This is a genomic window from Streptomyces sp. NPDC014882, assembly GCF_043081325.1.
GTDB lineage: Bacteria > Actinomycetota > Actinomycetes > Streptomycetales > Streptomycetaceae > Streptomyces.
The window spans coordinates 1-55,820 of record NZ_JBIBWL010000021.1; the positions used below are offsets into that span (position 1 = coordinate 1).

The 55,820-nt window shown below is 74.8% G+C and carries 53 protein-coding genes and 2 pseudogenes (1 of these 55 running past the window's edge); 22 read left to right on the forward strand and 33 right to left on the reverse strand.

The genetic code is table 11. The annotated features are described in order from the left end of the window. The coding region (locus ACF09K_RS32295) for a maltotransferase domain-containing protein (RefSeq protein ID WP_392248883.1) at window positions 1-881 on the reverse strand (881 nt) is incomplete at its 3' end. Between the two features lie 80 nt (window positions 882-961). Then, window positions 962-1,258, reverse strand: a complete 297-nt coding sequence (locus ACF09K_RS32300) for a DUF5133 domain-containing protein (protein ID WP_392248884.1) — start codon at window positions 1,256-1,258, stop codon at window positions 962-964. A gap of 294 nt (window positions 1,259-1,552) precedes the next feature. On the opposite strand from ACF09K_RS32300, the gene ACF09K_RS32305 reads away from it, so the two are divergent. Together ACF09K_RS32305 and glgX are read left to right on the forward strand one after the other, a co-directional pair. After that, window positions 1,553-2,062 (forward strand): pep a2, encoded by a 510-nt coding sequence (locus ACF09K_RS32305; protein WP_392248885.1) that lies wholly within the window; start codon window positions 1,553-1,555, stop codon window positions 2,060-2,062. A gap of 26 nt (window positions 2,063-2,088) precedes the next feature. Then, complete coding sequence (gene glgX, locus ACF09K_RS32310; RefSeq protein ID WP_392248886.1) at window positions 2,089-4,206, forward strand: glycogen debranching protein GlgX; 2,118 nt, start codon at window positions 2,089-2,091, stop codon at window positions 4,204-4,206. A gap of 17 nt (window positions 4,207-4,223) precedes the next feature. Here the strand turns inward: glgX and ACF09K_RS32315 are convergent, their stop codons facing one another. Then, complete coding sequence (locus ACF09K_RS32315; protein ID WP_392248887.1) at window positions 4,224-5,030, reverse strand: VOC family protein; 807 nt, start codon at window positions 5,028-5,030, stop codon at window positions 4,224-4,226. A 103-nt stretch (window positions 5,031-5,133) separates the two neighbouring features. On the opposite strand from ACF09K_RS32315, the gene ACF09K_RS32320 reads away from it, so the two are divergent. Next, a complete protein-coding gene (locus ACF09K_RS32320) occupies window positions 5,134-5,484 on the forward strand; it encodes an ANTAR domain-containing protein (protein WP_392248888.1) in 351 nt (116 codons plus the stop codon). Window positions 5,485-5,709: 225 nt separating this feature from the next. Here ACF09K_RS32320 and ACF09K_RS32325 read toward each other — a convergent pair whose 3' ends face one another. Continuing rightward, window positions 5,710-6,501, reverse strand: coding sequence for an RNA polymerase sigma factor SigF (locus ACF09K_RS32325; protein WP_392248889.1), 792 nt, complete (start codon window positions 6,499-6,501; stop codon window positions 5,710-5,712). Between the two features lie 463 nt (window positions 6,502-6,964). On the opposite strand from ACF09K_RS32325, the gene ACF09K_RS32330 reads away from it, so the two are divergent. Next, a complete protein-coding gene (locus tag ACF09K_RS32330; RefSeq protein WP_392248890.1) occupies window positions 6,965-7,483 on the forward strand; it encodes a hypothetical protein in 519 nt (172 codons plus the stop codon). Window positions 7,484-7,508: 25 nt separating this feature from the next. Here ACF09K_RS32330 and hemC read toward each other — a convergent pair whose 3' ends face one another. From hemC to ACF09K_RS32345, 3 genes are all read right to left on the reverse strand, one after another. Further along, window positions 7,509-8,444: a hydroxymethylbilane synthase gene (gene hemC, locus ACF09K_RS32335; RefSeq protein ID WP_392248891.1), complete on the reverse strand. Its 936-nt coding sequence runs from the start codon at window positions 8,442-8,444 to the stop codon at window positions 7,509-7,511. A gap of 192 nt (window positions 8,445-8,636) precedes the next feature. Then, complete coding sequence (locus tag ACF09K_RS32340) at window positions 8,637-9,413, reverse strand: NPP1 family protein (RefSeq protein WP_392248892.1); 777 nt, start codon at window positions 9,411-9,413, stop codon at window positions 8,637-8,639. 193 nt (window positions 9,414-9,606) lie between these two features. Next, entirely contained in the window at window positions 9,607-10,299 is a 693-nt protein-coding gene (locus ACF09K_RS32345) for a response regulator (protein ID WP_392248893.1), read from the reverse strand. Window positions 10,300-10,793: 494 nt separating this feature from the next. Here ACF09K_RS32345 and ACF09K_RS32350 point away from each other — a divergent pair, with 494 nt between their 5' ends. Further along, entirely contained in the window at window positions 10,794-11,183 is a 390-nt protein-coding gene (locus tag ACF09K_RS32350; RefSeq protein ID WP_392248894.1) for a hypothetical protein, read from the forward strand. Next, window positions 11,180-11,647 (forward strand): peroxiredoxin, encoded by a 468-nt coding sequence (locus tag ACF09K_RS32355; RefSeq protein WP_392248895.1) that lies wholly within the window; start codon window positions 11,180-11,182, stop codon window positions 11,645-11,647. The genes ACF09K_RS32350 and ACF09K_RS32355 overlap by 4 nt, the downstream gene beginning before the upstream one ends. A 70-nt stretch (window positions 11,648-11,717) precedes the next feature. On the opposite strand, the gene ACF09K_RS32360 is transcribed toward ACF09K_RS32355, so the two are convergent. The 9 genes from ACF09K_RS32360 to ACF09K_RS32400 all read right to left on the reverse strand — a co-directional run bounded on the left by ACF09K_RS32360 (window position 11,718) and on the right by ACF09K_RS32400 (window position 22,578). Beyond that, on the reverse strand, window positions 11,718-12,746 hold the full coding sequence (locus tag ACF09K_RS32360; RefSeq protein WP_392248896.1) for an LLM class flavin-dependent oxidoreductase: 1,029 nt from the start codon (window positions 12,744-12,746) through the stop codon (window positions 11,718-11,720). 68 nt (window positions 12,747-12,814) lie between these two features. Further along, window positions 12,815-14,320 carry a metallophosphoesterase family protein gene (locus ACF09K_RS32365; RefSeq protein WP_392248897.1) on the reverse strand — a complete coding sequence of 502 codons (1,506 nt, stop codon included), beginning with the start codon at window positions 14,318-14,320 and terminating at the stop codon, window positions 12,815-12,817. 309 nt (window positions 14,321-14,629) lie between these two features. Continuing rightward, window positions 14,630-15,823 carry a glycoside hydrolase family 64 protein gene (locus tag ACF09K_RS32370; RefSeq protein WP_392248898.1) on the reverse strand — a complete coding sequence of 398 codons (1,194 nt, stop codon included), beginning with the start codon at window positions 15,821-15,823 and terminating at the stop codon, window positions 14,630-14,632. 223 nt (window positions 15,824-16,046) lie between these two features. Next, window positions 16,047-16,952: a class I SAM-dependent methyltransferase gene (locus tag ACF09K_RS32375; RefSeq protein ID WP_392248899.1), complete on the reverse strand. Its 906-nt coding sequence runs from the start codon at window positions 16,950-16,952 to the stop codon at window positions 16,047-16,049. An 80-nt stretch (window positions 16,953-17,032) separates the two neighbouring features. Next, window positions 17,033-18,136, reverse strand: coding sequence for an NAD(P)-dependent alcohol dehydrogenase (locus tag ACF09K_RS32380; RefSeq protein WP_392248900.1), 1,104 nt, complete (start codon window positions 18,134-18,136; stop codon window positions 17,033-17,035). Then, the gene (locus tag ACF09K_RS32385; protein ID WP_392248901.1) at window positions 18,133-19,542 is read right to left on the reverse strand and encodes an aldehyde dehydrogenase family protein; all 1,410 of its coding nucleotides are present in this window, start codon (window positions 19,540-19,542) and stop codon (window positions 18,133-18,135) included. The genes ACF09K_RS32380 and ACF09K_RS32385 overlap by 4 nt, the downstream gene beginning before the upstream one ends. 8 nt (window positions 19,543-19,550) lie before the next feature. Further along, window positions 19,551-20,306: a (5-formylfuran-3-yl)methyl phosphate synthase gene (locus ACF09K_RS32390; RefSeq protein ID WP_392248902.1), complete on the reverse strand. Its 756-nt coding sequence runs from the start codon at window positions 20,304-20,306 to the stop codon at window positions 19,551-19,553. Window positions 20,307-21,058: 752 nt separating this feature from the next. Next, window positions 21,059-21,814 (reverse strand): dienelactone hydrolase family protein, encoded by a 756-nt coding sequence (locus tag ACF09K_RS32395; RefSeq protein ID WP_392248903.1) that lies wholly within the window; start codon window positions 21,812-21,814, stop codon window positions 21,059-21,061. Window positions 21,815-21,957: 143 nt separating this feature from the next. Beyond that, window positions 21,958-22,578 carry an L-threonylcarbamoyladenylate synthase gene (locus tag ACF09K_RS32400; RefSeq protein WP_392248904.1) on the reverse strand — a complete coding sequence of 207 codons (621 nt, stop codon included), beginning with the start codon at window positions 22,576-22,578 and terminating at the stop codon, window positions 21,958-21,960. Between the two features lie 1,047 nt (window positions 22,579-23,625). On the opposite strand from ACF09K_RS32400, the gene ACF09K_RS32405 reads away from it, so the two are divergent. After that, window positions 23,626-25,203, forward strand: coding sequence for a helix-turn-helix domain-containing protein (locus tag ACF09K_RS32405; RefSeq protein WP_392248905.1), 1,578 nt, complete (start codon window positions 23,626-23,628; stop codon window positions 25,201-25,203). Window positions 25,204-25,364: 161 nt separating this feature from the next. On the opposite strand, the gene ACF09K_RS32410 is transcribed toward ACF09K_RS32405, so the two are convergent. The 8 genes and pseudogenes from ACF09K_RS32410 to ACF09K_RS32445 form a co-directional block, all read right to left on the reverse strand. After that, the gene (locus ACF09K_RS32410; protein ID WP_392248906.1) at window positions 25,365-26,588 is read right to left on the reverse strand and encodes a cytochrome P450; all 1,224 of its coding nucleotides are present in this window, start codon (window positions 26,586-26,588) and stop codon (window positions 25,365-25,367) included. Then, a complete protein-coding gene (locus ACF09K_RS32415) occupies window positions 26,585-27,823 on the reverse strand; it encodes a cytochrome P450 (protein WP_392248907.1) in 1,239 nt (412 codons plus the stop codon). Before ACF09K_RS32415 ends, ACF09K_RS32410 begins: the two co-directional genes overlap by 4 nt. Beyond that, the gene (locus ACF09K_RS32420) at window positions 27,820-28,482 is read right to left on the reverse strand and encodes an ATP/GTP-binding protein (protein WP_392248908.1); all 663 of its coding nucleotides are present in this window, start codon (window positions 28,480-28,482) and stop codon (window positions 27,820-27,822) included. The genes ACF09K_RS32415 and ACF09K_RS32420 overlap by 4 nt, the downstream gene beginning before the upstream one ends. Continuing rightward, window positions 28,454-28,816: a DUF742 domain-containing protein gene (locus ACF09K_RS32425; RefSeq protein ID WP_392248909.1), complete on the reverse strand. Its 363-nt coding sequence runs from the start codon at window positions 28,814-28,816 to the stop codon at window positions 28,454-28,456. Before ACF09K_RS32425 ends, ACF09K_RS32420 begins: the two co-directional genes overlap by 29 nt. Further along, window positions 28,813-29,235: a roadblock/LC7 domain-containing protein gene (locus ACF09K_RS32430; RefSeq protein WP_392248910.1), complete on the reverse strand. Its 423-nt coding sequence runs from the start codon at window positions 29,233-29,235 to the stop codon at window positions 28,813-28,815. The genes ACF09K_RS32425 and ACF09K_RS32430 overlap by 4 nt, the downstream gene beginning before the upstream one ends. Further along, window positions 29,232-30,698 (reverse strand): sensor histidine kinase, encoded by a 1,467-nt coding sequence (locus ACF09K_RS32435; RefSeq protein ID WP_392248911.1) that lies wholly within the window; start codon window positions 30,696-30,698, stop codon window positions 29,232-29,234. Before ACF09K_RS32435 ends, ACF09K_RS32430 begins: the two co-directional genes overlap by 4 nt. Window positions 30,699-30,958: 260 nt before the next feature. Next, window positions 30,959-31,207 (reverse strand): annotated as a pseudogene (locus ACF09K_RS32440) (NAD(P)-dependent alcohol dehydrogenase); the annotation flags it as partial. A 257-nt stretch (window positions 31,208-31,464) separates the two neighbouring features. Then, window positions 31,465-31,932, reverse strand: a complete 468-nt coding sequence (locus ACF09K_RS32445) for a hypothetical protein (protein WP_392248912.1) — start codon at window positions 31,930-31,932, stop codon at window positions 31,465-31,467. A gap of 329 nt (window positions 31,933-32,261) precedes the next feature. Between ACF09K_RS32445 and ACF09K_RS32450 the strand changes: the two genes are divergently transcribed. Further along, the gene (locus ACF09K_RS32450; RefSeq protein WP_392248913.1) at window positions 32,262-32,498 is read left to right on the forward strand and encodes a hypothetical protein; all 237 of its coding nucleotides are present in this window, start codon (window positions 32,262-32,264) and stop codon (window positions 32,496-32,498) included. A gap of 167 nt (window positions 32,499-32,665) precedes the next feature. Here the strand turns inward: ACF09K_RS32450 and ACF09K_RS32455 are convergent, their stop codons facing one another. Continuing rightward, window positions 32,666-33,115 (reverse strand): ArsR/SmtB family transcription factor, encoded by a 450-nt coding sequence (locus tag ACF09K_RS32455; RefSeq protein WP_392248977.1) that lies wholly within the window; start codon window positions 33,113-33,115, stop codon window positions 32,666-32,668. A 158-nt stretch (window positions 33,116-33,273) separates the two neighbouring features. Continuing rightward, the gene (locus ACF09K_RS32460; protein ID WP_392248914.1) at window positions 33,274-33,648 is read right to left on the reverse strand and encodes a hypothetical protein; all 375 of its coding nucleotides are present in this window, start codon (window positions 33,646-33,648) and stop codon (window positions 33,274-33,276) included. 381 nt (window positions 33,649-34,029) lie between these two features. Between ACF09K_RS32460 and ACF09K_RS32465 the strand changes: the two genes are divergently transcribed. Further along, window positions 34,030-34,488 (forward strand): flavodoxin family protein, encoded by a 459-nt coding sequence (locus ACF09K_RS32465; protein WP_392248915.1) that lies wholly within the window; start codon window positions 34,030-34,032, stop codon window positions 34,486-34,488. Window positions 34,489-34,688: 200 nt separating this feature from the next. Here the strand turns inward: ACF09K_RS32465 and ACF09K_RS32470 are convergent, their stop codons facing one another. Then, the gene (locus ACF09K_RS32470) at window positions 34,689-35,159 is read right to left on the reverse strand and encodes a hypothetical protein (protein WP_392248916.1); all 471 of its coding nucleotides are present in this window, start codon (window positions 35,157-35,159) and stop codon (window positions 34,689-34,691) included. A gap of 227 nt (window positions 35,160-35,386) precedes the next feature. Here ACF09K_RS32470 and ACF09K_RS32475 point away from each other — a divergent pair. The 5 genes and pseudogenes from ACF09K_RS32475 to ACF09K_RS32495 all read left to right on the forward strand — a co-directional run. Beyond that, a pseudogene (locus ACF09K_RS32475) lies at window positions 35,387-35,638 on the forward strand (cation/H(+) antiporter); the annotation flags it as partial. A gap of 43 nt (window positions 35,639-35,681) precedes the next feature. Next, window positions 35,682-35,954: a hypothetical protein gene (locus ACF09K_RS32480; protein ID WP_392248917.1), complete on the forward strand. Its 273-nt coding sequence runs from the start codon at window positions 35,682-35,684 to the stop codon at window positions 35,952-35,954. 338 nt (window positions 35,955-36,292) lie between these two features. Further along, entirely contained in the window at window positions 36,293-37,060 is a 768-nt protein-coding gene (locus ACF09K_RS32485; RefSeq protein ID WP_392248978.1) for a chitosanase, read from the forward strand. Between the two features lie 190 nt (window positions 37,061-37,250). Further along, on the forward strand, window positions 37,251-37,700 hold the full coding sequence (locus ACF09K_RS32490) for an ATP-binding protein (RefSeq protein WP_392248918.1): 450 nt from the start codon (window positions 37,251-37,253) through the stop codon (window positions 37,698-37,700). A gap of 290 nt (window positions 37,701-37,990) precedes the next feature. Continuing rightward, window positions 37,991-39,352, forward strand: a complete 1,362-nt coding sequence (locus ACF09K_RS32495; RefSeq protein ID WP_392248919.1) for a DUF1254 domain-containing protein — start codon at window positions 37,991-37,993, stop codon at window positions 39,350-39,352. 97 nt (window positions 39,353-39,449) lie between these two features. Here ACF09K_RS32495 and ACF09K_RS32500 read toward each other — a convergent pair whose 3' ends face one another. Beyond that, window positions 39,450-40,775 (reverse strand): lipase family protein, encoded by a 1,326-nt coding sequence (locus tag ACF09K_RS32500; RefSeq protein ID WP_392248920.1) that lies wholly within the window; start codon window positions 40,773-40,775, stop codon window positions 39,450-39,452. A gap of 326 nt (window positions 40,776-41,101) precedes the next feature. Here ACF09K_RS32500 and ACF09K_RS32505 point away from each other — a divergent pair, with 326 nt between their 5' ends. Together ACF09K_RS32505 and ACF09K_RS32510 are read left to right on the forward strand one after the other, a co-directional pair. Then, window positions 41,102-42,154: a helix-turn-helix domain-containing protein gene (locus tag ACF09K_RS32505; RefSeq protein WP_392248921.1), complete on the forward strand. Its 1,053-nt coding sequence runs from the start codon at window positions 41,102-41,104 to the stop codon at window positions 42,152-42,154. A gap of 269 nt (window positions 42,155-42,423) precedes the next feature. Further along, the gene (locus ACF09K_RS32510; RefSeq protein ID WP_392248922.1) at window positions 42,424-43,980 is read left to right on the forward strand and encodes an MFS transporter; all 1,557 of its coding nucleotides are present in this window, start codon (window positions 42,424-42,426) and stop codon (window positions 43,978-43,980) included. 268 nt (window positions 43,981-44,248) lie between these two features. On the opposite strand, the gene ACF09K_RS32515 is transcribed toward ACF09K_RS32510, so the two are convergent. Beyond that, window positions 44,249-45,550: a phytase gene (locus ACF09K_RS32515; RefSeq protein ID WP_392248923.1), complete on the reverse strand. Its 1,302-nt coding sequence runs from the start codon at window positions 45,548-45,550 to the stop codon at window positions 44,249-44,251. A gap of 179 nt (window positions 45,551-45,729) precedes the next feature. Beyond that, entirely contained in the window at window positions 45,730-46,377 is a 648-nt protein-coding gene (locus ACF09K_RS32520) for an HAD family hydrolase (RefSeq protein ID WP_392248924.1), read from the reverse strand. A gap of 143 nt (window positions 46,378-46,520) precedes the next feature. On the opposite strand from ACF09K_RS32520, the gene ACF09K_RS32525 reads away from it, so the two are divergent. The 5 genes from ACF09K_RS32525 (at window position 46,521) to ACF09K_RS32545 (ending at window position 51,517) form a co-directional block, all read left to right on the forward strand. Beyond that, window positions 46,521-47,015, forward strand: a complete 495-nt coding sequence (locus tag ACF09K_RS32525; protein WP_392248925.1) for a hypothetical protein — start codon at window positions 46,521-46,523, stop codon at window positions 47,013-47,015. Window positions 47,016-47,386: 371 nt separating this feature from the next. Continuing rightward, entirely contained in the window at window positions 47,387-48,238 is an 852-nt protein-coding gene (locus ACF09K_RS32530; protein WP_392248926.1) for a restriction endonuclease, read from the forward strand. A gap of 192 nt (window positions 48,239-48,430) precedes the next feature. Next, window positions 48,431-48,919, forward strand: a complete 489-nt coding sequence (locus tag ACF09K_RS32535; RefSeq protein ID WP_392248927.1) for an SRPBCC family protein — start codon at window positions 48,431-48,433, stop codon at window positions 48,917-48,919. After that, window positions 48,912-50,537: a phytoene desaturase family protein gene (locus ACF09K_RS32540; protein WP_392248928.1), complete on the forward strand. Its 1,626-nt coding sequence runs from the start codon at window positions 48,912-48,914 to the stop codon at window positions 50,535-50,537. The genes ACF09K_RS32535 and ACF09K_RS32540 overlap by 8 nt, the downstream gene beginning before the upstream one ends. A gap of 101 nt (window positions 50,538-50,638) precedes the next feature. Further along, window positions 50,639-51,517 (forward strand): SDR family oxidoreductase, encoded by an 879-nt coding sequence (locus ACF09K_RS32545; RefSeq protein WP_392248979.1) that lies wholly within the window; start codon window positions 50,639-50,641, stop codon window positions 51,515-51,517. 220 nt (window positions 51,518-51,737) lie between these two features. On the opposite strand, the gene ACF09K_RS32550 is transcribed toward ACF09K_RS32545, so the two are convergent. Together ACF09K_RS32550 and ACF09K_RS32555 are read right to left on the reverse strand one after the other, a co-directional pair. Continuing rightward, the gene (locus ACF09K_RS32550) at window positions 51,738-52,925 is read right to left on the reverse strand and encodes a spore photoproduct lyase family protein (RefSeq protein ID WP_392248929.1); all 1,188 of its coding nucleotides are present in this window, start codon (window positions 52,923-52,925) and stop codon (window positions 51,738-51,740) included. 109 nt (window positions 52,926-53,034) lie between these two features. Beyond that, window positions 53,035-54,174 carry a PP2C family protein-serine/threonine phosphatase gene (locus tag ACF09K_RS32555; protein WP_392248930.1) on the reverse strand — a complete coding sequence of 380 codons (1,140 nt, stop codon included), beginning with the start codon at window positions 54,172-54,174 and terminating at the stop codon, window positions 53,035-53,037. A gap of 405 nt (window positions 54,175-54,579) precedes the next feature. On the opposite strand from ACF09K_RS32555, the gene ACF09K_RS32560 reads away from it, so the two are divergent. Further along, on the forward strand, window positions 54,580-54,804 hold the full coding sequence (locus ACF09K_RS32560; protein WP_392248931.1) for a hypothetical protein: 225 nt from the start codon (window positions 54,580-54,582) through the stop codon (window positions 54,802-54,804). Window positions 54,805-55,035: 231 nt separating this feature from the next. Here the strand turns inward: ACF09K_RS32560 and ACF09K_RS32565 are convergent, their stop codons facing one another. Continuing rightward, window positions 55,036-55,820 carry the end of a SpoIIE family protein phosphatase gene (locus tag ACF09K_RS32565; RefSeq protein WP_392248932.1) on the reverse strand. Its footprint extends 1,336 nt past the window's final position, so only the last 785 of its 2,121 coding nucleotides appear in the window; the start codon falls outside the window, past its right edge; it ends in the stop codon at window positions 55,036-55,038.

The window sequence follows — 55,820 nt, forward strand, 5'->3', positions numbered from 1 at the left end:
CAGTCGAAGTCCTCGAGCGTGCCCAGGTCGGGGTGCACCGCGTCGTGCCCGCCCTCCGGCGAGCCGATCGCCCACGGCACCCCCACGTCCTCGGGCCCGGGGTCGAGGGTGTTGTTGCGGCCCTTGCGGAACGTCGTGCCGATGGGGTGGACGGGCGGCAGGTAGACCACGTCGAAACCCATCGCCGCGATCGCCGGCAACCGCCGCGCCGCCGTGCGGAACGTCCCGTGCGGCCGCTCGGCAGTGCCCTCCGACCGCGGGAAGAACTCGTACCACGACCCGTACAACGCCCGCTCCCGCTCCACCAGCAGCGGCATGGCGGCACTCGCGGAGACGAACTCCCGGAAGGGATGGCGGGCCAGCACCTCGACCACCTCGGGCGCCAGCGCCGCCGCGTAGCGCTCGGCGACCGGGAGCGAGTCGTCGAGCAGCAGGCGCGCCGCCTCCCGCACCACGGTCCGCGCCGGGCCGCGCGGCACCCGGGCCGCCGCCCGCTCGTGGAGGTGCCCGCCCTCCTCCAGCACCAGCCCCGTGTCGATGCCCGCGGGCACCTTGATCTCCGCGTGCCGGCGCCAGGTCGTGACGGGATCGCTCCAGGCCTCCACGGTGTACGTCCAGCGGCCCACCTCGTCGAGCGTCACCTCGGCACCCCAGCGGTCGGTGCCCGGCGCGAGTTCCCGCATCGGCGTCCACGGCCCACGGCGACCGCCCGGGCCCTTGAGGACCACGTTCGCGCCGATCGCGTCGTGGCCCTCGCGGAACACCGTCGCGGTGATCTCGAACGCCTCGCCGCTCACGGACTTCGCCGGACGCCGGCCGCACTCCACGCGCGGATGGACGTCCCGCACCGGAATACGGCCGATCGTTCTGGTGGACCTCACGCTGCACCTCCGCTGTACCGATGTACCGAAAAAGGTTTCTGTCGCCCGCTGCCGATGCCCCGGCCGAAGCGGCCGGGGCGTTACCGCTCCAGGGCCAGCCGCAGGGTCGGCCGGGTCGCCGCGAGCCGCGCGGCGCCGCTCCTGCGGGACGCCCCGCCCCGCAGGAGACGGGTGTCCGCGCCCGCGCGCAGGTACTGCTCCGCGGCGTCCGCGGCCTCCCGCGCGCAACGCTTGCCCATCAGCACGCACAGGGTGTATCCGCAGTCCTCGAAGGTGGCCCGCACCGCGCGGTCGCCCGGGCGCGCGAGCATGACGCGTTCCCAGGCGCGGTAACTGCGCAGACGTCTGGCGACTTCGGTCTTCGCTGGTAGCAGCATGGCGCTGTTCACCTTCCGGGAGTTCGAGAGGTACGTCGCCCCGCGGCGAGCGGGTCGGCCATGTAAGCAGAGGTGCGAAACCGTCAAACCTCCCGAGGCCTTCACTTATGGTGCACGGCCCACCACCCAACGTCCTGTTGGATCTTGGTTGTGGTGCGCTCGTGTTGCACGAATGGCGTAGCAGCCCCACTGTGGTTGTGACTCAGGAGCGACCAACGCTCACGCTTCGTGTTCGGGGCTCGGCCCGCCGGGCCGAGAAGGAGCGGAGCCTCGCCGGTGAGGAGACGAACGACGATGAAGACCGCAGTCCCCTGCTACTACCACCTCGACGTGTACGTGAGCCCGGACCGGGTCGGACAGGTCAAGCGCATCCTGGCCGCACACCTGAGGTACTGGGACCTCGAAACGCTCGTCGAGCCTGTCTGCGGTGGAACCGAGATGCTGCTCAACGCCATAGACGAGCACGCCACGGACAAGCACACCTCCATCGAGCTGTGGTGGAACGGCCAGCACCTGATCACGGCGGTCGGCGGCGACGACCGGGACCTGCGCCCGGACCAGGACCTGCGCGCCTGCCTCGAGAGCATCGCCGCCATGAGCGACGGCTGGGGCTGCTGCGCCACCGACACCGGCAGCAAGGTCATCTGGTTCTCGCAGCGCGCCCGCGCCGGCGAACGCGTCCCGCTCGTGCCGACCCTCCCCGAGCGGAACCTGCGCGAGATGCTCCAGGTGCCGCGCGAGCTGCCCGTGGCGGCCCTCGCCGCCGTGCAGGACACGCACGGCGTCCTGGAGGGCGCCCGGTGACCTCCCGGCCGTACCGGAGTGCAGGGGTGCCCGCCTGGAGCGGGCGCCCCTACCCGTTGGGCGCCGACTTCGACGGCAACGGCACCAACTTCGCCCTGTTCAGCGAGGTCGCGCACCGCGTCGACCTGGTCCTCCTCGACGACGACGGCGGCAGCCGCGACGTGCCGCTGACCGAGGTCGACGGCTTCGTCTGGCACGCCTACCTGCCCGGCGTCGGCCCCGGGCAGCGCTACGGCTACCGGGTCCACGGCCCCTGGGACCCGGCCGCCGGCCACCGCTGCAACCCGGCCAAGCTCCTCCTCGACCCCTACGCCCGGGCCGTCGACGGACAGATCGACAACCACGCCTCGCTGTTCGAGCGGGCCGGGGACCGCCCCGACCCCGGCGACAGCGCCGGACACACCCTGCTCGGCGTGGTCACCGACCCGGCCTTCGACTGGGGCGGGGACCGGCCTCCCCAGCGCTCCTACGCCGACACGGTGATCTACGAGGCCCACGTGAAGGGCCTGACCCGCACCCACCCCGACGTCCCGCCCGCGCTGCGCGGCACCTACGCCGGCCTCGCCCACCCCGCGGTCACCGGGCACCTCACCTCGCTGGGCGTGACCGCGATCGAGCTGATGCCCGTCCACCAGTACGTGCAGGACGGCGTCCTGACGGACCGGGGCCTGTCCAACTACTGGGGCTACAACACCATCGGCTTCTTCGCCCCGCACAACGCCTACGCCGCCCACGGCACCCGCGGCCGGCAGGTCGCCGAGTTCAAGACGATGGTGAGGGAACTGCACGCGGCCGGCCTCGAAGTCATCCTCGACGTCGTCTACAACCACACCGCAGAGGGCAACGAGAGGGGCCCCACCCTCTCCTTCCGCGGCATCGACAACGCCTCGTACTACCGCCTGGTCGACGGGGACTGGTCGCACTACTACGACACCACCGGCACCGGCAACAGCCTGCTGATGCGCCACCCCCACGTCCTGCAGCTCATCATGGACTCGCTGCGGTACTGGGTGACCGAGATGCACGTCGACGGGTTCCGCTTCGACCTCGCGGCCACCCTGGCACGCCAGTTCCACGAGGTGGACCGGCTCTCGGCGTTCTTCGACCTGATCCAGCAGGACCCGGTGACCAACCGCGTGAAGCTGATCGCCGAGCCGTGGGACGTCGGTGAGGGCGGCTACCACGTGGGCAACTTCCCGCCCCTGTGGTCGGAGTGGAACGGCCGCTACCGCGACACCGTACGGGACTTCTGGCGGACCGAACCGGGATCGCTCGCGGAGTTCGCCTCCCGCCTGACCGGCTCCGCCGACCTGTACGCCCACAGCCGGCGCCGTCCCCGCGCCAGCGTCAACTTCGTCACCGCGCACGACGGGTTCACCCTGCGCGACCTCGTCTCCTACAACGACAAGCACAACGAGGCCAACGGCGAGGACAACCAGGACGGCGAGAGCGACAACCGGTCCTGGAACTGCGGCACCGAGGGCGACACCGACGACCCGGCCGTGCGGGAACTGCGCGCCCGCCAGCAGCGCAACCTCCTCGCCACCCTGCTGCTGTCCCAGGGCATCCCGATGATCTGCCACGGCGACGAACTCGGCCGCACCCAGCGCGGCAACAACAACGCCTACTGCCAGGACAACGAGGTCTCCTGGATCGACTGGCGGCCCACCCGGGAGCGGCGCGACCTCGTCGACTTCACCCGGTCCCTCATCGCCCTGCGCTCGGCCCACCCCGTGCTGCGGCGGCGCCGCTTCTTCCGCGGCGAGACCGTCACCCACGCCGGGCAGCCGCTGCCCGACCTGGTGTGGCTGCTGCCGGACGCCCGCGAGATGACCGACCGCGACTGGCAGCGCTCCGACGCGCACTGCGTGGGCGTGTTCCTGAACGGCGACGCCATCGCCGAACCCGACCCGCGCGGCCGGCCCGTCGTCGACGACTCGTTCCTGCTGCTGCTCAACAGCTACTGGGAGCCCGTCGTCTTCCGGCTGCCCGGGGCCGGGTACGGGGAGCGCTGGACGGTCTGCGTCGACACGGTGGAACCGGACGGCGGTCCGGACGGGACGGAGTACAAGGCGGGCGCCGAGGTGACGGTGCAGGCCCGCAGCCTCGTCGTGCTCTCGAGGCCGCCGCGCCGCTCGGAGTAGGCGGCCGCCCGGGGTGCTCAGCGGCCGCGGCGCGCGGTCACCGTGAACTGGGCGCCGTCGGGGTCGCGCAGGACGACCTCGTCGGCGCCCTTGGCCAGCACGCTGCCGCCGTGCCGTTCGGCGTCCCGTGCGCAGGCCGCCACGTCCGGCACCGCGAAGTGGACCTGCCAGTGCGGCCGGATCGTCGGGTCGGGGGCCGCCTCCAGGGCGCCCGACTCGATCCGGGCCACGACGTCGCCCCGGCTGCGCAGCACCACCTCGCCGCCCTCGTAGTGCACCTCGCAGCAGCCCGGCCGGTCGCTCGCCCAGTCGAGGATCCCGCCGTAGAAGATGGCGGAGTCGAAGGCGTCGCGGGTGTGCAGCCGGATGAACGCGGGGGCGGCCTGCCGCCAGGCCTCCCAGTTGCCGACCAGGGAGCCCTCCCAGACGCCGAAGGTCGCGCCGTCCCGGTCGGCCAGCAGCGCCGCCCGGCCCGGCGGCAGCGAGATCGGTCCGACGGCGACCGTGCCGCCCCGCTCCCGCGTGCGGGAGGCCGCCACGTCCGCGCTCGGCACGGCGAAGTACGGCGTCCAGGCCACCGCCATCTGCCACACCGAGGCGACGCCGGCGATGCCGGCCACGGGGACGCCGTCGACCAGGGCCGTACGGAAGTGGTCGCCGAGGCTGCCCCGGCGCCAGTCCCACCCGAGGACGGCCCCGTAGAACCTCTGGGTGGCCTCCATGTCCCGGCTGGTCAGGCTCACCCAGCAGGGCGCACCGAACACGGAGTGCGTGGAGACGACCTCCGTGGCACCGGGGGCGGCAGGGGGACGGTGAGGGTTCATGGCACTCGCGTTCCTGGTCGATCGGCGGCCGACGGCATGGCACCAGTGTCCCGCCGGACCCTTCCGCGGCGCCTGCCGAGCGCCCCGGTGGCACGATGGAGACGTGCGCCGAGTACCGAGCGAACCCCGTGGTGAAACGGACCGCATCGCCGAACTCCAGCGGGAGGTCGGCCAGCTCAAGGACGCCGTGGCCTCGCACGCCGTGGTGGACCAGGCGATCGGGGTGATCGTCGGCCTGGGACGGATGACGCCGGACGGGGGATGGACGGTGCTGAGGGAGGTCTCCCAGCACACGAACATCAAGCTGCGCAACGTCGCGGAGCTGATCCTCCTCTGGGGCCGCAGCGGGCGGATGCCCGACGAGATCCGCGCGGAGCTGGAGGACGCGGTGGACCGCCACGGCCCCACCCAGATCCCCGGCGCGCCACCGCTGGAGCGCCACCCACCGGAATGACGCCCGGCCCGCGCGCGTCCGGCCCGGCCCGCGCCGGCTCCGACCGGCCTGTGCGCGCCCGCTTGACTCGTGCCCCCGTCCGGCCTGCGCGTTCCGCCTGGCTTGCGCCGGCTCCGACCGGCCTGTGCGCCTTCCCGCCCGGCCTGTGTCGGCCCCGCCCGGTCTGTGCCCGGCCCGTGCGCGCCCGGCCGTCGTCCGTCGGCGTGACGGGCGCGCACCGCCGCGTCAGCGGGTGCCGGTGGCGATCTCCTCGCGCAGCCGCTCGAAGCAGCCGCTCAGCAGCCGGGAGACGTGCATCTGCGAGATGCCGAGCTGCTCGGCGATGCTGCTCTGGGTCATGCCGCCGAAGAAGCGCAGGTACAGGATGGTCCGCTCGCGTTCCGGCAGGGCCCGCAGGCACGGGGCGACGGCCACCCGGTCGAGGACGGTGTCGTACCCCGGGTCGGGGTCTCCCAGGGCGTCCTCCAGGGCGTAGCCGTCGGTGCCGGGCATCTCGGCCTCCAGCGACAGCGCGGAGAAGCACTCGAGGGCCTCCATGCCGGTGCGGACCTCGTCCTCGGTCAGCTGCGCGTACTCGGCGATCTCGGCGAGGGTCGGAGCCCGTCCCGACGTGGTCTGGGCGAGGTCCTTCGCGGCGTGCCGCACCCGGTTGCGCAGGTCCTGGACGCGGCGCGGGACGTGCAGCGTCCACATGTGGTCGCGGAAGTGGCGCTTGATCTCGCCGGTGATCGTCGGCACCGCGTACGCCTCGAAGGCGCGGCCGCGGTCGGGGTCGTAGTGGTCGACGGCCTTGACGAGGCCGAGGGCCGCCACCTGGTAGAGGTCCTCGAGGGACTCGCCGCGCCCGCGGAAGCGGACGGCTATGCGTTCGGCCATGGGCAGCCAGAGGCGGACCAGTTCGTCACGGAGCGACCGGCGCTCGGGACCGTCGGGGAGCCGGGCGAGCCTGGCGAACGTCCCGGCGGTGTCCGGTGCGTCGTCGTGGGGGTGCTGCTTGGTTCTGACGGTGGTACGCATCAGGCGTGCCTCCCTCAGGCGGGTGCCGGTGGATGGACGGACACCGTGGGACGCACGCTCGCTCGGACCTTGGGGAGGTCCCCCGGGGCCGGCCTGTCGGCGGGCTCCCACGGAGGTGCCTCCTGTCCGAAGCACTTCTGAGCTGATGCCCGTCTTGTAGGGATATAAAACAAATAATCCCATTCACTCTGGCCGGATGCACCCGCTCCGTCGCCCGGGCCGTCCGCGGACTCCTCGGCCGTCCCCGCGGCGCGTGTCCGCCGGCGTCCGCCGGTCCCGTCCGCGACGTGATGTGCGGCACGCCCGCCGAGCCGCCCGCGCCGCCCGGAACGGGATTCTTCCTGCGCACGGCTTGATCACCGATCAAAAGGGGTGAAGGCCCTGGCCACACCGCATTCCGCTCATTTGACAGTGCGCTGAGCCCACGGATAGGAAGCAGCCCGTAGAAGTCGAGAGGTGGACTGTGTACGAGCCGAACGTGGTCGGGGACTGGCACGAGTACGACGAGCATGCCGGTCTGCGGGTCCGCGTCCACCGTCTGGAGCGGGCGGAGCCGCCCCGGGGACGCGACGACGCGGCCGAGGGGCTGACGTATTTCACCCTGCGGGTGACCGTCGAGAACCGCGGCGAGCAGAGCCTGGGCGTCCACCTGGAGGACGGGCAGATCGACGTGCGGATCGGACCCGACGGCGAGAGCGCCTTCATCGACTGGCGCAACTCGCAGTTCATCGAGGGGTTCGACGTCTACCCGCTGCGCCGCGCCACCGCCGTGCTGTACGCCGCCGGGCCCGAGGCCGCGCTGGGCCAGGTCGACGTGCAGATCCAGCTGCGCGTCGACGAGGAGTGGGCCGGGCGGCGGATGTGGGCCGGCGGCGTCGGCCTGCACGAGGGGCCCGCCGGGGCCCCCGCCGCGGTCCGCGACAGCCTGGCGCGCCAGGTGAGCAACTTCCTGCGCGACCAGGCCGAAGAGGGCACCGCCTGACGCCCCGCCCGGCGCCCCGTCCCGCTCAGTGCGGGATGCCGTCGATGATCTCGCGGGCGCCCTGACGCAGCAGCGCGACGGCCACCGACGTGCCGAGCGTGGCCGGGTCGAGGCGGCCCGCCCACTCGTGGGCGTTCAGCCTGGTCTTGCCGTCCGGGGTGAACACGCAGGCCCGCAGGGAGAGTTCGCCGCCGCGGTCCACCCGCGCGTAACCGGCGATGGGACTGTTGCAGTGGCCCTGCAGGACGTGCAGGAACATCCGCTCGGCGGTGGCCTCCCGGTGGGTCACCGGATCACCGAGCCCGCTGACCGCGTCGATCAGGTCACCGTCGCCCGCACGGCACTGGAGGGCGAGGATGCCCGCGCCGATGGGCGGCATCATCGTCTCCGGCGAGAGGATCTCGCTGATCACGTCCGTCCGGCCGATGCGCTCCAGGCCCGACACCGCGAGCAGCAGCGCGTCCGCCTCGCCCGCCGCGAGCTTCGCCAGCCGCCGGTTGGCGTTGCCGCGGAACGGCACGCACTCCAGATGCGGGTGGCTGGTGGCCAGTTGGGCGACCCGGCGCACCGAGGAGGTGCCGATCCGGGTCCCCGCCGGGAGTTCGTCGAGGGTGAGCCCGCCCGGGTGCACGAGGGCGTCCCGGATGTCGTCCCGCTTCAGGAACGCCGCGAAGACCGTGCCGGCCGGCAGGGGCCGGTCCGCGGGGACGTCCTTGACGCAGTGGACCGCGAGGTCGGCCTCGCCGGCCAGCAGGGCCGCGTCGACCTCCTTGGTGAACGCGCCCTTCCCCTCGACCTGGGACAGGTCCCCCAGCCACTTGTCGCCGGTGGTCCTCACGGGGACGACCTCGGTGCGCACACCGGGACGCAGGGCGGCCAACTCCGCGCGGACGCGCTCCACCTGGGCCAGGGCCATGGGCGAGTCGCGGGAGACGATGCGGATCAGTTCCGGAACGGACATGCGGGACACCATAGACCCTGGGAGGGTCACCGCGCGCCGCCCGGGACACAGCGCGTTCCGCCCGGGCGCGGGACCGCGCCAGGAGCCGGCCCGTCCGGTTCCGGGGCGCGGACCCGGTCTCCCGGGGCCGGCCCCGCGGCGGGACCCGCGCCCCGCTCGGGTCCGCGCCCCGGGGCCGGCCCGGTCACCGGGTCACGCGTACGCGTCGAAGGTGATCCCGGACGGCTTGGCCGAGTCGAGGTGGTTGCCGAAGCTGTCGTCCCGCAGGCCGAAGTGGGCGCTGCCGAAGTCGTAGGTGCTCAACTTCTCGCGCACGCCCGCCGGGTAGCCGTTCCAGCCGACCAGCGGCGGGTACTGCCAGGTGCCCTTGTGGTTCTCCGGCGGCTCGTCGCCCGGGCCAGCGAGCCGGAAGCAGTGCGTGCTGATGCCGTCCTTGTGGTAGACGACCTTCGCGTGGGTGCCGTCGAAGCGGACCCCGGAGGCGGCCGTGACGGTGAACGAGCCGTGGTTGGACGTCGAGACGTACTTCACCGCGTCGTTCTGGACCCACACCACGACGTGCTCCCAGTCGTGCCGGTGCCCGCCGATGCTGGTGCCCGCCAGCGCCTGGTCCTTCTCGAAGTACAGGCCGTACAGGTAGGCGCACCAGCCGTTGTCGCACTTGTAGCGGGAGTAGCTGTTGGTGTTGTCGAGGTCCGAGGCGTCACGGCAGTTGCCGTTGAGGGCGCCGGTCGGCTTGAGGCCGCCGTTGACGGTTCCGTCGGGGCCGATCGCGGAGGTCGAGTAGCAGCCGTCCGTGTCGTAGTCGAAGGCGGGCTGGTACGCGCGCTCACCCGCCTCGGCGTTGGCCGGCAGGGCCGCGGGCGAAGCGGCGTGGGCGATCGTGGGGACGGCGACGACGAGCGCGGCGGCACCGGCGAGCCCGGTGAGCCATCTCCTGCCGTGCTTCTTGAACGTGGGTGACGACACTGCGTCCTCCTCAGGACCGGGCGCAGCCGAACGGCTGTGGGGGAAAAGGAAGTTCAGCTTCCCCGATCCTCACTTCCGCGCCAAGGGGCCGCGGGCGTCCCGGTGGTGAAGCGCAGCCCAACACCTGTCTCCTGACGTCGCGTCAGGAGAGGCGGGATGTGCGGGAGGCGGGCCGGCGGGCCGGTCCCGTCGGTCAGAGGTGGTGGCCCGGCGGCAGCGGCGGGGCCTGGACCAGACCCGTCTGGTAGGCGATGACGACCAGTTGGGCACGGTCGCGGGCGCCCAGCTTGGTCATGGCGCGGTGGACGTGGGTGCGTACGGTCAGCGGGCTCAGGAACAGCCTCTCCGCGATCTCGTCGTTGGAGTGGCCCTCGGCCACCCAGGACATCACCTCGCGCTCGCGTGCGGTGAGCACGGACAGGTCGTCGGGCGCGGCCGGCCGGGCGCCCTCGGCGGGGGAGGTGAGGAAACGGGTGATCAGGGCGCGGGTGGCGAGCGGCGACAGCAGGGCCTCGCCGGAGGCCACGGTCCGGATGCCGTCGAGGAGGGCGTCGGCGGTGACGTCCTTGCCGAGGAAGCCGCTCGCGCCGGAGCGCAGCGCGGCGGCGACGTACTCGTCGATCTCGAAGGTCGTCAGGATCAGCACGCGCGTGGCGGACAGGTCCGGGTCGGCGCAGACGGCGGCGGTGGCGGCGAGGCCGTCGGTCCCGGGCATGCGGATGTCCATCAGGACGACGTCCGGCCGGTGCTCACGGGTCAGTTCGACCGCCTCGGCGCCGTCGGCCGCCTCGGCGACGACCTCCATGTCGTCGCAGGAGTCGATGAGGATCCGGAAGGTGGCCCGCAGCAGGGCCTGGTCGTCGGCGAGCAGTACGCGGATGGTCATGACGTCCGTTCTCGGGGTCCGCGCCGCGGACCGGTCGGGGCACCCGGCCGTGGTCCGGGAGGGAACTGCTCCCATGGTGAGGGACGGGGCGCCCCCGTGTCGTCGTGCGGCCGCCGCACATCCGGCGTACTCGTCCCGCCGTACGTCCCGCCGCGCCCGTCCGCCGCGAGGGGGACCGGCGGCGCGTGCGGGAGAGGAGCCCGGCGGGCCCGTACGGACCCGCCGGAGCACGCCGTCGTCGGGCCGGCCCGCCGACCGTCGTCGGGCCGCCGCCGTTCTCGCCGGCGCCGCGCCCGTCGACCACGGGGCGGCGCCGGCGGCGGTCGCCACGCGGCCGGGGCGCTTGCCGGTCCTCCCGTCCACCGCGAGGATCGCGAGATCGCGATCTCGTGGGCGTACGGGCGTACGGGGCGCGGGCGTCCCCGGGACCCCGCCGGGGGAGCGGTTTCTACTCTCCGGTAATCTCGCGCGCCAGGCCGTCAGAGGAGAGAGCCGTGCCCCGGTCCCACCGTTCACCCCTGTTGCTCGCGGGCCTCCTGGCCTCCGCGGGCGTCGCCCACTTCGCCGCGCCGCGCACCTTCGACGCGATCGTGCCGCGCGCCCTGCCGGGTCCGCCGCGGGCCTGGACGTACGCGAGCGGCGCCGTCGAACTGGCCCTGGCCGCCGGTGTCGCCCTGCCCGCGACCCGCAGGAGGACCGCGCTGGCGACGGCCGCGTTCTTCGTCGGCGTCTTCCCCGCCAACGTCAAGATGGCCGTGGACTGGCGCCACCGCCCGGCCCCGTTCAGGGCCGCCGCCGTCGGCCGGCTGCCCCTCCAGGTGCCCCTCGTCCTGTGGGCCCGCAACGTCGCACGGAACACGCGGAAGAAGGAAGGAACCCCATGAGCAAGGCACTCGAGACCGGTGACCTGGTCGAGGACTTCGCGCTGCCGGACGAGACCGGCACCGTCCGCAGGCTCACCGAACTGCTCGCGGAGGGGCCCGTCGTCCTGTTCTTCTACCCCGCCGCCCTCACCGCCGGCTGCACCGCGGAGGCCTGCTACTTCCGCGACCTCGCCGCCGAGTTCGCCGCCGTCGGCGCGCGTCCCGTCGGTGTCAGCGGCGACTCCGTCGACCGGCAGCAGGAGTTCGCCGGCCGCCACTCGCTCGGCATGCCGCTGCTGTCCGACGCCGACGGCACCGTGCGGGAACGGTTCGGCGTGAAACGCGGCTTCTCCCTGGCCCCCACCAAACGCGTCACCTTCGTCATCGGCCGGGACCGCACCGTCCTGGCGGCCGTCCGCAGCGAGCTGCGGATGAACACCCACGCCGACCGCGCCCTGGAGGTGCTGCGCGCCCACCGCGCCTGAGAGGCGCACGGGCCCGTACCTTCCGGCCCGGCATCCGCCGGCCCCGCACCCGCCGGTCCGGCGGCCGTCCTCAGACGTTCGGTTGCCATCCGAGCGCCGGTCCCAGCGCGGTCGCCATGTCGGTGAGGATCTGTACGTAGTCCTCGTGGTCGAAGCTGAACGGGAGGGCGAAGGCGACCTCGTCGATCTCGCGGAACGCCGCGTGCGCGCGCAGGCGTTCGGCGAGTTCGGCGGAGGGGCCGACCAGGTCCGGGGCGAACACCAGCCGGGCCGGGCCCTGCGGGGACGCGGTGCGCGGGAGGCGCTCGGCGGCGAACCGCTCGTACTTCGCGCGCTGCCGGGGCGTCGCGGAGTCGGTGGGGACGACGACGAGGCCCTGCGAGACGCGGGCCGCGTCCCCGTCCGGGTGCGCGGCGCGGAAGGCGCGCACCTGGTCGAGCTGGATGTCGGCGAAGTCCCGTGCCCCGTCGGGGCCTTCGGCCTTCACCACGCTGCTGGTGAGGAGGTTCACGCCGTTCTCCCCGGCCCACCGCGCCGAGCCGAGGCTGCCGCCGCCGTACCACAGGCGACCGGCCAGGCCGGGGGAGTGCGGCTGTACGCGGTCGGAGAACACCTCGAAGCCCTCGGTGCCGCTGAAACCGGTGGCGGGCTCGCCGCGCACCAGGTCGAGCAGCCGCCGCGCCCTCCCGTACCCGAAGTCCTCGGCGTCGCCGGTGTCCGGGTACAGGGCCTGCCTGACCCGGTCGTAGTGCATCGGCGGGCCGACGCTCACCCCCGGATTGAGCCGGCCCCCCGACAGGACGTCGACGGTCGCGAGGTCCTCCGCCAGCCGCAGCGGGTTCTCCCAGCCCAGCGGGATCACCGCGGTCCCCAGCTCGATGCGGCTGGTGCGCTGCGAGGCGGCCGCCAGGACGGCGACGGGGGAGGAGATGCCGTACTGGAGGTGCCGGTGACGCACCCAGGCGCTGTCGAAGCCCAGCCGCTCGCCCAGCTCGACGACCTCCAGGGTGGCCTCGTGCCCGCGGCGCGGGTCGGCCCCGTCGAACAGGCCGATGGTGAGGAAGCCCAGCTTGCGCAGGGGGCGGGGAGCGGTCGGCATCGTTTCCTCCCTCGTCGGCGGCGGGCACCGCGTACACACCGTGCTCATACGATTGTCGCAGCGAAGGGTCAGGTCAGCGGGATGACGACCTCGTCCTCGACCGGCGGGTCCAGCTCCTGCGCGCGGTTGCCGGTGGCCGCGAAACACCGCAGCCGTACGCTCTCGGGGCTCACGTCCAGTCGCAGGAAGCACTTGAAGAACGGCGGACTGTACGTCGCCGAGCTCGGTGAGAACAGCGAGGTGTAGATCTTGCGCACGGGCAGCCGGAACCGCGCCCCGCGGTCCGGCCGGCGGGCGGTGCCCAGCAGGGTGGCGACCAGCCGGACGCGCCGGGTGATCCGCACCGGGCCGCCCGGGCCCCGGGTCGGCGGGATGCCCAGCCGCTCGGCGACCACCGCGGTCGCCTCGGCCTCGGTGATCTCGAACAGCCGGCGCAGCCGCAGCCGCCGGCCGTACAGGCGGCTGTAGAAGGCGAGGGAGTCGCCGCGCAGCGGGTAGCAGCGGAAGGCGGCCTCCGTGACCCCGCCGACGGCGACCCGCGGGATGGTGTGCGTGGCGTGCATGAACGCGCCGCCGCCGCCCGCGACGACGTACTGGAGCGTGCGGCCGTCCGCCAGGGGCACCGGATAACGCTGGTAGTTGTGGATGTCGCCGCCGATCGCCGCGACGAACCGGTGCGCGGGGTCGCGCACGATCTCGTCGACCGTGCCGCCGCCCTCGATCGGGCAGGGGTGGTGCCCGCCGTCCACGTACAGCGGCGAGCCGGTGATCAGGATCTTCGGGCGCGGCCCGCGCGCCACCTCCCGCAGCCAGGCGCCCTGTTCGGCGTCCAGGGTGCCGAGCAGGCCGGTGTCGATGCCGACGATCCGTACCGGCCCGGAGTCGATCGCCCAGTACGGGCCGGGCTGCACGGCCTGTTGGGACGGATGGCTCCGCAACGCCCTTGCGGGGGCGAGCCGTTCGCCGTCACCGCGGCGCGGGCGGTGCCAGAGCCGGGAACGCAGCCAGGCCCGGCCGAACGGCCGGGGCGCGGGCTCCTCGGGCAGCGGCGGGGCGTCGCCGCAGAAGACCCGCATGAAGGCGCCGAGGTCCTCGTACCAGTCGTGGTTGCCGGGTATCGCGTAGATCGGCGCCCGGTAGTCGCGGTACGGGCGGAAGAACTTGCCGGCGTAGTCGTCCGCGCCGCCCACGGGATAGATGACGTCGCTGGCCAGGACGGCGAAGCTGCTCCCCCGACCGGCCTTCAGGAACCCCGGCACGACGGCGTACTGGGGGTCGTCGCCCTCGCCCGTGTCGCCGATCACCATGAAGGAGAAGCGGTCCGGGTCCGGGCGCCGGACCACCTTGTCCGCCGGCGCCCCGGCCGCCGCCCGCTGGGCGACCCACCGGCCGCGCGTACGGCCGGTGGGGTCCCCGAACCAGGACGCCAGGACGCCGTTGCGCGCGGCCCACAGCGTCCTGGGGTCGAGCCACGAGATCCTGCGGACCTCGGAGGGCATCAACTGCTTGTAGGTGCCGGGGTCTTCGGCGCCCCAGCCGGCGCCTTCGGCGGTGTCGCGTGAGGAGTCGGGCACCGGTGCACCGTAACAACGTTCCGGGGCGGGGCGGCGGGGAGGGGGACCGGATTCCGGGGCCGGGTCCGGGTCCGGTTCGCCCGCCCCGCTTCTCGCGCCCGGCCCGCGGAGGGTCTTCCCGCGCCCGGCCACAGCCGGTGCACAGGCGCTCCCCGAGGACTCCTCCCTCCGGACCGGCTTCGTCGTGGACGACACCGCCCTGGCGGCCGGCTGACCGGCTTTCCGCCCCGGGGGGGGAGCCCCGGGGGGAGCCCCGGGGGGAGACGTCCCGCACGCGGGTTTCCCGCGCGTGCGGGACGTCCGCCGTCCTCAGCTCAGCGGGTCGAGGGTCAGGTACGCCTGGAGCGGCGACCCGTCGTGCACGAGCGACTCGTGGTGGCCGACGTCGTCGAAGGCGAACGCGTACGCCTTCCCGTCGGCCATCTGCGCGTGGATCGCGCGGGCGTAGTGGTCGGTCACCGCGTCCTGGTAGAAGCCCGCCGACGTGGTGTCCGGCTGGTTCGGGTTGACCAGCAGGGTGGAGCGGTGGAACCCGGCGCACAGGGTGCGGGAGATCGGCCCGCGCACGGCGTCGTTGGGGGCGTCCAGCAGGCGGTGGCAGCCGAACACGCTGTCCGCGTCGGGCTTCTGGAAGCCGGTGACCACGGCGCCCGAGCCGTTGGTGAAGTTCATGACGCCGCCGGAGACCCGGCCGTAGTACTTCGTGCCCGGCTGGTCCGCGAACGGCGTCACCGTCAGCGTCGAGGTCGTGTACTTCTGCCAGACCCGGTTGATGTAGTCGTCCAGCACGGTACGGGGCAGCGCCCCGGTCTCGACGCCGTACAACGGGGACAGCGCCCGCAGGACGGTGCCGTCGGAACGGGTCTGGATCAGGTTCGCCCAGCCGCCGGCCTGTCCGCGCAGGGCGTTGAAGACGCCGTTGTAGCCGCCCGCCTTGAGGCGGCCGGTGCTCACCGTGCTCCCGTCGGCGCGCTGCACACCGACCGAGTAGGGCGCGGAGAACATGTCGACCTGGGTGCTGTTGAGCCACAGCCCCGCGTCGTTGAGCGTGTACTCCGACCAGTTGAACAGGATGTTCCGGTTGGGGTCGGCGGGGTTCTGCACGGCCGGCTGCACGAGCCCGCCCGTGGTCAGCCTGAACACCAGCTTCTGGCCGTACGAGAAGTAGATGCGGCCGGAGAACTTGGGGATCCGGATGGTCGCCGACCGCCCGGCCGCCGGGCCCGTGATCGAGGCGTCCGGCGCCGGAGTGGGCGGGTTGCCGCCGGCGGGCCACGCGTGGAAGGTGCCGTTCGCGTCGGCCCAGCCCTGCTGACCCGTCGTCAGGAGGGTGCCGAGGTTGTAGACGTAGAGGGGTTCGCCGCGCCCGGAGTTGTTGGTGATCTTGAGTGGGACGGTGGCCGGGACGGCCGCCTGGGCCGGCGGCCCCAGGGTGAGCAACGTGCCGACGAGTGCGGCGGCTCCTGCCGCAGCCGCCAGCCGGGACCTGAGTGTGCGAAGCACTCTCCACCTCCTGCGGGTAGGCCTGTGGGGTTGGTCCGTACCTGTTGAGAGCGCTCTCAAGATCGCATCAGGGTGTGGGCATGTCAATGACTGCGTGCGAGACGTGCACGAGATCCGCACGAAGGGGCGCCCGCGACGTGCCCGCCGCGGGCGCCCCTTCGTGCGGGCGGCGGTCCCGGCGGGACCCGTGCCGTGGGGGCCGCCGCCGTGGACGCCGCGGGCGTCATGGCCGGGGTTTGTGCGCGAACACCCACCGGTTCCCCTCCAGCGCGTCGTTCGGCTCGGGGAGGGGGCCGCGTCCGTGCCGGCGGGTGAAGTCGAAGGGGGTGTGCACCGAGGTGGACCAGCCCCTGGCCGCCAGATCGCCCGCGGAGTCGGGTCGTGGTCCCTTGTCGAAGAGGTGCAGCAGGTCGATGCCGATCTGTTCTCGTGTCGCCGTGTAGATCGTGCTGTCGCGGTACGCCAGCAGGTCCTTCTCCAGCTTGGCCTCGAACGCCAGCGCGCTGCCCCCGGCGGTCAGCCGGTCCACCGTGTCGACGAGGTACGTCTCGGCGTGGGCCGGCAGGTAGAAGAGCAGTCCCTCGGCCAGCCAGACGCTCGGTGCGGCGGGGTCGAAACCGGCGGCGGTGAGCACCGCGACCCAGTCGGCGCGCAGGTCGGCCGGTACGGGGACGCGCTTCGCCTTCGGGTCGGCCGACAGGTCCGTGAGCACCCGGTGCTTGAACGCCAGCACGCCCGCCCTGTCGACCTCGAAGACCGTGCAGTCGGACGGCCAGTCCAGCCGGAAGGCCCGGGTGTCCAGCCCCGCCCCCAGCAGGACCACTTGGCGGGCGCCGGTGCGGACGGACCGGAGGAGGAAGTCGTCGAGGACCCTGGTCCGCAGGCCGAAGTAGCGGGCGAACCGCCCCCACAGCGGGTTGCCGTCCCCGTCCGGGACCTGCTGGATGCGCACCGGCCAGCGCGCGCACGCCGGGGCGGCGCGCACGAAGTGTTCCGCGTGGACGTCCCGGGCCAGGTTGTCGTGGCGGTGGGTCTCGATCGCCCGGGCCGCGGCGACCAGGAGAGCGGTCAGGCCCACGCCCGCGTCCACGCCGTCCCCGTCCGTGTGCTGCGACGCCGTACCGGTCATGTTTCCTCCGTGGGCGGGAGTGGGGGCTGTCGGGTGCCTGCTCGTCGAGTGCGGTGAGTTCGCGGTGCCGCATGTCCCGTTCACCGGCTTCTTCCCTCCGGGAGCAGGACGGGCTTGACCACACGGCCCGCCTCGCAGTCGCGTTCGGCCTCGTTGACGTCGCTCAGCGGGTAGGTGCGGATCAGCTGGTCGAAGGGGAAGCGTCCGGCCTGCCACAGCCCGGTCAGCCGGGGTATCAGCAGTCCGGGTACGGCGTCCCCCTCGCAGATGTGACGGATGCCGCGGCCCCTGTCCAGCGTGCCCGGTTCGAGTGGCAGCGCCGTGTGGAGCCGTGCCACCAGGCCGAGGGTGCCGGTGGGGCGCAGCGCGTGGAGCGCGTCGTTGACGAGCGGGGGCGAGGCCGTGGTGTCCAGCGCGTACTGCGTGCCGCCGTCGGTCAGCCGCCGGATGCGCTCGGGCAGTCCGGCCGCCGCGGCGGGCAGCGGGACCGCACCGAACCGCTCGGCCAGGGCCAGCCGCCCGGGATGCCGGTCGACGGCCACCACCAGCGCGCCGGCGGCGGTGGCCGCCATCACCGCGGCCAGGCCCACCGCTCCCGCGCCGAAGACCGCGAGGGTGTCGCCGGGGCCGGCGCCGAAGGTGTTCAGCACGGCTCCGGCGCCGGTGAGGAAGCCGCAGCCGAGCGGTCCGAGCAGTTCCACGGGCAGTGCGGGGTCGACCCGGACGGCGTTGCGGGCCGGGACGAGGGCGTACCGGGCGAACGAGGACTGGCCGAACCACCGGGGTGCCAGTGCCCGCCCGGTCGCGTCGGTGAGGCGCGGCGCGTCCTCCTCGCGTCCTCCGAAGAGGTTGAGGGAGGCGAAGGAGTCGCAGTAGGCGGGGGCCGCGCCGCGGCAGTTCCGGCATCGCCCGCAGGAGTCGAAGCTCAGCACGACGTGGTCGCCGACGCCGATCCCGGTGTCCGGGCCGCCGCCCGCGCGCACCACCCCCGCCCCTTCGTGGCCGAGCACCGCCGGCAGCGGGCTGCGGCCGGCCGACCGCCGGACCGCGAGATCGGTCCGGCACATCCCGCACCCCGCGATCTCGACCAGGATCTCGCCGTCGGCGGGTTCCGTGCGCAGGGTCACCTCCTCGACCGCGAACGGGGCCTCGTAGGAGCGCAGTACGGCCGCCTGGAACCTCATCGCCGTTCCTCCCGAGGGCGGTGGACGACGAACGGCCGGAGGTTGCCGTAGAGCCCCCACGGTCCGCCCGCGACGCCGACACCACTGTTCTTGACGCCCGCGAAGGGCTGGGCCAGGGACAGTTCGGCGTGGTGGTTGATCCAGGCCGTGCCGCATTCGAGCCGGTCGGCCACCGCCTCGGCCCGGTCGAGATCGGTGCCCCATACGGAGCCGCCCAGTCCGAAGGCGGTGCCGTTGGCCGCGTCGACGGCTTCGTCGAGGCTCCGGTACGGCAGCACCGGCAGGACCGGTCCGAACTGTTCCTCGGTCACCACGGGGCTTTCGGGCGGGACGTCGGTGAGGATCGTGGGAGCGAAGAAGTAGCCCGGCCGGTCCAGCCGCCGCCCGCCGGCCGCCGCCCGGGCACCGTCCGCCAGGGCCCGCTTCGTGACCTGCTCGACCCGGGCCAGCTGAGCGGCGTTGTTGACCGGACCCAGCCGGGTGCCCGGATCGAGGCCGGCCCCGACGGTGACGCTCTTCGCGCGCTGGGCGAGGGCTTCGACGACCTCGGCGTGGAGCCGGGCCGGGGCGTAGACGCGTTTGACCGCCATGCAGACCTGCCCGCAGTTGCGGAACGCGGCCCAGAACAGCCGGTCCGCGATCCGGTCCACCTCGACGTCGTCCAGCAGGACGGCGGCGTCGTTGCCGCCCAGTTCCAGGGTGACCCGGGCGAGCGAGGCCGCGGCCGCTTCGGCGACGGCCCGCCCGGTGGGCACCGAGCCGGTGAAGGTGACGTGGCGGACGCCCGGGTGGGAGGCGAGGCGGGCACCGAGGGGTTCGCGGCCCGTGACGACGGTCAGGACGTCCTCGGGCAGGGCCGCGGAGAGGACGGAGCCGAGCAGCCGGGTGGCGAGAGGGGTGAACGGGGACGGTTTGAGGACCACGGTGTTGCCCGCCGCGAGCGCGGGCGCGAACTTCGCCGCCGCGAGCTGGAGGGGAAAGTTCCACGGCACGATCGCGGCGACGGGACCGAGGGACCGCCAGCGGATCTCGCTGTGCACGGGCCGGCCGTCGGTGATCCGCCGGGTTCTGGGTGCCAGGTCCGCGAAGTGGCGCAGGCGGGCCGCCGTACGGGTGACCTCCGCGGACGACTCGGCCAGGGGCTTGCCCTGTTCCCGGGTGAGCAGCCGGGCGAGGTCGTCGCCGGCCGCCTCCACGGCGTCGGCCGCCACGCGCAACGCGACGGTGCGGGCGGCGGGGTCGGCGCGCCAGCCGTGCCAGGCCCGGCGGGCCCGGTCGACCACGGCGTCCAACGCGTCCGGCCGCTGGTCCGGGGCCTCGTCTAAGGTCTCTCCGGTGGCCGGGTCGACGACGGCGAGACGCGCGGCCCGGCGTCCGGGGGCGCGGTCGGGATCGGAGGTCGGCACGGGATCGGTCAGTTCACGGCGGGGACGCCGGCCGCGTGCTCCCGGGCCTGGCGGTCCATCTCCGCCCGGAAGGCGGCCACCAGGTGCGGCCGGATCCTTCCCGTCGTGCGATCGCCGCCCTCGCAGACCGCTCCGCGCACGCCCACGATGTCCGTGCCGATGCGGGTCAGCGGACCGAGGTCGGTCTGCCGGACACTGCCCGCGAGGGCGGCGAGCAGACCGGACGCGTGGGCCAGCCGGACGAACTCGGCGCAGACGTCCGGGGGAACGTGGTCGAACAGCCGTGTCCCGTCCTTGACGGCGGTGTCGAGCATGGCCGCGTCGGCGCCGGAGCGGGCGGCGATGTCGGGCACGGCGAGCGGGTTGACGCAGCCGATCCGGTGGGCGTCGGCGTAGCCGGAGGCGACGACGAGCGCTTCGGGGCGGTGTTCCTTCACCGCCCGGACGACCGCGCGCATGACCTCGACGCCCTGATCGGGCGTCGTGCACCCGTAGAGACCGACCTTGACGTACCTGGCGCCCGAGACGACCGCGCCGAGCGCGGCCTGGGCCACCGTGCCGGGCTTGTACGGGACGTCTCCCACGGTGGCGGACACCGGTTTGTCCGCCGGGACCGCGTCGCGGATCTCCCTGATGACCCAGGGGAAGTTGGCGCCGAGCGAGCCCTCGTCGGGCTTCTTGACGTCGACGATGTCGAGGTGCTCCGCCGCCTTCGCACAGTCGAGGGCCTCCTCGACACCGTCCGGGGAGATGAGAAGCAACACCGTGGGCTCCTTCCGCCGCACGTCCGCCTGGCCGAGGCACAGGGGTGCGGATCACCTGGTTCGTGTGCGGCGTGCTCATCATTTCCACCGCCCGTGGGCACCGGTAGAGCGTGTGGAGTTGCTCGTGAGGCGCTCGTGCCCGCACCCGGTGCGCTGCGTGCACCGGCGTGAACCGGCCCCGGCGGCCGTTCGGCACGAGCCGGCTCGAGCCCTCGGCCGGCGTTCTTCACCGGCTTCCCGCCCGAGCGGCCGACCCGCCCCGGGGAATGCCGTTCGCCCGCCGTCGAGCGGGTGCCGCCCGGCACGTTCCTGTTCGTCGCACGGGGCCGGGGCCCCGCCGGACCTTCGCGTACACGACGGCACCCGGGACGGGTGCCGCAGCCGGCGGCGCGGAGGGCAGCGCGGCAGACGGATCGGCGTGCGGACCGCCCGCGGGGGCACCGGGGCCGGCGAACGACGGGGGTGCCGTCGAAGTCGTCGAACGGGCGATGTCCCGGCTGTCCGGCCACCGCCGGCCCGGCCCTCGCCACCGGCGCGGTCCCCGCGGCCACCGGGCCTTCTACCGGTCCCCTCGGCGCCCCGCCGCTGCGAGCGGGCCTTCTCCCGGTCCCCTCGGCGCCCCGCCGCTGCGAGCGGCTCGTCCGCCTCACCGTGCAGGCACGGTCCGAGGCCGACAGAGCATGCCGAAGGCGGCCGAGTCCGGTCGGAGGTCGGCCGAGTCCGGTCGGAGTCCGGTCGGAGGCCGGTCGGCGTCAGAAGGTGCGCTCGAGCAGGTCCAGCAGCGCCGCCCAGTGCCGCTCGGAGGCCGCCTCCCGGTAGGCGGCGGTGTCGGCCTGGGTGAAGCCGTGGGGAGCGCCCTCGTAGACCTCGCAGCGATGGCGGACACCGGCCGCCGTCAGGGCCTTCTCCAGCCGCTCCTGCTGCTCGGGCGGGAGCGAGGGGTCGCCGTCGGCGTGGCCGAAGTACAGCTCGGCGGTCACCCGGCCGGCCACCAGGTGCGGGCTGTCCGGCGCCTCGGTCGCCAGCCGCCCGCCGTGGAACCCGGCCGCCGCCGCGACCCGCTCGGGGTGGGTGCCCGCGGTCAGCAGGGAGAGGCGGGCGCCCATGCAGTACCCGGTCACCGCCACCGGCCCCGCCGCCACCAGCGGGCTCTCCGCCAGCCAGCGCAGCCAGACGCCGGCGTCCCGCATCGCCAGGTCGTCGGTCAGGGACCGGATCACCGGGCCCAGCTTCTCGAAGATCTCCGGGCGGGCCGCCGGGTCGATGAAGTCGGGCATCTCCACGACGGGGCTGCGCCCGTGACGGTGGAAGACGTTCGGCACCAGCACCGCGTACCCGGCCCCGGCCAGCCGGTCGGCCATCGCCCGCAGCTGCGGACGCAGCCCGAAGGCGTCCTGGTACAGCAGCACACCCGGACGGGGCGCGCCGTCGGCGGGGTGGGAGAAGTAGGCGTCCGCGACGCCGTCCCCGGTGGGGACGTCGACGGCTGTTCCCTGTACGGAGGTCATGCGGGGTGCCTCTCTGCGCGGTTCACGGCGGGCGGTCGGGCGGTCGGGCGGTCCGGCGGCGGTCCGGCCCGCCGGTATCGTTGCATGAGCCATCGACATCGGCCGCGCCGGGACCCGCCGCCTTCGTCCTCCGCCGCCCGGGCCTACTCGAAGCGCGAGGCGTCGCCCGCTCCGTAGCGGACGATCTCCGCCTCGCCCCCCGAGAAGTCGATGACCGTGGTCGGCTCGGTGCCGCACTCCCCGGAGTCGAGCACCCCGTCCACGGAGTGGTCGAGCCGGTCCTTGATCTCCCAGCCCTGGGTCATCGGCTCCTCCTCGCCCGGCAGCAGCAGCGTGCTGGACAGCAGGGGCCCGCCGAGCTCGGTCAGCAGCGCCTGGGTGACGACGTGGTCGGGGATGCGCACGCCCACCGTCTTCTTCTTCGGGTGCTGGAGCATGCGCGGCACCTCCTTCGTCGCCGGGAGGATGAAGGTGTAACTGCCGGGCGTGGAGGCCTTGATCGCGCGGAACACGTCGTTGTCGACGTGCACGAACTGTCCGAGCTGCGCGAAGTCCTGGCAGACCAGGGTGAAATGGTGCTTGTCGTCCAGTTCGCGGATGGCCCGGATCCGGTCGACGCCGTCCCGGCTGCCGATCCGGCAGCCGAGCGCGTAGCAGGAGTCCGTCGGGTACGCGATCAGCGCGTCCGCCCGGATGGCCGCCGCGACCTGGGCGATGGTGCGCGGCTGCGGGTTGTCGGGGTGAACGTCGTAGTACTTGGCCATTGGGGGAGCTTATGCCGTGCGGCGGGGAACCGGCCTTTTTCGACATGGGTATGTGGGCATACCCACCCCGGTCGTCATGTCCGACACCAACGCGCCCTCCGGGGGCACCGACCGCACGGCCTCCGGGCCGGCGGCCTGCCTCCCCGCGCTGCACCGGGCCCTGGACCGCCGGGTGGCCTCCGCCTGCCCGCACCCCAAGCCGCCCGGGGGACAGCTCCCGCTGCCGGGGTTCGTCGCGCGGCACGAGGGCACCACCGTGCGCGAGGCCGCCGACGCCCTGCTGATGAAGCCCGACGACGCCAGCGCCCTGGTCTCCCGGACGACCGGGCCGGGCATGCTGGAACGCCGCCAGGACAGCACCGACGGACGCGTCGCCCGCCGGTACCCGACGGCGACCTCCCGGCGGCGCCTCGCCGAGGTCCGCGGGCTGGAGACCGGCTGCCTCTCCGAGGCCCCGCTCTCCCTGACCGGCGGCGAGAGGGACGCCCTCGGCTCCGTGACCGGCGCCCTCACCTCCCTGACGCGCCACCTGCACGCCGCCGCGCACCGAACCGGGGCACGCCCTCCGGGTCCGCACCCCGGACCCCGGGCGTGCGCCGCCCCGGACCCCGGGCACCGCGTCCCGGGGCGCCGCCGCTCGCGGGGCGCGCCGCCCGCCGTCCCGCCGCCCGCCGCGCCCGGGCGGAGTCGGAGCCGACCAGGGCGGGGCGTCCGCTCGGCGGTGCGGACGGCGGACGGCGGGGCGCGTCGCCCTTCGGACGCCTGTTCACGCCGTCCGGCCGGACGGCTCGGCTCTCGATGGTGCGCTGCCCCGCCCCTGCCGGGCGGGTCCTCACCGGACCGGCGACCGCGTCCGGCCGTCCGGCGAGCCGGGGCGCGGGCCGGGGCGCGGGCCGGGTGTGCCCGCCCCGCCGGGGGCTCCGTCCGTCCCGTCGCGGGCGGGGCCGCACGCGGTTCGGGCCGGTGCCGGCACCGGTGCGGTAACGTCCCTGACCGATATGACGGGTTCGGCCCGGAGGGGCCCCGAGGGACGAGGAGCGCGCCGACATGACCGGCCGGGACGACGGGCGCCGTCACACGGACGTGACGGCGCCGGGGCACACCGACTCGACGTGGGCGCGGGAACTGCTGGACCACCTGCGTCCCACCGGACGCGACGTCGCCAGGATCGTCGACTGGCTCGGCGTCACCGTCGACGCGGCCGTCTCCCTGCGGGACGGGAACGGCACGCCCCTCGCGGGAGCCCCCACACCGCTCGACGAGGGCCTGGTGACGGACCTCGCCACCGGCCGTCTCGCCTCCGCCTCCTGGGAGGGCGACGGCCGCCACCTGCGGATGATCCGCGTCGAACTGCCGCCGCCCGCCGCGGCCGGCGTGCTCGCCGTCGCCCGGACCGCGCCCTTCGACCGGCGCACCGCCGACATCGTGGCCCACACGGCCGCCGCCCTCGAACTCCTGCTGCGCGCCCAGCGCACCGCCGCCACCGGACACCGCCTCGCGCGCGCCACCTCCGACCTGCGCCTGGCCATCCTCCAGCTGCTCATGGTCGAGGACACCAGTGCGGCCCGCAGGGTCGCCGCGGGCCTGTGGCCCGGCCTCCTCGACACCGACACCGCGTGCGTCTACGTCGTCGAGAGCAGCCCCGCGGACCGGGACCGGCTGGCCGAGGCCTGCATCGAGGCCACCCGCGAACAGAGCCTGGTGGTGCGCTGCCCGGCCGTGGACGCCCACGTCATCGTGGTGACCCCGCGCGACACCGCGGGCGCCGACCTGCGCGCCCTGTGCCACCGGCGGCACGACACCTTCCTCGGCGGCAGCGCCCGCCAGAGCCTGGCCCACACCGCCGCCGCCTACGGGCAGGCCGTCAGCGCGCTCGCCGTCGCCCGCTTCCGCCCCGACAAGACGGCCGTCTACGCCGAACGCACCCACCCCGAACGGCTGATGGACCCCGCCGCGCTGGGCGCCTGGACGAGCCGCCTGCTGCGCCCCCTCGACGCCCTCGCCCACCACACCCGCGCCGAGCTCCTCGCCACCACCCGGCTCGGCCTGGAGTTCACCGCCGTCAGTGCGGCGAAGGTGCTCGGCGTCAGCCGCAACACCGTCCGCGCGCGCATGGAACGCGTGGAGAACCTCCTCGGCGCGGACTTCTCCGACCTGGCCGCCCGCGCCGCCGTGCACCTCGCCCTGAACACCGAGGCCTGCCTGACCGAGGCCTGCCCGGCCGGGGACCGCCGCTCCCCGGCCGCCACGCCCGCCCGCCTCGTCGACCTGCTCACCGGACCCGCGCTGCGCACCTGGGCGCACGACCTGCTCGCCCGCCTCGACGCCGACGGCCGCGACCTGCGCGGAACCCTGCGCGCCTGGATCGCCGCCGGCGGCAACGCCGAACGGGCCGCCCAGCTCCTGGGCGTGCACGCCCAGACGGTCCGCGAACACGTACGCGGCGCCGAACCCGTCCTCGAACGCCGGCTCCTCGCCGCGGGCAGCGACCTCTACGAGGTCGTCCTGGCCCACCTCGTGACCGGGGCCCTCGGTCCGCCCGGCCTGCACGCCGACCCGCGCCCCGGCCCGTCCCCCGGCCCGCGTCCCGATCCGCCTCCCCGCCCCGACGGCCACCAGGCGTAATCGGGCCATCCGGACGCACCTGTGCACAGGTGAGCCCCCGAGCCCCGGGAGCGGGCACGGGCACGATTCACAAGCGGTACGCCCGGCACGTAGGTTCGACGTGCCGCGGGGGTCCGACCGGAACGGGGGACCGGTCGCACCCCCGCGCGCCGGGAGCGAGGTCAGCCGCGCAGCCGGACCGGGATCTCCTGCCAGCCGCCCGCGATGAACGACGGCACCTGCGCCGGCTTCCCGGCGGCCCCGTCCAGCCGCAGCCCGGGGAACCGGTCGAACAGGGCGGGCAGCGCGGTGAGCGCCTCCATCCGGGCCAGCGGAGCACCGATGCACCGGTGCACGCCGATCCCGAAGGACAGGTGGTCGTCCGCCCGGCGCGCCGCGTCGAAGACCTCCGCGTCCGCCCCGTAGTGCGCCGGGTCCACGCCGGCCGCCGCGTACGTCGTCACGATGGCGTCCCCGGCCGGGATCGTCACGCCGCCCACCTCCAGGTCGCCGACGGCGAACCGCAGCGGCAGCGTGGCGATCGACGGGTGCAGCCGCAGGGTCTCGTCGACCACCGCGTCCCAGCCGACGTCCCCGCGCCGCACGGCCGCCAGCTGCCCGGGCGCGCCCAGCAGCGCCACCACGGCGTTCCCGATGAGGTTCACGGTCGTCTCGAACCCGGCGCCGATCACCAGCAGCAGCGTGTACAGCAGCTCCTCGTCGCTGAGCCGGTCGCCCTCCTCGTCGCGCACCCGGATCAGCTCGGTGGTCATGTCGTCGCCGGGGTGCGCGCTCTTGTACGCGATGAGCCCGCCGAGGACCGAGCCGATCCGCTCCTGGACGCGCGCGGCGTGCTCCGGGGTGGGGTCGGTGGTGTCCATGATCGAGGCGACCAGCCGGACGTGGTCCTCGCGCATGCCGTCGGGCACGCCGAACAGTTCGCAGATGATCCGCATCGGCAGGGGGTGGGCGAACGAGGCCTTGAGGTCGACCGCGTCCCCGCCCCGGTCGAGGTCGTCCAGCAGCTCCGCCGTGACCGCCTCCACCCGCCGCCGCAGCGACTCGGTGCGCCGGTGCGTGAAGCTCGGCGCGACCAGGCGCCGCAGCCGGGCGTGGTCGGCGCCGTAGGTGGAGAGCATGTTGATCACCCCGACCCAGCCGAGGATCCAGCCCCAGGAGGGGTGCTCGCCCAGTTCCGGCCACAACCGCCAGTGCCGGCGCGGGTCCTTGCTGACCTGCGGGTCGAGGATCAGCTCCTTGAGGGTGTCGTACCCGGTGGGCGCCCAGGCGGGGATGCCGCCGGGCAGTTCGACGGGCACGACCGGGCCGAGCGCGCGCAGCCGGGCGCTCTCCGCGTGCGGGTCGGAGCCGAACGGGTCGAGGACGATGCGGTCGGTCACGGTCACGAGGGGACTCCCGGATGGTCGGTGGCGCGGGGGCTGAAGCGGACGGGCAGCGCGGCCAGGGAACGGTGGAAGGGCCCCGGCCGCCAGGAGAGCCGCTCGCGGGGCAGCAGCGGGTCGAGGTCGGGCAGCCACTGGGTGAGCCGCTCGATCGCCTCGGTGACGATCAGCAGCGTGTGCTGCTTCACCGGACAGGCGTGCGGTCCGGCGCCCCACGACAGGTGCGAGGCGTCGTGGGGGTGGCGGTCCGCGCCCGCCTCCCGCTCGGCGAACAGGCCGAGCGCCCCGTACGACACCACCACCGGCACGGCGTCGCGCAGCCACACCCCGTGGAAGGAGACGGGCCGGCGCGCGTAGTAGATGCCGTAGTTGGCCAGGGGCGTCTCGTGGCGCAGCACCTCGACCACCGCGTCCATGACGGGACGGGCGCCGCTGGTGAGGGTGGAGTAGTAGAGCGGGTTGCCCAGGATCCGCGACAGGGTGTTGGACAGCAGGTTCGCGGTCGGCTCGTAGCCGGCGCCGAGGGTGAGGAACACCTGCCAGGTGACCTCCTCGCCGGTGAGCCCGGCGGGATGGCCGAGGAGCCGGCTGGGCAGGTCGTCGCCGGGCCGCCCGGTCTTGGCGGCGATCAGTTCCAGGACGTACCGGGCGTACTCCGCCTCGCCCTCGGCGGCCTGCGCACCGCCCTCCATCATCTTGCCCAGACCCGCCTCCAGCCGGTCGCCCGCGCTGTCCGGCAGCCCGAACAGGTCGTTGAACACCAGCGCCATCAGCGGCCGCGAGAAGTCCGCGACGAGATCGGCCCCGCCGTGCGGACCGATCCGGTCCACCAGCAGGCGCACCGCGCGGTGCACCCGCGCCCGCAGGTCGTGCGGCTCCACCAGGTCGAACACGTCGATGAGGGTGGTCCGGTAGCGGACGTGCGCGGCGCCGTCGGCGAACAGGGCGTTGGGCCGCCACCGCATCATGCCGAGCACCGGGGAGTCCGCGGGGACGGTCTCCTCCCAGGCGCGCGGGTCGTGCGAGAACGTCTCCTCGTCGTGCAGCACGTCCAGCGCGGCCCGCCGGTCCGTGACCAGGTACGCCGGCACGCCGGGCGCCAACTCGGCCCAGCCGATGGGGCCCTGGGCCCTCAGCGCGGCGTAGTGGCGCCGCGGGTCCGACGCGAAGTCGTCCTCCCACAGCCGTACGGGAGCCGAGCGCGAGAAGTCGTGACGGTCGGGGGGATAGGTGGTCACCGGGCCTCCGCCGGGTCGCGGGCGATCAGGTGGTCGACCAGCGCGAGCAGTGCGTCGACGGAGGAGTTCGCGTCCCGCGCGTCACAGGTCACCAAGGGGGTGGACGGCTCCAGGTCCAGGGCGCGCCGCAGCCGCTCCTCGCCGTGGTGCCGGGGCGCGTCCGGGAAGGCGTTGAAGGCGACGGCGTACGGCAGTCCGCTCTCCTCCACCAGGCCCAGCACGTCGAACGACGCGTCGAGCCGGCGGCCGTCGACGAGGACGAGCGCACCGAGCGCCCCGTGGGCGATGTCGTCCCACAGCGACCGGAACCGCTCCTGTCCCGGGGTGCCGAACAGGTAGAGGACCACCCCGCCGGGCAGGCTGATCCGGCCGAAGTCGATGGCGACGGTCGTGGTGACCTTGTCCCGTACCCCCGCCAGGTCGTCCACCCGCGCGGAGGCCTCGCTGAGGGGTTCCTCGGTGTGCAGCGGGCGGATCTCGGACACCGAGTCGATCAGGGTCGTCTTGCCCACCCCGAACGGTCCGGCGACCAGGATCTTCACCAGGTCGCGGGCGGCGTCGGGCCGGTGGACCGCGCCGGGGGCGCCGGAGCCGGGACCCGTGTCCTCGGCGTGGTCCGCCGGACGGGCGTCAGGCGTGTTTGAGGGCACGGAGGCCATCGGCCACTCTCTTCAGCAGGTCGGGGTCGAAGCGGTCGGCGGGCGGAATCGGCGCGCGGGTGTGGATCAGGTCCCGGTCGGCGAGCCCGGCCGCCAGCACCCGCACCGCGGAGACCGGCAGCCGGAGCAGCGCCGCCGCCTCCACCAACGCCAGCGAGCCCTCCTCCAGGGCGTCCAGCAGGGCGAGTTGGGCGGCGGGCAGGCCGGGCGGCGCCTTCTCGCCGGTGCGGGCGAGCACCGAGAGCCGCTCCAGCCGCGGGTGGCCGGTACCGGCCACCCCGCCGGTCGACAGGTATGCGGGAACCAGGGGACGGCCGGCCGGGCGAGCGGTCACGCCGGGGTGTGGTCGTCGGCTCCCCGGGGCGCGGCCGTCATGGCCTTCTCGCCCAGCCGCGCCACCTGCGAGTGCACCCGGTGCGCCAGCAGGTCCAGACGCACCTCGCCGTCGCCGTACGCGGCGACGCAGGTGCCGTGGTCCGTCGGCACGATCAGCACGTAGCCGTGGTCGGACTCGATGACGACCTGGCGCACCTCGGCCTTCTCCCGGTCGGCGAACGCCGCCGCCGCGGTCCGGCAGGCCCCCTGCACGGTGCTGGTGATCGCGGCCACCCGCTCCGCCGACGGCTGCGACAGCGCGTCGGTGTATCCCGTCACGAGCCCGTCGCGGGTCAGCATGACGGCGGCCACCACGTGCGGCACCTGCAGGATCGGCTCCAGCACCCATGCCGTGTCGCCCGTGTCGCGGCTGGTCATGCCGCACCCCCTTCGTGGTCGGTGTGGTGGGTGTGGTCGGTGTGGTGGGTGTGGTCGGTGTGTTGGGTGTCGCGGGCCGTCGGCCGGGCGGCGTCCCCGGGTGCGGCCCCGGTACCGGCGCGCGCCGCCGCGGTGCCCGTCTGGAGCGCGCCGAGTGCGGCCGCGGCCTCCTCCGGCCGCCGGACCGGCCGCGTCGGCCCGGGCACCGTCGGCGGCCCGGCCCCGGCGACCGCGGCGGGGCGGGGACGGCGGCGCCGCTGCGGCAGCCCGTCCTCGTCCGTGGGCGCGCGGTGCCCGGGGGCGTCCGGTACGGCGTCCTCCGTACCGTAGGCGTGCGCCGGGGCCGGGGCGGGCGGGGCCTGAGCCGGGGCGGGTGCGGCGGGGGCGGACCTGCGGGTGGTGCGCGGCGCGCTCGGGGCCGGGGGCCGGTCGGCCGGGTCGAGGCGGCTCAGCAGGTGGCTGCCGACCCGCAGGACCGCGCGCACCCCGCCGTAGGGGGAGGCCGACGAGACGTCGACGGCCAGGTCGAACTGGCGGGTGAGCCGGCCGATCGCGGCCAGTCCCATGCGCGGCGGGTCGCCCAGGTCGGTCAGGAGGATGGGGGTGTCGCCGGCCACCAGCCGCTGGGCGCGGTCGCGTTCGTCGCGGGTCATGCCGAGGCCCGCGTCGTCGACGGTGACGCACACGCCGTGGTGGACGTGCTCCAGGCTCACCACCACCTCGGTGTCGGGCGCGGAGTGCCGCAGCGCGTTGTCGAGGAGTTCGGCGACGATGATGGCGACCGGCTCCACGGCGTGCGAGACCAGGGCCGTGCCGGGCTCCAGGTGGTTGTGGACCTCGACCCGCTGGTAGCCCGCGAGCCGCGCCTGGCCGCCGGTGACCGCGTCCACCAGGTGCGACTCCTCGCGGGCGAGCCCCACCCAGGCCCCGCACACCACCGCGGCGACCTGGGCGCGCCGCAGCGACTGCTCGTTCTCGTGGTCGAGCCGGAACAGGGTCTGCGCCAACTCCGGGTCGTCGTAGCGTTGCTGGAGTTGCCGCAGGGCGTCCTGGAGCCGGTACAGGGCCGCCTGGATCTCCCGGGTGGCGCCGCGCATCCCGGCCTGAGCGGCCGCGTCGACCCGGGTGCGCTGGGAGGCCACCTCGGACCGGAGCGCCAGGAGCACGTTCTCCAGGGCGATGCCGAGCGGGGTACCGGCCGTCAGCGGCTGGAGCGGGCCGGGCACCGCCAGGTGCGGATGCGCCACCTGCTGGGCGGCGGCGGGCACCCGGCGGGCCGCGAGATGCTCGACCTCGGCGGTGAACGCCCTTGACGATCCTTCGAGTTGCGTGCGCAGGGCGGCTGTCTCCGCCCGTTGCCGGGCCTGTTGCCGGCGCAACCGCAGCAGCCCGCCGCCGAGGGCGAGCGCGGACAGCGTGCCGGCGGCGAGACCACCGGCCACCAGGTCCGGTAATTCGATCATCGATTCGGTTCCAGGGAGGGTCGGCGTTCCGGGGAAGGGCGGGCGGACGAAGGGCGGGCAGGGGTGGACCCGGCAGACGCGGACCGGGCACCCGGAGCACAGTACACACCGTCATCGTTCGATCTCGCACGGTTGGGCGAGTCTCCGTGCGGAAAGTGCCCGCTGTCTGTTCGCTTCTGCGTCGACTGCCGCAATTGTCTTGCGCGGCAGACGAGTTGACCTCCGCCCGAAGTGGCAGGATGCTGCCCCGCGTCCGGTCGGCCGTTCGGCGGGATCACCGCGCGACCGTCGATCCGTCCGGCGTGCGGCCGCTCGTACGCCGGGGGCGCCTCGTCGAGGGAGAGCGTCCCGGTGTGCGCCGACACCGCTCCCGCCCGGACCGGTGCGAGCACCTCCACCAGCTCGCCGCGGCTGCCCCGGTACGGCGCGCGCACCGACACCTCGAAGCGCAGGCCGCCGAAACCGACCGGCAGCGCGCCACCGCCGATGCCGACGATCGCCACCCCGCCACCCCGCCACCCCGCCACCTCGCCACCGCGCCCCCCGCGGCCGCGTCCGCCCGCCGGGGACCGCGCGTCCGGCCTCCTCCACGCCCGCCGGGCGGTGGCACCCTCCTGCCGCGTGCCGGTCTGCGCCCGCCTCGTCGCGGAGCGGCGCGCCCGCGGCCGGACCGTGCCCGCCCGCCCCGACGCGCAGTGGGTTTCCCTCGCCGGGCCACCGCCGCGGGCCCGGCCCGACGGGAGCCCGCCCCCGGGCCCGCGACGCGCTACGCGCCGCGCGGCGGAGCGAGGACCGCCATGGTGCCGTTGGCCTGCCGCAGCGCGATTTCCAGGGCACCGGGGGAGTGCAGCGCACCCGTTCCGTCCGGGGGTACCAGCCACTCCAGGAACCGGGCCGGACGGTACGGCGGGGGCACCGCGACCCAGGAGCCCCGGCCCGCCTGCCGCAGCCCCTCGCCGACCCAGCGGCTCGCCGGATCCGGCGGCAGGAAGAAGCCGACCCGGCGGGCCGCGGTGTCCACGAGGGTCGGTCCCGGTACGGGCATCGCCGGCTGCCACAGCAGGTCCAGGGTGAGCAGGCCCAAGCGGTCGGGCACGCTCAGCACGTCCCAGTAGCGGCCCGCCTCCAGGAGAGTGACGCCGTGACCCTGGTCCCACTCCCGTTTGCAGGTCCGCGGGTCCGTCGAGGCGGCGGCCAGCCACTCCACACCGCGCGCCCACATCACATAGCTCATCGTCCGGCTCCGTCTGAGTTCGCCCGGTGACCGGCGCGCGCGAGGACGCCGCCGGCGCCGGGACCCGGCCGTCGGCCGCACGCCGACTCGGCACATGCATGCTGGTGGATGTTCCTCCGTGGCGGAAGGGGTGGCGGACGGTGGCGTTTGGGTCTGGTCCGTTCGAGGCTCGCGCGCCTGTTCGGCCGGGCGGCCGGCGCTGCGCTGCGGCCGGGCCGGTGTCCGGCGCGGCGCCCGGACCGAGTGCCCGATCCCGTGTGTGCGGCCGGCCCGGGGGGTACCCGGCAGCGGCAACGACCACGTCGACAGCACAAGGGGAGGAGGCCCCCATGGCCACTGGCACCGAGACCGGTGACGTGACCGGCACACGGGACAAGGACTACAACCTCATCTGGTACGTCGAGGCGTGCCTGGACAACGCGCTGCGGCTGGAGACCTACATCCAGGACGCCGAACGCGAGAAGGACACCGAGGTCGCCGAACTGTTCCGCAAGGCCCAGGCCGACAGCCGCAAGGGCGCGGAGATGGGCAAGGAGCTTCTGCGCGCCCGCCTGAGCGGCGGCTGAACCGCGCGGCCCACGGGCCCGGACGCCGTACGACCGTGGTCACGGCGACCGGGCCCGTGCCGTATGCACCGGGCCCCGTCGTCGTCTTCCCGTCCTCCGTCTCACGGGTGGACGACGGGAAGGCGACGACGGGGCCCGGGTGCTCCGCCGCTCGGTCCCGGCCGCCGTCAGGGCAGCCGCGATCCGCCCTGCGGAACGGACAGCGGCCGCGCCGACGGAACCGTCGGCGCCGGCGGATCCGTCGGCACCGATGACGCCGACGGCACGGATGACGCCGAGGGCGCCGACGGGTCCGACTGGCGCAGCTCGGCGAGCAACTCGTTCCGTCCGGCCAGCAGTTCGGTCAGGATCCGGCGGGCCGCGCGAAGCAGTTCGGCGACGTCACCGCCGGCCAGCGCGTAGCTGACCGTCGAGCCCTCCCGGATCGACACGACGATCCCGGACCGTCGCAGCACGGCCAACTGCTGGGAGAGACTGGACGGTTCGACCTCGATCTCGCTGAGCAGGTCCCGCACGGCGACGGGCCCGCCCTGGAGCAGTTCGAGGACCCTGATCCGCACCGGGTGCCCCAGCATGCGGAAGAACTCGGCCTTGGCCTGGTAGAGGGGGACCTGCATGGTCAATCGCTCGCTCCCTGCCGCTCTCTGGGTCCTGCGTCCGTCACGATCCTGGCGACTGCGGGCTCCGCACGCCCCGGTGATGCACTGATGTGGATGTGTCGAGATGAAGAAATTTTCAATTCGTGGGCGTGCGAAGCCGTGGGTCGTCCGGTGGGCTACACCTCGAGGTCCGTCTCGATCCGCTTCAGCTGGTGACGCGCCATCGCGAGGTTGGAGCGATCGCGGTCCAGGACGAGGTAGAGGAACAGTCCGCTGCCCTGCCGCCCCTTCAGCAGCCGGATGAGGTGGTACTGGCTCCCGAGGGTGATCAGGATGTCCTCGATCTCGCCCTTCAGCCCGAGGTGCTCCATCGTGCGGACCTTGGCCCGGATCACATCGGTGTTGCCCGCGGCGGCGACGGCCAGGTCGAGGTCCTTGCCGCCGCCCATGGTGCCCAGGGCCATGCCGCTGGTGTAGTCCACCACGGCCGCGCCCAGCGCCCCCTCGATCGAGGTCATCGTCTCCTTGAGGGAGATTTCCACATTCGCCACGGCGGTCCTCCTGCCGGTTGCACGGGACCGGGCTCCTCCGGCCCCGCTCGTGTTCCGACCGTACGGAGAGGGTCGCCCGGAAGGGTGACGCCTTTTGGGACTGGCGCAGAGAGAACCGGAACGCGTGGAAGCGTGCCGCACTTTGATCACGCAAGGGGTGAAACCTGACCGTTTCGCGAGTCCAGGGCGTTCAGGGCGTCTGGGGTGCCCGGGGTGCCGAGTCGGTCCAGAGGCGAGGGAGCCGGGTCAGGCGCGCGAGGGGCGCCCCGGGGACGCGCGGTCCCGTTCCGGTCCCGTCGGCACCGCGGTCGCCGTACCGGCGGGACGGCCTGCGGGGACGCCGCTTGCGGCGGGCCCTCCGAGCGGGCAGGGTTCGATGCCGTGGCCACTTTGCTGATCGTCCATCACACGCCCTCACCGAACTGCCAGGCGATGCTGGAAGCGGTCGTCCGGGGGGCGACGACGCCGGAGATCGAGGGGGTCCGCGTCGTCCGCCGGGCCGCCCTCGCCGCCACCGCCTCCGACGTCCTGGCCGCCGACGGCTACCTGCTGGGCACGCCGGCCAACCTCGGCTACATGTCCGGCGCCCTCAAGCATTTCTTCGACCAGGTGTACTACCCGTGCCTGGACGCCACCCGGGGCCGCCCCTTCGGCTACTACGTGCACGGCGGCAACGACGTCACCGGTGCCGTGCGCGGCATCGAGGCCGTCACGACCGGCCTCGGCTGGCGGCGCGCCGCCGAACCCGTGACCGTCACCGGGGAGCCCGGCAAGGCGGACGTGGAGGCCTGCTGGGAACTCGGCGCGACGACGGCCGCGGGCCTCGCCGCACCCGGGTGAAGGCCACCGCGCCGGTCGGCTCCCCGGCCGGGAGAGGGACACCCCGAGCGGCCCGCCGGCGGCCGGGAGGACCGGAGACCCCGGCCGGAAGGACCGGAGCCCAACCGGGAGGACCGGAGACCCGGGCCGGGTCGAGGACAGGGAACCCGGCCGTCTCGGCCTCCTGAGGGCGGCCGCGGCCGTCCCGTGCGGTACCCCGCTCAGTCCCACAGCGGGTAGGTCATCACCTTCGTGAACTGTTCGGGCCGCTGGGCCGGGTACTCCAGCGTGATGCGGCCGTAGCGCTCCGTCTGCGGGTCCTTCTTCCAGGGCTGCGCCCTGTCGAGCCGCACGATCACCGGGTACGAGTGGAAGGTGCCGGCCGCGCAGTAGGGCTTGCAGTCGTTGACGACGTTGACGCCCGTGGCCTTCGCGGACCTGGCGTCCCACCGGACCCACTTCAGCGAGGCGAGACGGCTGTTGCCGTCGCCGCAGGCGAGGATGAAGTCGTCGGGCCGCACCTGCGGGTGCCACAGGCAGTCGACCAGGACGGGCGGTGCGCTCTGGCGTGCGACGGGCCGGTCGGCGGGTGGTGACGCGGCGGGCGCGGCCGAGGCCGTCCCGACCGCCGCGGTGAGTCCCAGCGCCGCACAGAGCAGCGCCGCCGTCCTCGTCGTCCTGTGTCCGCGCATGACCGCTCCCGCCCGTCTCGGGACCAGGGCCGCTCCCCGCGCCCGTGAAGGTTCTCCACCGACGCTACGACGACGAGCCGACCAGGACCACTCGAACGGCCCAGCGGCGGCGCGAGGACGCCGCCACCGCCGACGACGCCGCCACCGTCGCCGACCAGGCCTTCGACGCCGACGCCGATGCCCCCGCCCAGCCCGTGGACGGCACGCGGGGGCCGCGCGTGCGGGACCTCGCGGCGATCGGCGTCGGCCTCATCCTCGCCGGCACCCCCTCCGCGCCCCGCAGCCGCCGACTGGTGCACCCCCTCAGGGACGCCTTCGCGGCGATCTTCTTCCTCGCCTTCGGACCGGCCATCGACCCCGGTGACTTCGCGGTCGTCCTCGTCCCGGTGGCCGTCGCCGTCACGCTGACCGTCGTCATGGACGTGGCGGCCGGCCGCATCGCCGCCCGCCCGTACGGCCAGGCGGTTCGGCCGGCGGCGGCTCGACGGGCCGTTGTCAGTGCCGGGTGCGAAGCTGCTGGTCATGGACGAGGCTGACTTCATGCGGGGCCGGGTCTACGGCGCCGACCACGAGGATGCGGCACCCCGCCCGGACCGCGAGTACGCGGAGCTGGTGGGCGGCCCGCTGGACGGGCTGCTCCTGGACGTCACGGACCGCCCGGACGGCGACCTGCACGAGGTGGCGCTGACGACCGAGATAGGCCGCTACGGCCCCGGCGGCTGGGCGCTGTACCAGGAACGCCCCGGAGGCGCCCGCCGCTTCGACTGGCGGGGGGACGCGCCGGCCGCCCCCTGAGGCTCATCGGGCGACAAGGCGACAAGGCGACAGGCTGACGGAACGGCGGGGCGGCGGCCGGCGAGTGGCGGGGCCGGCAGGCGGCGGGGCGGCGGGGCGGCGAGCCGGGGCTTGTCCGATCGCACGAACCTTCTTCCGCGAGGGTTACCTCCCGCGGCCGCACTTGGTAGGAAACCTTCCTGTCAGTTGCACGCGGCTCCACCTCCGTCCACCCCCCCACTTCCCGACGGGAGTCACCTGTGGTGCACACGCCCCCCGGCGCGCAGGACCCGACCACCGCCACGAGCGCCGGCCCGCCCGGCGCCTCCCGCCGCACGGTCCTCGCCCTCCTCACCGCGGTGACGGCGGCGCCCCTCCTGGTTCCGCCACCCGCGTCCGCCGCCCCCCGACTCCGCGCGGCCGTCGGGCTCGACGACCCGGCGAAGAAGGAGATCGCCATGAAACTGGTGTCGAGCGCGGAGAACTCCTCGCTCGACTGGAAGGCCCAGTACCGGTACATCGAGGACATCGGCGACGGCCGCGGCTACACCGCCGGCATCATCGGCTTCTGCTCCGGAACCGGCGACATGCTCGACCTCGTCGCGCTGTACGCCGCCCGCGCACCCGGCAACGTGCTCGCCGGGTACCTTCCCGCCCTGCGGGCGGTCGACGGCACCGACTCCCACGCCGGCCTCGACCCGGACTACCCGCGGGACTGGCGCACGGCGGCCCGGGACCCGGCGTTCCGGCAGGCGCAGGACGACGAACGCGACCGCGTCTACTTCGACCCGGCCGTCCGCCGCGCCAAGGCCGACGGCCTGCGCGCCCTGGGCCAGTTCGCCTACTACGACGCCATGGTCATGCACGGCGAGGGCGGCGACGCCGGCTTCGACAGCATCCGCCGGCGCGCACTGGCCGGGGCCAGGACCCCGGCCCGGGGCGGCGACGAGACGGCGTACCTCGACGCCTTCCTCGACGCGCGCGTGTGGGCCATGAGGCAGGAGGAGGCGCACAGCGACACCAGCCGCGTCGACACCGCCCAGCGCGTCTTCCTCCGCGAGGGCAACCTCGACCTCCGAACGCCCCTGGACTGGAAGGTGTACGGCGACAGCTACCACCTCGGCTGACCACGGCGCGCCCGTCCCGGCCGGCGTCACCGCCGTCCCGCGGTGGCGCCGGCCGGGACGGGACGCACGGCACCGGACGCCGGGACCGGGGCCGCCGCGGCACCGGGCGAAAGAGTGGTGCGGCTGGGGCGTAGGAGTCGGATTCAGGGGTATGCGCGCGGTCATGAACGGGGTAATGAAGGCGGTCCGCATGGAACCTGTCCCTCCCGACGAGGGTCTCCCGGGTCCCGCGCGGAGCCGGATCGAGAAGACGGTGGCCCTCGACGGGCAGAGCGGCTGCATCGCCGGCGCGCGGGAACTGACGGGTGATTTCCTCGCGCGCGCGCAGCGTGAGCACGGGGTGCCGGTCTCGGCCCGCACCCTGGACCTCTCGCAGCTCGTGGTGAGCGAACTGGTGACCAACGCCCTGCGGTACGCGCCCGGCCCGGTCCTGCTGCACCTGCGCATCGTGGAGGCCTCCGTGGAGATCGCCGTCTGGGACAGCGACCCGGCGCTGCCGGTGCCGCGCGGGGCGGATCCGACGCGGGTGGGTCAGCACGGCCTGGAGATCGTGATGGCCGTGGCCGAGGCCGTCGACGTCGTACCGGAGCCGGTCGGCAAGCGGATCGTCGCCCGGCTCGGCCTGCTCGACGGCCTGTAGGCGGCGGTCGGGCGCGGGCCCCGGGGAGGTCCGGGAGGAGGAGCCGGGGGAGGTCCGGGGCGACCGTGGTGCGCGGTTGCCGGGCCCCGACCGCGGTGATCTACTCGAAGAGGCAGGTCACCCGAACGGAGCAGCCCGCCGGGTCACCCGGCGAGGCGCGGTGCGCGGAGCCGCCCGTCGGCCCCCGGGAGATCCGGCGGTGCGTCAGCAGCGGTTGCCGGCTCTCCCCGCCGGCGGGTGGTCGGGCGACGTGCCGCCCGACCACCCCTCCAGAGGGAAGGAGCGCGGTGATGGCGACCGCGACCACCGACAGTCCCACCCGGCCACCGGGCCACGACTGGCGTCAGGAATACGCCTACACCCTCGGTGAACAGGCCTTCGTCTACGGCTTCCCCTACCTCTACAACGCCCGGCTCCGGCACGGCTGGATGACACAGGAGCCGGCGACGGAGATGACGCCGCACTCGGCGGTCGGCCACTTCTGGCACGGGCGCCACCTCTTCGACGCCTCCGACCGGGAAGGCCGGGCCCCCAACAACGACACGCTCTATTCGGTCGCCTGGGTCGACCTGAGCGAGGAACCGGTCGTCCTCTCGCACCCGGAGATGGGCGACCGCTACTTCACCTTCGAACTGGCCGCCGTCACCTCCGACAACTACGACTACGTCGGCCGGCGCGTCACCGGACCGCACGCCGGTTCCTTCGCCCTCGTCGGCCCGGGGTGGCAGGGCGACCTCCCCGCGGGAGTGCGCCGCACGGCGACCTCCCCCAGCCCCTGGATCATCGTCCTCGGCCGCACCCTCGTCGAGGGCGAGCACGACCTGCCCGCCGTGCACGCGCTGCAGGACCGCTACCGGCTCACCCCGCTCCACCTCTTCGGCCGTGCGGACGCCGACCTGCCGGAGCGCCGCGACGTGCTGGTGCCCGCCGACCCCGCGCGGGATCCGCTGGCGGCGTGGAAGACCCTCAACGCGATGCTTGCCGAGAACCCGCCGCCGGCACACCACGAGATCCTGCTCCGGCAGTTCGCGGAGATAGGCGTGGGGCCCGGCCTTGACGTCGAGGCACAGCCCGAGCCGGTCAAGCAGGGGCTCGTCCGCGCCGCCGACGCGGGCATGGCCCTGCTCGAGGAGCAGTTCCGCAGCGGCGACTGGGCCCGGACGATCAACGGGTGGCGTTATCCGCCCGCGGAGCTGGGCCGCTTCGGCGACGACTTCGTCAAGCGGGCCGCGGAGCAGGCCCTGTTCGGTGTCGCCGCCAACGACGTCGAGGAGACGGTGTACCTCGTCGCCTTCGAGGACGACGAAGGCCGGAAACTGTCCGCGGGGCGCTACGAGATCCGCTTCGAGCCGGGGAGGCTGCCTCCCGTCGACGCGTTCTGGTCCCTGACCGTGTACGACGCGGACCGGAACCTGGTCGCCAACCCGATCGACCGCTACTCCGTCGGCGACCGCACCCCCGGACTGCTCACCGACCCCGACGGCGGCCTGACCCTCTTCCTGCGGCCCGACCCGCCGGGCCCGGAGCGGGCGGCCAACTGGCTGCCCGTACCGGAGCGGGGCGAGTGGTTCTCCATGCTGCGCATGTACCTGCCGCGCCCGGACGTCGTCGACGCACGCTGGCAGTGCCCGCCGTTCCGCCGCGTCCCCTGACGTCCGCCGGCCCGCCCCGGGGCGCTCGCCGCCGGGGTGCTTCCCCGGCGGCGAGCGGCCGAACGGACATGACCGCGGGGGCCCTTCAGGCGCTTCCTCAGGGCTTGTAGGGAAGCACCGCGCAGTCGGAGCCCGCGGGCCGGCCCTCGAGGCGGTCGGTCAGCCAGGAGATCGCGTCGCCCTGGTCGGCGAGCAGCGGGGCGAAGTGGTTGAGCAGGGCGTTGCCCAGCGGCAGCAGGACGACGGGCTTGTAGGTGACGTCCGCCCCCTTCGCGCACCACGCCACGGCCAACCCGCGGGCCTGTCCGTGCGGTACGAGGTTGTCGGCGGTGCCGGTCGCCACCCGCACCGGGGACGCGGGCCTGAGCCCGCCGATGCGCTGGTCGGCCAGGAACGACTCGAGCGCGGGCTCCTCCTCGATGATGGCGCCCAGGGGGCGCCCGTCGGTGGTCCAGGCGCTGCTGCGCGCCGAGTTGTAGGCGAGGAGGGCGTCCCCCACGCACATGGTGGACAGGTCCTTCAGGGCCGCCTTGCCGGCGGCGCTCAGGTGCGCCTCCGCGATCGGCCTCAGCTCCGGGTCGGACTCCAGGAAGCCGTTGACCGACCAGCCGAGCGCCCCGGCGAGGTCGCTGCCGTCGATGGCCGCGGTGACGGCCACCAGGTCGGCGGGCGGCGCTCCGGAGTAGGTGCCGGCGAGCGGGACGTCGGGAGCGTACGCGGGCTGGAGCTCGGCGGCGGCCGCGGTGGCCCCGCCGCCCTGGCTGTAGCCGAACAGCGCCACCCGCGAGCCCGCGGTGAGGGACGTCCCGTCGAGGGAACGGGCGGCGCGGACGGCGTCCAGCACGGCGTGGGCCTCGTCGACCCGGTTGACGTAGGTGTGCAGCCGGTCCGTGGCGCCGAGGCCGGTGTAGTCGGTGACCACGACGGCGACCCCGCGGGCGAGCAGCCGGTAGACGGCCAGGTTCTCGTAACCGACCGACACCGTCCGACCGTTGAGGACGAGCGGGCGTTCCAGGCCGAGGGACGCGGCGCACTGGTCGCCCTGCCCCATGGTGCCGGGCGCCACGACGACCAGCGGCCGCGCCCCCGTGCCCTTCCAGGCGGCCGCGGGTTCGATGTAGGCGCCGGTGACGGCCGTCGGCCGGCCCGCCGAGTCCGTGGACCGGTACATCAGGCGGGTCGCCCGCCCGGGCAGCGGGCCGTCGATGCCGGGCAGGCTCAGGGCGAGGGGGAGCCGTTCGGTGCGGATCAGCGCGCCGTCGGCGGCCGGCAGCGAGGCGGGCGGGGTGTAGAAGGCGGGAAGGGTGACGCCGCGGGAGACCACGGGTTCGGCCGGTGTCGCGGCGGAGGCCGGGACGGCTGTCGTGCCGAGGCAGGCGGCGGCCGTGACGGCCGCGGCGAGCAGACGGGCGGGGGCGGGCATGGCAGACCTCCGGTGGGGAGCGGGGAGGCCGAGCCTGACGCTGCGGCTCGGGTGGCACACGGCCCGGTGAGGACGGACCGCCCGGCACGCGGCGCCGGTCGTCCACCGCCGCCGCGTGCCGTGCTCGGAACATGCGCGGAGCATTCCCGGAACGTTCTTGGACGAGTTGTCAGGACGGTAGCGGCGCGGGGGTTACCCGGGGTAGCAGTCAGGAGGTTACGGTTCGGTAATATGGCGTCGGAGGACGGGAACGCCCCCGCCGCGCTCGCGCCGGGGCCCGCCGACCCCCCCAACGTCCCCGGTCACCGGTGTGATTGACTGCGCGCGTGGTGCACGAGTCGGTCTTCCGGACCCAGGACCTCCCGGCGGCCGACCGGTTCGAGGCCTGGATCCAGCGCATGGGCCGCACCCACGCGCCGATGCGGCTGAGCAGCGAGCGCGCCGCGGACTACGACGGCTCCCAGCGGGCGATCCTCCTCGGTGACGTCACCGTGTGGCCCGCCACCTTCGACCCGCTCGTCTTCCACCGGACCCCGCGGCTCATCCGCGCCTCCGACCCCGAGCTCTACCACCTCTCCCTGCTCCTCAAGGGCGAGGGGGCGGCCAGCTGGGGCAGCAGCCGGCAGGCGGTCTACACGATGAACGACTTCCACATCAGCACCTCCTCGCGCCCCTTCGAGATCCACACCGGCGCCGACCCCGTCACCATCGTCGGGGTGGAGATCCCCCGCGCCCAGGTGCCGCTGCCCGGCCGGCACGCCGACCAGGTGAGGGGACGCCGCATCTCGGCCACGGAAGGCATCGGCGCGCTGCTGGCGCAGTTCCTGCTCCGGCTCGCCGCGGACACCTCCTGCTACCGGCCCGCCGACGGACCCCGCCTCGCCACCGTCGTCACCGACCTGGTCTCGGCGGCCTTCGCGCACGCCCTCGACGCCGACCCGGACCTGCCGCCGGAGAGCCGCGACCGGACCCTCGCCCTGCGCGTCAAGGCGTTCGTCCGCCACCACCTCGGCGACCCCGAGCTGACCCCCGCGACGATCGCCGCCGCCCACCACGTCTCCCGCAGCCACCTGTACCGCCTCTTCCGGGCCGAAGGCCTCACCGTCGCCTCGTACATCAGGGACCAGCGGCTGGAACACGCCCGCCGCGACCTCCTCGACCCCGCCCGCAGCACGACGCCGATCCACGCCGTCGCCGCGCGCTGGGGCTTCCCGCGGGCCGCCGAGTTCACCCGCGCCTTCCGCACCGCCTACGGCCTCCCGCCCAGCGAACTGCGCGCCCGCGAACACCCGCGGCCCGGCCCGCCCGGAGACGCTCCGCCAAGCGAGCGGGGACGCCTCGCCAACGACACGGCCCCCGGCCCCGGCGCATCCTGGTGACCCCACGGCGGCGGACCGCCGCCGGAGCCGGGGGAGGCGTGCCAGGACCACGGGGGAGTCCTGGCACGCCGGTGCCCGGTGCCCGGTGCCCGGTGCCCGGTGCCCGGCGCACGGGCCCGCGCCGGCGGGCCGGGCAACGGCCCGGCGGGCGGCCCCCGGTGATCGAGTGGTGACGGTCCGGGCGGCGGCGTACGGTCGAACGGTGAACACGACGGTGGGCGCGCTCGTCCACCGACCCCCAGGGGCCCGCCCCGTGCGGGCGACACGCCATGAGTTCCTCTCCGCAACCCACTTCCGCGTCCCGGACCTCCGCCCGCCCCGCGGGCGGTGACGGAAACGCGATGGCGCTGTTCGTCATCGCCTCGTGCCAGCTGATGGTGGTCCTCGACATCACCATCGTGAACATCGCGCTCCCGGACATCCAGCGCTCCCTGGACTTCTCCACCACCAACCTGTCGTGGGTGGTCAACGCCTACACGCTCACCTTCGGCGGACTGCTGCTGCTCGGCGGCCGGGTCGGGGACATCCTCGGACGGCGGCGGGTCTTCGTCTTCGGCGTGCTGCTGTTCGCCCTCGCCTCGCTCCTCGGCGGGCTCGCCCAGGGTCCCGGCCAACTCCTGGCCGCCCGGGCCCTCCAGGGCGTCGGCGGGGCCATCGCCTCCCCGACCGCCCTCGCGCTGATCAGCACCACCTTCCGCGAAGGACCCGAACGCAACCGGGCGTTCGGCGTGTTCGCCGCGGTCTCGGCGGGCGGTGGCGCGATCGGACTGCTCGCCGGCGGCATCCTCGTCGAGTGGCTGGACTGGCGCTGGGTCCTCTTCGTCAACGTCCCCATCGGTCTGCTCATCGCCCTCGCGGCACCCCGCTGGATCAGGGAATCCGCACGCCACCCCGGCCACTTCGACATCGCCGGCGCGGCGACCTCCACCGCGGGCATGGTCCTGCTGGTGTACGGCTTCATCCGGGCCGCCCAGGACGGCTGGCGCGACGCGCTCACCCTGGCCTCCTTCGCCGGGGCCGTCGTCCTCCTCGCCGTGTTCGTCACGGTGGAGAAGCGTTCCCGGCAGCCGATCACACCGCTGCGCATGTTCGCCGACCGCAACCGCGCGGGCACCTACGGCATCATGCTCTGCCTGGCCGCCGCCATCTTCGGCATGTTCTTCTTCCTCACCCTGTTCGTGCAGAACGTGCTGGACTTCAGCCCCCTCCGCGCGGGCCTCGCCTTCCTCCCGGTGAGCGCGGTCATCGCGGTCGGCGCGGGACTGGCCTCCCGGTTCCTGCCGACGTACGGCCCCAAACCGTTCATGGTGGCCGGCGCGATCCTGGCCGCGGCGGGACTGGGCTGGCTGACCCTGACCGACGTCCACTCCACCTACGCGGGCAGCGTGCTCGGCCCGATGCTCGTCTTCAGCCTGGGCATGGGCATGGAGTTCGTCTCCCTGACCCTGATGGCGCTGTCCAACGTGCCCGCCCGGGAGACCGGCGCGGCCTCCGGGCTGCTCAACGCCACCCAGCAGGTGGGCGGTTCGCTCGGCCTGTCCATCCTGGTCACCGTGTTCGGCACGGCCAGCGGCAACGAGGCGGACACCCAGGTCCCGGCGTTCCTGTCCCAGGCCACCCCGGCGGAACGCCTGGGCTTCCGGCGCACCGGCGAACTCCCGCCGCCCTGGGGCGACGAGGTCCTGACCGCGGGCGTCTCCGCGGCTTTCGTGACGGCGGCCGTCTTCGCGCTGGTCGCCGCCCTGATCGCCCTCGTCGTGATCCAGGTCCGCCCCTCGGACCTCGAACGCCTCAAAGGCGACGGAGCGGGGCCGCCCGGCGGATGAGGCACGGCCCCGCGGCGCGGCCGCACGCCGGCCGAGTGCCCGCGCCGGGTGCCCGCGCCGCGGGGCCGGCTTCGCCGAGGCCGCCGCGGAGACCTTCGCGCGCTGGGAGGCGCACAAGGACGACGGAACGGTGACCGGCGCCCGGCTGATCGCCGACCTGCGCCGGACCGGCCCGGGCCGAACCGGGCGGCGCGCGGAGCCCGACGCGCCGTGAAAGGCCCGGGTGCGGCGGGACGGGAGCCCCGTCCCGCCGCACCCGGGCGTCGGCTCAGTCGTCGAGCGCCGTCAGGACCTCGCGCAGGTCGACGAACTTGAAGTTCGTCGCCGGGCGGCCGTCGGCCCGTCCGGCGTCGTCGTGACCGTCCTGCACGACGAGCAGACCGCCCGGGAACCTGCGGCCCAGCGGGGCGGCGAGCGCCGCGGCGCCGTCGCACTCCTCCGAACCGTCGGGGCCCGCGGCGGTGGCGGCGACCCGGAAGCCGCCCTCGTACTCGTTGTCGTCGCCGCGCTCGCGGTCGTAGGCGGCGAAGGTGTCGTCGCCCTGGCTGGAGGCCAGCAGGTAGCCGTCGCCGTCCGCCTCGGCGACCAGGGTCAGGCCCTCGACGTCCGCCGTGATCCGCGTGCCGCCGTACCCGGGATCGGCGCCGCTCACGCACTCCTCGGCTGCCTCGTCGTAGGTGCCGGGGACGCCGTACTCCCGCACGGTGTCGACGAGTCGGGGCGTTCCGGTGAGCGTGGCGGGCATCCGCCAGACGCCGACGTCCTCCTGGCCCGCGTACAGCGTGCCGTTCGCCGGGTCGACGACCATGCCCTCGACCTGCGGCAGTTCGCCGGGCTCCGCGCACGGCGACCAGGACGTGCCGTTCGGCAGGCGGAAGGAGGACGGCAGGTCCAGGGTGCGGACCTTGTGGTAGCCGACCCGGCCGCCGGCCTCCGGCGTCAGCTCGAGCAGGGCGATGGTGGTGCGTTCGCGCCGGCTGACGAGCGCGTAGGTGCGGCCGCTCGCCCTGTCGGTCCAGGTGGCGAGGCCGTACGCGGTGCGCTGCTCGTTGATCTCCGCCTGGCCGGCGGAGAAGACCGGCGCGGCCGCCGGGTCCGTGACGTCCGAGAGGGGACGGCCGGGCGAGGAGGGGTCGATGCGGTAGATCCGCAGCCGGTCGTTGCCCCGGTCGGTGGTGACCGCGAGGTCGGCGCGCCCGGTGGACAGCTTCAGGCCCCGCACCACGTCCACGTTGTTGTAGCGGCCGGGCGCGTCCTCGGGACCCGGTCCGGCCGGCGCGGCGAGCGACTGCACGAGCCGGGCGCCGAGGTCGTACACCCTCAGACCGCCCTCCTTGGCGGTGGCGACGACCAGGCTGGCGTCCGGGTCGGCGGCGTTGCGCCAGATCGCCGGATCGTCCGCGTCGGAGTTGCCGCCCGCCTCGTCGTCGTACAGGGCGGGCGTCTCGACGCGCGGGAGGACGGCCGGGAGGGCGTCGTCGTCCTCGGCGGAGGCGGGAAGTGCGGCGGTCAGGGCGAGCGACGCCGTGAGGAGGCACACGGCGAAAGCCCTCGGAAGCGATCCGGCCACGTCGGCCTTCCTTCGATGGGGGACGGGGCAAACGTGACGATCTTGGTGGTGCGGGGGGACGGCGGGGCGGCGCGGGGGTGAAGGGCGGACGCCGACGAGGGGAACAACCGCCGTGCGCGGCCCGCCGGAGCCGCCGGGCCGGGGGCACCCCCTCTGGAGGAGGGGCTTTCGAAACACCCCTACGCCGGGGAGTGGGCGAGCAGGTGGTCCACGGCCCGCGGGACGTCGGCGACGCGCTGGTGGGGGACGGTGAGTCCCTCGGGCCAGGGCCGCCCCGTCACCCAGATCGTCCGCAGGCCCGCCCGGTGGCCGCCGCGGATGTCGGTCTCCGGGTTGTCTCCCGTCATCCAGTCGCCCGCGCCGATCTGGGTGCCGCAGCGTGCCGCCGCCAGTTCGAAGAGGCGCGGGTCGGGCTTGCGGACGGCGATGTCCCCGGAGGCGGCGATCCCGTCGACGAGGTCGGCGAGTCCCGTGGCCCTGATCTTGGCGCGCTGGATGTCGGAGGACCCGTTCGTGGCGACACCGACGCTCCAGCCGCGCTCGCGCAGCCGGGCCAGGCCGTCCAGCACCTCGGGACGACAGGTGACGGCGGCCGCCATGCGGTCGACGTACACCCGCCACAGGTGGTCCGCCGACTCGCCCAGCCCGAACGCGGCGCGCAGCCGCGCGAAGTCCGACCGCTCGGCGCGGTCGGCGAGTTCGGTCAGCAGCCACCGCTCGATCTCGGGCCCGTACGCGTGGTCGTGGCAGAGGTCGGCTATGGCGTCGGCGAAGGCGGACGTACGGTCCACCAGGGTGCCGTCCAGGTCGAAGAGGGCGAGGCGCATGAACGGGACCCTACCCAGGCGCGGGCCCCGCCCGGTCTCGCCCGCCGCTGCCCCACCTCGTCCGGCCCCGTCCGGCCCCGCCGCGGGCGGCACGCGGGCGCCGTGGCGGGTTTGCGGTGTGAGGGAGCGGCAACGCGAAGTCCATGACTGAAGCGAACACCGACACGAACGAAGAGCGCGCCGCCAAGCGCGCGACCGCGACCAAGGCCCAGCGCGCGGCGGACAAGGCGACCGCCCCCGCCGAGCGCGCCGCAAAGGGCGCCGCCGGCAAGGCGGATGACGCCGCGTCGGCCGCCGGCTCCGGGGCCGGGCGCGCCGCCGGGAAGGCGGCCGGTGCGGCGCAGGGCGCGGCCCGTGGCGTCGAGGCGGGCCGTCAGGCGCTCGTGGCGAGGACCGGTCAGGTCGCGGCCACGGCCAAGTCCGCCACCGGTCAGGTCGCGGCCACGGCCAGGACGGCCACCGGGCAGGTCGCCGCCACCGCCAAGACGGCCTGGACGGTGATCGCCCACCGCAAGCTGATCGCGGCCGGGGTGGGCGCGGGTGTGACCGCGCTCACGGCCGCGTCGTACGCGGTGGGCCGCCGCTCCGGCCGCCAGACCTTCGGCCCGATCACCCGGCTCACCGGCGGCCGCATCTGACGCCCCGCACGCGCGGTGGGTCACACCCCGGCACGTCCGGGCCCACCGCGCGGAGCCGGGGACGACGCCACCGGCCCGTCCCGGCGGACCTCTGCGACCGGTCGTCCCGCGGTCCCGGCGGACCTCTGCGACCGGTCGTGCCGCCGTCCTCCTGGACTTCGGCGGCCGGTCGTGCCGCCGTCCCCGTGAACCCCGTTGACCGGTCGCGCCCTCCTCGGGCGCGGCCCGGGTGACCGGTCGCGTCGTCGCCCGCGCGCACCCGGTCGCCACACCCGCGCACCGGACCGGGGACCGGTCACGATGAACCGCCCCAGCCGGGGCACAAGCCCCGAGTGATCTTCACCGAAGGCCGCTTGGGAGGAACCACCGCCGTGACCGTACCCACCCGCCCGATACGCCCCGTGCGTCGCCGCCGCCGCTTCGACCTCCGCACGACGGCCCTGTTCTTCGTCCTCCTCGCGCTCCTCCTGACGCTCGGGGGCATGATCGCCCGCACCGCCGCCGCCGCGGCGGAACGCCGGCCCGCGTGGGCCGTGACCCTGCTCGTCCTCGGCGTCGCCGCGACCGTCGCCTGCTACCGGGGCCGACGCCGCTGGTCGGCGCGCAGACTCGTACGGCACGCCACCGAGGCCCTCGAGGAAGCGGCCGAGACGGCCGTCGACGCGCTCGCCGAGCCGCCGGCCGCGGCCGTCCCGGCGGGCGTCGTCGAACCGGCGGGCATCGCCGGCCGGCCGGGGATCTCCGACCCGGCCCCGCCGTCCGGCGCCGACGGCACGGCGCGCACCCTCGTCATCGGGACGGCCCCCGTCGCGGACGCCGCGTGCGTCACGGACTACTACGCCCTGGATCCCGACGAGTTCGAACAGGCGATAGCCGGCCTGTGCGCCCGCGACCACTGCACGGACGTCGAAGTCGTGGGCGGCGCGGGCGACTTGGGAGCCGACGTGCTGGCGGTGGCACCGGACGGGCGCCGACTCGTCCTCCAGTGCAAGCGCTACGGCGACGGCAACAAGGTCGGTTCACAGGATCTGCAGCGCTTCGGCGGCACCTGCTTCACCGTCCACGAGGCCGACGTCGCCATCGTCGTCACCACCAACGACTTCACGGCGCCCGCCGTCGAGTACGCGCAGCAGTGCGGCATCGTGTGCGTGGACGCCGAGGCACTGCTCGCCTGGCACTCCGGCACGGGGCCCCGCCCGTGGGAACAGGTCGGCCGGGGCTGAGGCCCGGAGCCCCGAGGGCCGCGGCACCGGGGCCACGAGTCGGCACCGGGACCCCGAGGGCCGGCACCGGAGCCCACGTGCCGGCACCCGCGGCTTCACGGACGTATCGGAAATTCCTCGCCGTCATCCCGGTTCGCCGTCCCCGGCGTGGGCACTTGGCGGTGAGCGAAGGACGAGCAACAGGAGGTCGTCGTGGCGGTCCGGCATCGGCTCATCAAGACATCCCCGCGGCGGGTGTGGACCGTCCTCTCGGACGGTGACCGGTACGCCGACTGGGTGGTGGGCACCGCGGAGTCCACCCCGGTGCGGGGCCAGTGGCCCCAGGTGGGCGCGGAGATCGGCTACGAGGTCCGGATCGGACCCGTCCGCCTGGGCAACCGGACCGTCGTGCGGCGCTGCGAGGAGGGCACCGCCCTGGAGCTCGAGGCCCGGGCGGGCGCGCTCGGCACGGCGCGGATCGCCATCGAGCTGCGGCCCTGGGGGGAGCACTGCCTGGTGATCGTGGACGAACACCCCCTGCAAGGGGTGGGCGGGGCCCTGCACAACGTGGGCGTGGAGGCGCTGATCCAGCTCCGGCACCGCGCGATGCTCGCCCGGCTGGCCGACGTGTGCGAGAACGACGCGCGGGACACCGGACCGGGGCCGGTGCCGGTGCGGGCGCACGGCGGCGCCGATGCCTGACGCCGTGGTGATCGGGGCCGGGCCCAACGGACTGGTGGCCGCCAACCTGCTGGCCGACGCCGGCTGGAGCGTGACGGTCCTGGAGGAGCAGCCCGGACCCGGCGGAGCGGTGCGCCACGACCGGGAGGTGGACCCGGACTTCGTCAACGACCTCTTCAGCTCCTTCTACCCGCTGGCCGCCGCCTCCCCGGTGGTGTCGGGCCTGCGTCTGGAGGAGCACGGCCTGCGGTGGAGCCACGCCCCCCACGTCCTGGCGCATCCGCTGAGCGACGGCAGGTGCGCGGTCCTCGACCGGCGGATCGACGTCACCGCCGCCTCCCTCGACGCCTTCCACGACGGGGACGGCGCCGCCTGGCGCCGGCTCCACGACATCTGGGAACGGCTGCGCCCCGACGTCCTCGACGCCCTGTTCACCCCCTTCCCGCCGCTCAAGGCCACCAGGCGGCTCGCCCTGCGACTGCGCGCGGCGGGCGGCCTGCGGCTGGCCCGCACCCTGGTGCTCCCGGTGCGGCGCATGGGCGCCGAGGAGTTCCGCGGCGAAGGCGGCGGGCTCCTCCTCGCCGGGAACGCGCTGCACGCCGACCTCGCCCCGGAGGCCGCCGGCAGCGGCGGCTTCGGCTGGCTGATGTCCATGCTGGGCCAGACGTACGGCTTCCCCGTCCCGGCCGGTGGCGCCGGCGCCCTCACCGACGCGCTGGTCCGCCGGCTGCGCGCCCGCGGCGGCACGCTGCGCTGCGGACTCCGGGTGGACCGGGTCGTCGTCCGCGACGGACGGGCGGTGGGCGTGCGCACCGCCGACGGCGGCACCGTCCCCGCCCGCCGCGCCGTCCTCGCGGACGTCTCCGTCCCCGCCCTCTACGGCGAGCTGGTCGAGCCCGAGCACCTTCCGGGCCAGGTGCTGGCCGACCTGAGGCGGTTCCAGTGGGACTTCGCCACCTTCAAGGTCGACTGGGCCCTCGACGGCCCCGTGCCCTGGCGCGCCGAGCAGGCCGCGCGGGCCGGCACCGTCCACCTGGCCGACGGGATCGACGAACTCACCCGCTTCGCCGCCCAGGTCGCGATGCGGCAGGTCCCCGACCGCCCGTTCTGCCTGTTCGGCCAGATGACGACGGCCGACCCGTCGCGGTCGCCCGGCGGCACCGAGTCGGCCTGGGCCTACACCCACGTACCGCACGAGGTGGCCGCCGACGCGGGGGACGAGGGCCTCACCGGCGCCTGGGACCCCGGGGAGCAGGAGCTGATGGCCGACCGGGTGGAGCGCCAGGTCGAACGGTTCGCGCCGGGCTTCCGGGCGCTGATCCGCGCCCGCCGCGTCCTCGCCCCGCCCACGCTCCAGGCGCTCGACGGCAATCTCCACGCGGGCGCCATCAACGGCGGCACCGCGGGCATGCACCAGCAGCTCCTCTTCCGCCCCCTGCCCGGCACCGGACGGCCGGAGACACCCGTGCGCGGACTGTTCCTCGCCTCCGCGGGCGCCCATCCGGGCGGCGGCGTGCACGGCGCCCCGGGTGCCAACGCCGCCCGCGCGGCGCTGCGGCGGCGCCGGTCGCCGGGCCTGTCCGGGCTCCAGCGCGCCCTCACCCACCGGGACCGCACGGGACACGCACGACCCGACTGAGGACGACAGGCAGCCGACGAACGGAGCACGCCGTGGCGCACAGCCACCGGAAGACCGCGGCCCACGACACCGTGACCCGCGAGGGCGTGGCGCACCGCGCCGTGGCGCACAGCCCCCTGGAGAACCGCACCGTCGTCGTCACGGGCGCCGCGCGGGGCGTGGGCGCGGCCCTCGCCCGTGCCCTCGCCCGCCGCGGCGCGCGCCTGGCCCTGCTCGGCCACGAGCGGCCGGCCCTGGAGGCGGTCGCCGCCTCGCTGCCCGGGCCGGCCCTCGCCGTGGAGGTGGACGTCACCGACGAGGCGGCCCTGCTGGAGGCCGCCGAGACCGTCCGCGCCCGGCTGGGCCCGCCGTCGGCCGTCGTCGCGAACGCGGGCATCGCCGAGGGCGGCCCCTTCGGCGGCACCGGCATGGCCTCCTGGCGCCGCGTCGTCGACGTGAACCTCGGCGGCAGCGCCCTCACGGCCCACGCGTTCCTGCCCGACCTGCGCGAGACGGCGGGCTACCACCTCCAGATCGCCTCCCTGGCCTCCCTCGGCGCCGCCCCGCTGATGAGCGCCTACTGCGCGTCCAAGGCCGGCGTGGAGGCCTTCGCGCACGCGCTGGGGGCCGAGGAGGCGCACCACGGCGTGGCGGTCGGCATCGCCTATCTGAACTGGACCGACACCGACATGATCCGGGACGCCGACCGGCACGCCGTGCTGCGCGAACTGCGCGCCCACATGCCCGCCCCCGCCCGGCGCGTGTATCCCGCCGAGACCGTCGCCGAGGTCCTCGCCCGCGCCGTGGAACGCCGCAGCACCGCGGTCTACGTGCCCGCCTGGCTGCGCCTCGCGCAGATCGCGAGGGCCGCGCTGCCGCCGCTGGTGCTGCGCGTCGCCCGGCGCGAACTGCCCCGGCTGGAGGCCGAGGAGCCCTTCCGCCCCACGGGGCTGCTGGGCGCCGGCGGCCGCGCCGACCGGGACGCCCGCCCCCTCTCCTGACCCCCTCGGCCACCCCTCCGCGACCGTGTGACCGGTGCGGCTCGGCTTGGCCCGGTCCGGCGCGCCGTCGCTCGCCCCGGTCCGGCGCGGCCCGGTCCGGCTCGGCGTGGCTTGGTCCGGCTCGGCGTGGCTTGGTCCGGCCCGGCGTGGCTTGGTCCGGCGCGGCCCGGTCCGGTCCGGCTCGGCCCCACCCGGTCGGCCCGGCCGGACCCGGCCCCGTTCAGAAGGCGTAGCGGATGCGCAGCCACGGTGCGTGGGCGCCGATCAGGTCGCGCAGGGCGTCCAGCGCCTCGGCCTTGACCTGGTTGCGGTAGCGGACGTTCAGCGCGCCGTTCTCGGAGCGCTTCGCCTGCTGGAGATCCGGCCGCCACAGCACCTGCTCGGCACGGGGATGCCAGCCCAGGTTCACCTCGTGCAGCTCACGGTTGTGGGTGAGCATGATGACCTCGGCGGCCGCCTGCCGCTTGACCCGCTCGGGCAGTACGTCGTCCAGCCGCCGGAGCAGTTCGGCCCAGTCCTCCCGCCAGCCCGGCCGCAGCACGACGGGGGAGAAGTTGAAGTGGACCTCGTAACCGGCGTCCAGGAAGTCGGCCGCGGCGGCGATCCGGGCGGCGACCGGCGAGGTGCGCACGTCCAGGAGACGGGCGTCGGCCTCGGGCATCAGGGAGAACCGGATCCGGGTCCGGCCCCGCGGCTCCAGGGCGAGCAGGTCGGGGTTCACGAACTTCGTCGCGAAGGACGCCTTCGCGGTGGGCCAGCGGCGGAAGGCGCGCACCAGGTCGGCGGTGTTGTCGCAGACGAGGGCGTCCACCGAGCAGTCGCCGTTCTCCCCGATGTCGTACACCCACGCCGTGGGGTCGCACTGGTTGGGCTCCCGCTTGGGGCCCTGCCGCGCGATGTGCCGGCCGAGGTGGGCGATGGTCCGGTCGACGTTGGTGAACACGGTGATGGGGTTGGCGTAGCCCTTGCGGCGCGGCACGTAGCAGTACGCGCACGCCAGGGCGCAGCCGTTGGACGGGCCGGGCGCGATCCAGTCCGCCGAGCGCCCGTTGGGGCGGGTGGTGAACGTCTTGCGCTCGCCCAGCACGAGGGTCTCGCCCTTGACGCGCACCCACCGCTCGACGTTCCCCTCGTTGCCGTGCAGCCCGGGAACGCGCCAGTGGGAGTCGATCTCGACCAGACGGGCGCCGGGGAAGCGGGCGATGATCTCGCGGCCGCGCGCGGAGGCCGCGGCGGCCGGTTCGGCGTGGATCTCCCGCACGGGCAGCAGCCGGCGCGCCGTTCCGGAGTCGCGAAACGATGAGGGGGCGTGGGGGTGGGCGCGGGCGGAGGGCGGGGGCGGTTCGAGGGCGTCGAGTCCGAACAGCGCGTCGGGATCGCCGTCCGGGCCGACCGGCGGGGCGGGCATGCGGGCTCCGAAGGGGTGACGTGCGACCACGGGCGTACCACTCTACGCATTCCGGGCGGAGGCCCGCCGTGCGGCGGACGCCCGCCGGGGCGGAGCTCCTCGGGGTCCGTCAGCCGGCCCCGGTGCCCGGCCGCCTCCGCAGCACCAGCAGCGCCGTGTCGTCGCCCGGCGTGCCCGCCGTGTGCCGGCGCAGGTCTTGGTGGACGGCCGCCGGCAGGTCACCGGGGCGGACGTCGTCCCAGGCCGCGGTCCGGTCCTCCAGCGGGTAGAAGACCCCCGACGGATCGCGGGCCTCGGTGACGCCGTCCGTGCACAGCAACAGCGTGCCGTCCCGCGGGAAGGTGAACCACTCGACCGTGCGGGGCCGCGGGGACAGGGCGTCGAGACCCAGCGGGACGCACGGCTCGCCCTTGAGCACCGGACCGTTCCGGTCGCTGTGCAGCATCAGCGGCGCGACGTGGCCGCAGTTGATCGCCTGGACCTCCGGGTCCGGGCCGATGCCGAGGACCAGCGCCGTCACGAACCGCTCGTTCTCGCCGGCCTGCGCCGCGAAGGAGTTGTGCCGCAGCACCGCGTCCTCCAGGGCGTCGACGACGGCGGTCAGCGTGGGCTCGGCGACGGCCGCCTCCCGGAAGGCGCTGAGCACGGAGAAGGCCGCGCTGATGGCGGGCAGTCCCTTGCCCTGGACGTCGGCGATGAAGACCCGGCTGCCGTACGGCGAGGACACCACCTCGTACACGTCGCCGCCCACCCGGCTGTCCTCCTCCACCGGCTGGTAGAGGCCGTGCACGATGAGCTGGTCCGTCATCAGCGGGAACGGGCGCAGCAACTGCCGCTGGAGCGCGGCCGCGGCGGACCGCAGCCGGGCGATCTCCCGGTCGCTGCGGATCCGCTGGGCGGCCCGCGCGACGCTCAGCCCGTTGAAGACGAGGGCGAAGACGACGGTCGCCGCCACCGCGCCGACCGTGTCGTCCGCGGTGTCGAGCAGGGCCGCGGCGATCATCACCGTGACCCAGGCGGAGGCGACGGCGGTCTGGCGCACGCTGCCCCGCCCGGCGATCAGGGCGGGCAGCACCACGAGGAAGGGCGCGAGCCTGGTCTCGCGGTCCAGGAAGACCCCGATGACCGCGAGCAGCACCGTGACCGCGACGAGCCAGAACAGCACGACCCGCCACCGCAGCGGCGGCGGCGCGCCACGGCGCTCCCCGCCGGCCGCCCACGCCCCGCCCGGTTCTCTCGACGCGCTCACCGTCTCCCCCGCTCCGTGCCCGGCCTCCGGCGTCCCGCCCGGCACCGGCGGCGGGAACACCCTTCCCTTCAATATCCGCCTCCCGCGCCGAGCCCGCCGGTCGCGGCACGGCGACCGCACGAGCACGCCCGCCGTCCCGCCCGCGGTGCCCGGCGCCCCGCCGACGCCGGCAACGACGTCGGCAACGCCGTGGGGACGGCGTCGTCGGCGCGAGGCCGTCGTCGCGGTGCCGCGCGGTGGCGGCCCGCGATTGCCGCGCCCCGGTCCGGCGGCCCGCCCGGGCGGTCGGTGTCGCCGGTGTCGTCCAGCAGGCCGGGCACCCCGCCCCCCGACCGGAGGCCGCCCCGGTCGGGCAGGATGTGCACCGGGGGCGTCCGGTCGGCGGAGCCGGGGAAGGAGCGGTGCGTGAGCGAGGAGCCGGGCCGCGCGTGGACGGCCATGACACCGGGGGACTTCGACCGGGAGGCGCCGCTGCGGCTGAACGTCCGCACCGGCGGCGCCGCCGTCCCCGCCGAGCCGGACGAGTGCGGGACGGCGCCCCTCTTCGGCGACGAGACGCCCGCCCGGCGGCCCCCGGCCCGGCCCCGGCGGCGCGACGCCACGACCCACGAGCAGGAACCCCTGTTCTGACCGGTCGGCCCGTACGGCCTCCCCGGCCGGTCGGCCGTGGGTTCCGGACCGGCGGCCGTCCGGTCCCGCCGTCGCGTTCCCGCCCGCCCCGCGACGCCGTGCGCGCCTCACCGGAGGGGAGGGCCCCCTCCGGCAGCCCGGGCGGCAGCCCGGGCCCCGGCCCGAGCGCGTCCGGCCGGTACGAGGGCTTCGGGCGGCCGGCCCCCTCACCCGGGTGAACGACGCCGCGGGTCAGTACGCCCGGGGGCGGTCCGTGAACCGCAGGACCAGGAGGGCCACGTCGTCGGTGCGCTGCCCGGCCGTGCCGGACGTCCGCAGCAGGGTGTCGACGAGCTCGTCCAGGTCCCGGTCGTCGGCGCGGTCCAGGTCCCCGGCGAGCCGGTTCACGGAGTCCTCGAAGTCGACGCCCGGGGTTTCGATGAGACCGTCCGTGTAGAAGGCGAGCGTCATCCCCGGTACGAGCGGGATCCGCGTGACGGGGAACTCGGCGTCGGGGTCGATCCCCAGGGGCGGGCCCGGCGGCACGTCCAGGGGCCGGGTGGCGCGGCCCGGCAGCCGCAGCAGGGGCGGCGGGTGCCCGGCGCTGGCCAGCGAGACGCACCCCCCGCCGAAGTCGAGACAGGCGTAGAGGCAGCTGGTGAACAGGTCGGGGGAGAGGTCGGTGAGGAGCCGGTTGGCTCCGGCGAGGACCCGGTCCGGGGAAGCGCCGAGGGCCGTGTGGGCGTGCACGCCGATGCGGACCTGTCCCATCAGCGCGGCGGCGGCGACGTTGTGGCCCTGGACGTCGCCGATGACGGCGGCCGCGGCGGCGCCGTCCAGGCGGATCAGGTCGTAGAAGTCCCCGCCGATGTCCATGCCGCGGGTGGCGGGCAGGTAGCGGGCCGCCACCCGCAGACCGTCGACCGAGGGCAGCGCGCGCGGGAGCAGCGCCTGCTGGAGACCGTGCGCGACGTCGTGCTTGGTGTCGTACAGCCGGGCCCGGTCCAGGGCCTGGGCGACGAGTCCGGCGAGCGAGG

What these genes read in the sequence shown, in the direction of transcription:
- ACF09K_RS32300 (WP_392248884.1), bottom strand. Translation starts at nt 1,258, where the DNA reads ATGCTGCTACCAGCGAAGACCGAAGTCGCCAGACGTCTGCGCAGTTAC.
- ACF09K_RS32305 (WP_392248885.1), top strand. Translation starts at nt 1,553, where the DNA reads ATGAAGACCGCAGTCCCCTGCTACTACCACCTCGACGTGTACGTGAGC.
- ACF09K_RS32315 (WP_392248887.1), bottom strand. Translation starts at nt 5,030, where the DNA reads ATGAACCCTCACCGTCCCCCTGCCGCCCCCGGTGCCACGGAGGTCGTC.
- ACF09K_RS32325 (WP_392248889.1), bottom strand. Translation starts at nt 6,501, where the DNA reads ATGCGTACCACCGTCAGAACCAAGCAGCACCCCCACGACGACGCACCG.
- hemC (WP_392248891.1), bottom strand. Translation starts at nt 8,444, where the DNA reads ATGTCCGTTCCGGAACTGATCCGCATCGTCTCCCGCGACTCGCCCATG.
- ACF09K_RS32345 (WP_392248893.1), bottom strand. Translation starts at nt 10,299, where the DNA reads ATGACCATCCGCGTACTGCTCGCCGACGACCAGGCCCTGCTGCGGGCC.
- ACF09K_RS32355 (WP_392248895.1), top strand. Translation starts at nt 11,180, where the DNA reads ATGAGCAAGGCACTCGAGACCGGTGACCTGGTCGAGGACTTCGCGCTG.
- ACF09K_RS32360 (WP_392248896.1), bottom strand. Translation starts at nt 12,746, where the DNA reads ATGCCGACCGCTCCCCGCCCCCTGCGCAAGCTGGGCTTCCTCACCATC.
- ACF09K_RS32375 (WP_392248899.1), bottom strand. Translation starts at nt 16,952, where the DNA reads ATGACCGGTACGGCGTCGCAGCACACGGACGGGGACGGCGTGGACGCG.
- ACF09K_RS32380 (WP_392248900.1), bottom strand. Translation starts at nt 18,136, where the DNA reads ATGAGGTTCCAGGCGGCCGTACTGCGCTCCTACGAGGCCCCGTTCGCG.
- ACF09K_RS32395 (WP_392248903.1), bottom strand. Translation starts at nt 21,814, where the DNA reads ATGACCTCCGTACAGGGAACAGCCGTCGACGTCCCCACCGGGGACGGC.
- ACF09K_RS32400 (WP_392248904.1), bottom strand. Translation starts at nt 22,578, where the DNA reads ATGGCCAAGTACTACGACGTTCACCCCGACAACCCGCAGCCGCGCACC.
- ACF09K_RS32405 (WP_392248905.1), top strand. Translation starts at nt 23,626, where the DNA reads ATGACCGGCCGGGACGACGGGCGCCGTCACACGGACGTGACGGCGCCG.
- ACF09K_RS32420 (WP_392248908.1), bottom strand. Translation starts at nt 28,482, where the DNA reads ATGGCCTCCGTGCCCTCAAACACGCCTGACGCCCGTCCGGCGGACCAC.
- ACF09K_RS32430 (WP_392248910.1), bottom strand. Translation starts at nt 29,235, where the DNA reads ATGACCAGCCGCGACACGGGCGACACGGCATGGGTGCTGGAGCCGATC.
- ACF09K_RS32435 (WP_392248911.1), bottom strand. Translation starts at nt 30,698, where the DNA reads ATGATCGAATTACCGGACCTGGTGGCCGGTGGTCTCGCCGCCGGCACG.
- ACF09K_RS32445 (WP_392248912.1), bottom strand. Translation starts at nt 31,932, where the DNA reads ATGAGCTATGTGATGTGGGCGCGCGGTGTGGAGTGGCTGGCCGCCGCC.
- ACF09K_RS32450 (WP_392248913.1), top strand. Translation starts at nt 32,262, where the DNA reads ATGGCCACTGGCACCGAGACCGGTGACGTGACCGGCACACGGGACAAG.
- ACF09K_RS32455 (WP_392248977.1), bottom strand. Translation starts at nt 33,115, where the DNA reads ATGCAGGTCCCCCTCTACCAGGCCAAGGCCGAGTTCTTCCGCATGCTG.
- ACF09K_RS32470 (WP_392248916.1), bottom strand. Translation starts at nt 35,159, where the DNA reads ATGCGCGGACACAGGACGACGAGGACGGCGGCGCTGCTCTGTGCGGCG.
- ACF09K_RS32480 (WP_392248917.1), top strand. Translation starts at nt 35,682, where the DNA reads ATGGACGAGGCTGACTTCATGCGGGGCCGGGTCTACGGCGCCGACCAC.
- ACF09K_RS32490 (WP_392248918.1), top strand. Translation starts at nt 37,251, where the DNA reads ATGGAACCTGTCCCTCCCGACGAGGGTCTCCCGGGTCCCGCGCGGAGC.
- ACF09K_RS32495 (WP_392248919.1), top strand. Translation starts at nt 37,991, where the DNA reads ATGGCGACCGCGACCACCGACAGTCCCACCCGGCCACCGGGCCACGAC.
- ACF09K_RS32500 (WP_392248920.1), bottom strand. Translation starts at nt 40,775, where the DNA reads ATGCCCGCCCCCGCCCGTCTGCTCGCCGCGGCCGTCACGGCCGCCGCC.
- ACF09K_RS32510 (WP_392248922.1), top strand. Translation starts at nt 42,424, where the DNA reads ATGAGTTCCTCTCCGCAACCCACTTCCGCGTCCCGGACCTCCGCCCGC.
- ACF09K_RS32520 (WP_392248924.1), bottom strand. Translation starts at nt 46,377, where the DNA reads ATGCGCCTCGCCCTCTTCGACCTGGACGGCACCCTGGTGGACCGTACG.
- ACF09K_RS32525 (WP_392248925.1), top strand. Translation starts at nt 46,521, where the DNA reads ATGACTGAAGCGAACACCGACACGAACGAAGAGCGCGCCGCCAAGCGC.
- ACF09K_RS32540 (WP_392248928.1), top strand. Translation starts at nt 48,912, where the DNA reads ATGCCTGACGCCGTGGTGATCGGGGCCGGGCCCAACGGACTGGTGGCC.
- ACF09K_RS32550 (WP_392248929.1), bottom strand. Translation starts at nt 52,925, where the DNA reads ATGCCCGCCCCGCCGGTCGGCCCGGACGGCGATCCCGACGCGCTGTTC.